The sequence below is a fragment of the Tepidibacter thalassicus DSM 15285 genome, assembly GCF_900129915.1.
In the GTDB taxonomy this organism is placed as follows: Bacteria; Bacillota; Clostridia; order Peptostreptococcales; family Peptostreptococcaceae; genus Tepidibacter; species Tepidibacter thalassicus.
The window spans coordinates 1-57,671 of the sequence record NZ_FQXH01000011.1; the positions used below are offsets into that span (position 1 = coordinate 1).

The following is a 57,671-nucleotide window of genomic DNA, read 5'->3' on the forward strand; positions in this document are numbered from 1 at the left end:
GTTTATAAGTGTACGTGTGGTATGACACTAGATAGGGATATTAATTCAAGTATTAATATTTTTAATAAACACAATAAAAATAAAACATTGAATTATAAAAATATAAATCAAGTAACTACTCTACATTTTCATTTTGGAAAATTAGTTGCTTGATAAAAAAAAGAGAGGTGAATAAAAGTACCGTTGGCTTGCGGTATAGCATTGTAGAGATATGCTATTATGTACACTAATATTTGTAAAAATATTGAGTGTATGAATAAAATCTATAATTTTTATATATTTATTTAGATTTTTATAGATTTTATAAAGCTGATTCTATGAAAAAAACTGTGATTATAGTATTATCATTATTATTACTTTTAAACGGATGTACTAAAACCGAACAAAAAAAATCTGAAAACACTACACCTAAAGAACCCGAAGTTTTATCAACACTTCAAAAAGATATACTTACTTTAATGGCAAAAATAGACTTAATACCAAGTGTAAATAAGGCATTAGAAGAAAAGAAAAAATTAGACCAAATAGCTTATCAAAAGGAAAAAGAATTATCAGATGTAAGTAATGATAGACTTTCAGAAAAAGATAGAAAAAAAACAGAAGAAGAAATAGAAAAAGAAAAAGTAAAAATATCTTCATTTATAGAAAATACAAATATCTATACAGCTCTAAAAGCAGAAGATATTAAAGAGATAAACAAACTCGATCAAGAAGATTTAAAATATAAATTAGAGGACTATTGGCTAGATATAAAAAAAGACCTCTTTAATATTCACAGGGAATGGAATAATCTTCAAGCAAAAATGAACGAAGTTCCAATAGAAAAAGAATATATAGAAAACTTCGAAAACAATTTAAACCTCTTAACAACATCTATTTCTAACTACGATATATTTAACTCATTGATATACTCTAACAACTTAACAAAATATATATCAGACTTTAAAAATTACTTTAAAACTCTTAAAAATAATGATATTGATAAAATGAAATATTCCATTAGAAAAGCAATACTATTAGCTAATATGAATAACTTCGATGAATCCATAAAAACTTTAACCAACACCTCAGAAATACTCAATTCCAAAGCAGATATGTATTCAAAAGATAAAGAAAAATTTTTAAAACTTAAATTTTCACTACAAGACTTAAAAAAATCAATAGAAAATAAAGACTTAAAATTAATGAAAATAAAAGCACCTATTGCAATAGAGAATATAAATCAAATAATTGATAAAAAAGAATAAAAAAAAGAAGGGCTAGATTACATCTAGTCCTTCTTTTGAGCAACTTTAATTCTATTCAATGCTTTTTTTAGTTTAAACTCTACTAATCTCAAATCCTTTTCATTAGTAGTTTTCAACTTGCTTTCTGCCTTTTCTTTTGCCCTTTGAGCTCTCTGTAAATCTATTTCATGTGCCCACTCAGCAGTTTCTGTTAATATAGTAGTTTTTTCTTTATCAACTTGTATGAAACCACCTGCAATAGCAGCTTCTTTAAATACGCCTTCTTTTTTTACTCTTAATACTCCTACATCAAGTGGTGCTACATAACTTGCATGATTTTTAAGTATACCAACATCACCTTCTGTAGTTCTAACAACTACCATTTCTGCAGTTCCTTCAAAAAACTTTTTATCGGGAGTAACTATTTCTAGAGCAAATTCACCTGCCACTTTTACCTACGCTCCCTTCTTAGCTTTTTCAACTGCCTCATCTATTGTACCTACATAAAGGAATGCTGATTCTGGTAAATCATCATGTTTACCTTCAAGTATTTCCTTAAATCCTCTTATAGTTTCTTTAAGTGGTACATACTTTCCAGCCATACCTGTAAACTGCTCTGCAACACTAAATGGTTGTGATAAGAAGTTTTGTATTTTTCTTGCACGAGCAACTGTTAATTTATCTTCATCAGATAACTCATCCATACCAAGTATTGCTATTATATCTTGAAGTTCTTTATATCTTTGAAGTACTGATTGCACTCCACGAGCTACCTCATAATGATCATTTCCAACTATATTTGGATCTAATATTCTAGATGTAGAATCTAGTGGATCCACCGCTGGATATATACCAAGTGATGCTATTTGTCTTGATAAAACTGTTTTTGCATCAAGGTGAGCAAATGTTGTAGCTGGTGCTGGGTCAGTTAAGTCGTCTGCTGGAACATAAACTGCCTGTACTGATGTAATAGACCCCTTCTTAGTAGATGTAATTCTCTCTTGAAGAGCACCCATCTCAGTAGCTAATGTTGGCTGATATCCAACCGCAGATGGCATACGTCCAAGAAGTGCAGAAACCTCTGAACCTGCTTGTGTAAAACGGAATATATTATCTACGAATAATAAAACGTCTTGTCCTTCTTGATCTCTGAAGTACTCAGCCATTGTAAGCCCAGTTAATGCAACTCTCATTCTCGCTCCTGGAGGCTCATTCATCTGTCCATAAACAAGAGCTGTTTTATCAATAACTCCAGATTCAATCATTTCATTATAAAGGTCATTTCCTTCTCTAGTTCTCTCTCCAACTCCAGCGAATACTGAAAGACCACCATGTTGCTTAGCTATATTATTTATAAGCTCCATTATTAAAACTGTTTTACCAACTCCAGCTCCCCCAAATAAACCTATCTTACCACCTTTTGCATAAGGTGCTATAAGGTCAACTACCTTAATTCCTGTTTCCAAAATTTCAGTAGCTGTTTCTTGTTCTTCAAAAGAAGGAGCTTCTCTATGTATTGGCATCTTTGGTGCATTTTCAGGAGCTGGCTTATTATCAACAACCTCTCCTAAAACATTAAATATTCTTCCTAATGTATCTTTTCCTACAGGAACAGATATAGGTGCTCCTGTATCCACAGCATCGATACCTCTAATAAGTCCATCAGTTGAACTCATAGCGATACATCTTACAGTATCATCTCCTATGTGTTGAGCTACCTCTGCTATTATTCTTTTTCCTTCATGATTTATTTCAATTGCATTTAAAAGATTTGGTAAACTTTCATTGCTAAATTTAATGTCTAGTACTGGTCCAATTATTTGAACCACTTTACCTACATTTTTTTCTGGCATTTTCATACCTCCTTATTTTAACGCCTCTGCTCCTGCAACAATTTCTGATATTTCTTGAGTAATAGAAGCTTGTCTTGCTCTATTATAACTTAACTCAAGTTTAGCTAACATATCATCAGCATTATCCGTAGCTGATTCCATAGCTGTTCTTCTAGCTCCTTGTTCTGAAGCTGAAGACTCAACAATTCCTCCATATATAGAGCCCGATATGAATTTAGGAACTATAAAATCAAGTACAACTTCTTCAGAAGGCTCAAATTCTATTACTTCTCCCTTTTTACTTTCCTTTTCTTCCTCAAAAGAAAGCGGAAGTAATTTTAAAACTTTAGGTTCTTGAGTTAAAGTAGACACAAACTTTGTATATACAAGATATACTTCATCTATCTCTTTATTTTCATATGCATCTATTGCAATATCTGCAATCTTACGAGCATCTGAATAACTTAAATCTTCAACTCCAGTAATTTCTCCTAATAATTTGTATCCTCTTTTATTAAAGAAATCTATTGACTTTTTACCAACAGCTATAATATTTTCTTTACTACCGTTCATATGATTTACTGCTGTTTTTAAGACGTTTGAATTATAACCACCTGCAAGCCCTCTATCTCCTGCTATAACAATATAACACTTGTTTTTAGATTCTCTTTTTTCTAAATATATACTTTGAACTCCCTTTGTATTTTGAGCTATTTTCTTTATAGTAGCATAAAGAGTTTCAAAATAAGGTCTAGAAGCTTCTGCTTTTTCTTTTGCTCTTTTAAGTTTAGCAGAAGCTACAAGTTCCATGGCCTTAGTGATTTGCTTAGTGTTAGTAACACTTTTCATACGTCTTTTTATATCTTTCATTCCAACGCCTGCCATATTATTCACCTCCTACAAAGAGGATTACTCTTCAATTTTAAATCTCTTTTTGAATTCCTCTATGGCATTTTTCAATCCTTCTTCATAATCTTTACCTTCAAGTATCGCTTTACCAACTTCTGGATGAACTTCGTCCATAAACTTATAGAATTCTTGTTCAAATCTCTTAATTTCTTTTACAGGAATATCTACTAAATACTTATTAGTTACAGCGTATATAATCATAACTTGCTTTTCAACAGGTATAGGATCATTTTCTCCTTGTTTTAGTATTTCAACTATTCTTTCCCCTTGAGCAAGTCTTGCCTTTGTATCTTCATCAAGATCAGAACCAAATTGAGCAAATGCTTGAAGCTCTCTATATTGTGCATAAGCAAGTTTTAATGTTCCTGCAACTTTCTTCATAGGTTTAATTTGAGCACTACCTCCAACCCTTGATACTGAAATACCAGGGTTAACAGCAGGTCTTACCCCTGAGTAGAATAATTCTGACTCTAGGAATATCTGTCCATCTGTTATAGATATAACGTTAGTTGGTATATACGCAGAAACGTCTCCTGCTTGAGTTTCAATTATCGGTAAAGCAGTTATAGATCCTCCACCTAATTCATCTGATAATTTAGCTGATCTTTCAAGTAATCTTGAATGTAAGTAGAATACATCCCCTGGATACGCTTCACGTCCTGGTGGTCTTCTAAGAAGTAATGACATTGCACGATAAGCAACAGCATGCTTAGATAAGTCATCATATACAATAAGTACATGCTTTCCATTGTACATAAACTCTTCACCCATAGCACATCCTGAGTATGGAGCCATGTATTGAAGTGGTGCAAGTTCTGATGCAGTAGCTGATACTACTATTGTATAATCCATTGCACCATTTGCTTCTAATCTATCAACTATTTGTGCAACTGTTGAACGCTTTTGTCCTATAGCAACGTATATACATATAACATCTTTACCTTTTTGATTTATTATTGTATCAATTGCAATAGAAGTTTTACCTGTTTGTCTATCTCCTATTATAAGTTCCCTTTGTCCTCTACCTATAGGTATCATAGAGTCAATTGCCTTAATACCTGTTTGTAATGGTTCATGAACTGACTTTCTCGCAATTATACCTGAAGCTTCTGCTTCAATAGGTCTAAATTTATCAGTATCTATAGGTCCTTTGCCATCTATAGGCTGACCTAATGCATTTACAACTCTTCCAAGTAAAGCTTCACCTACAGGAACCTCAACTATTCTACCTGTTCTCTTTACAGTATCGCCTTCTTTAATATTTTCATCAGAACCAAGTAAAACGGCTCCTACGAAATCCTCCTCAAGGTTTAATGCCATTCCATAAACTTGACCTGGAAACTCTAAAAGCTCTCCTGCCATACATTTTTCAAGTCCATGAACTCTAGCTATACCGTCTCCAACTTGAATAACTGTACCAACATCTGTAAGCTCTAATTTGTTTTCGTATTTTTTTATTTGTTCTTTTATAATTGAGCTAATTTCTTCCGGTCTTAAATTCATGGGTTTCACCGCCCTCCTAAGCTATTATTTGAGATAATTTATCTTGTAATTTTTCTAAACGAGTTTTTAACGTGCCGTCTATTTCTTCGTTACCCATTTTTACAAGCACTCCACCTAAAACACTTTTATCAACTTCATTCTTAAGTAGTATGTTTTTACCTTTGATTTTAGAAAGTTTTTCTTGTAACTGTTTTAACATATCTTCATTCATAGGAACAGCAGTAACGGCAACTGCTTCTAATACATTGTTTTTCTCGTTCATTAAAACTTTAAACTCGTCAAATATTTCATATATTATTCCTATTCTACCTTTATCTATTAATACTTTTAAAAAATTCAACATCTCTAAAGAAGCTCTATCTTTATAAACATTTTCAACTAATACCTTTTTTTCTTCCTTAGAAACTAAAGGAGCTTTAAGTATATTTAAAAAATCTTCATTTTCTTTAAATATATCAACTACAGCTTTTAACTCTTCATTTAAAATATCTAATTTATCTCCTTCAATTCCAACTTCAAATAGGGCATTAGCATATCTACTAGCAACTAATTTTGCCATTTAGCTTCCCCTACCTCTTTTATAAAGTTATCAATTAATTTTGTATGCTTAGCTTCATCAATATCACTTTCTATAATTTTAGAAGCTGCAAGTATTGCTAAAGATGATATATCATCTTTAATTTCATTCATAACTTTTTGTCTTTCTCTTTCTATGTCTTTATGAGCTCTTTCCTTCAATCTCACTGCTTCTTCTTGAGCAGCTTTGATTATTTCTTCAGCTCTCTCTTCAGCTCTCTTAGAAGCTTGCCTTATAATTTCTTGAGCCTCTTGTTTAGCAGAATTTATCTTAGCTTCATATTCTGCTTTAAATTCTTCTCCTTTTTTAACTGCTTCTTCAGCTTCTTCATAAGATTTCGCTATATCAGCAGTTCTTTTCGCCATAAATTCTGTTACTGGCTTAAATAAAAGTTTTTTCAAAATTAAATACATTATAATTGTATTTGCAATTTGAAGCACTGCTTGCCAATCTAAATTAACAACATTTTGAAATCCCATTATAATCCTCCCTTCTGTCAACCACTAATCATTATAATTAGGAGATGGATCCCATCTCCTAATATTACATAAAGTATTTAATAAATGGGTTAACAAATAAAAGGATTATAGCAATAACTAGACCATAAATACCTGTTGACTCTGCAACAGCTGCTCCAAGAAGCATAGTTTTTATTATATCTCCTTGTGCTTCTGGTTGTTTCCCAACAGCTTCTGCACCTTTACCAGCTGCAAAACCTTGTCCAATACCAGCTCCTATACCTGCTATCATTGCTAAACCTGCTCCTATAGCTGAACCTGCTAATACTATCGCTTTTTCCATTTTAAATTCCTCCTTAAATATTATTTTATGTATTTTTTTATTTATTTAATTTTAAATTTTTGCTTTTTTACTCATCAATTGCACTCGAAACAAAAACCATTGTAAGCATTATAAATATAAATGCTTGAAGTACTCCAGAAAATAAATCAAAATAAATATGAAGTACTGCTGGAATACCAACTGCAAATATCGGTATACCCACCATCTTTGTACTTAAATACGAAAGCAGTTGATATAAAAGAGCCATTATAACTGATCCACCTAGTATATTACCAAATGGACGGAAACTTAACGAAATTGGATTGGCTAATTCTCCAATTATATTAAGAGGTAATAATGCAGGTACTGGTTGTAAAAATCCTTTTAAGTACCCTACAATCCCTTTGCTCTTAATCCCATTGTACTGAATCATAAAGAATGTTATTAAAGCCCATGCAAGTGTTGTATTAAGATCTGTTGTAGGTGATTTTCCAAAAATACCTGTTAAAGTTATTAAGTTTGAACACGCAAAGAATAAAAACAAACTTCCTATATATGGGGCGAATCTCATTTTCTTTTCTCCCATAGTTTGTCTTACTATTGAATATAATCCATCTACTAGTAATTCCACAAAATTTTGAAATCCCCTTGGGATTTTTTCAAGTCTTCTTGTTCCAAAGTAAGCAAACAATGTAAGTCCAAGCATAATAGCCCAAGTTGTTGTTATAGTTTCACTTATAGTTACCGGGATATTAAGACCTGGAATAGTAAAATTAAATATAATCTTAGGACCGAGATTCATTTTATGCCTCCTTTCCTCTAAATATTTTATCTATCCCAAATAGATTTGCAAAAATTATGCTAATTTTGGGCATAAGCAAACCTATTATGGTTGCCAATGGATTTATATAAGGCGCTTTAAATGATACTACTAAAACTATAGCAGATAAAATTAACCTTATAATATACCTTGAAAAAACGTATCCTTGTGCACTCCCTGGACTCATAGTGACAGCCTTTTCAATTGTCAAAGATAAAAGCCTTAAATTTAAAATTGAAATAATACTCCCAAATACAAGTCCATATAAAAATTCAATTGAAAAACTAGACGTTAAAAACAAAAAAATAACAATCAATATATCTAACACTACAATGATTTTACTTATATTCAAAACAGTATTCAAAGTTGATTTCAAAGGATCACTTCCTTTTTTTAAAAACCGAAATAGATATCTTGTATAAATTAGTAAATGCAGCTCCTATTCCTAAAATTATAAATACTACGAAAAAAAGTGGTCCTGTACTAAACTTCTCATCTAATATTCCTCCTATGTATCCACAAACAACTATGGGTATAACCATCGAAAAACCTATTTGTGATACCAAACCCAAATAACTCAAAGCCTCAAACCACTTATTGTTTTTACTCATAAAGCATCTCCATTTACTTTTTATGTATTATATTACAAATGTATGTATCTTGTTAATTTTATAATAAACTTTTTTAAAAAATGAGCATAATTTTATTATATATTTCAGTTTTTTAAAAATCAAATCTGAGGAAAACATTTTCAGATGTCATTTTTTGTTGTTTTTGACTATTAACTCAAAAATCCTTTTAATTTTCTACTTTTTCGTTGAAATACTTTATTAAATACTCAACTATTCTCTCGCAAGCTCTTCCATCACCATAAGGATTTATAGCTTGTGCCATTTTTAAATATTCTTCCTTATTATTTAATAAAATATTCATAGATGTATATACATCTTCTTCATTTACACCAATAACTTTTACAGTCCCAGCTCTAACCGCCTCTGGTCTTTCAGTTTCAGTTCTGAGAACTAAGACTGGCTTTCCAAGAGAAGGAGCTTCTTCTTGTATACCACCTGAATCGGTTAACACTAAGTCCACCTTGTTCATCAAATTCACAAAAGGTTCATAATCAAGAGGCTCTATTAAATGTATCCCATCTATATCTCCCATTATAGTTCTTGCAGTATCTCTAACCTTTGGGTTTAAATGCATAGGAAATATTACTTCTACATCTTCATTGTCAAGTACTACTCTTTTAACTGCCCTAAATATATCTTCCATAGGTTTACCCCAATTTTCTCTTCTGTGACAAGTTAAAAGTACTACCTTTTTATTTTCAAAATCTATATTCTCTATTTTTCTATCATTGAATTTATAATCATTATTTACCACAGATAAAAGTGCATCTATTACTGTATTTCCTGTAATAAATATTTTTTCATCTTCAATATTTTCTCTCAATAAATTTTCTTTATTTCCAACAGTTGGTGCAAAATGAATACTAGCTATAGTTCCTGTAAGCCTTCTATTCATTTCTTCTGGATATGGAGAATAAATATTTCCACTTCTAAGTCCCGCTTCTACATGACCTACCGGTACTTTATTATAAAAAGCAGCAAGAGATGCTGCAAAAGTTGTTGTAGTATCTCCATGTACAAGTAAAATATCCGGTTTTTCATTTATTATTACTCTTTCTAAATCCTTTAATACTCTATTAGTTATATCTGTTATTGTTTGTCCGTGTTTCATTATATTAAAATCGTATTTAGGATCTATATTAAACAAATCCAATACCATATCAAGCATTTCTCTATGTTGTGCTGTAACACATACTACCGATTCAAACCTATCATCTTTTTCTAATTTTTTCACAAGAGGAGCCATTTTTATCGCTTCAGGCCTTGTTCCAAATACCGTCATAACCTTTATATTACTCATTTTATCACCCTATTCCACTTCAGTATCATCTGAAAATAAAAGTCTCAACCTTATTATTCCATAATATATAAATACTACATCTAAAGCTAATATAAATACTGCTTTAAACAAACTACTTCCAGATATTAAAGCAGCACTAATACCTAAAAACAAACTTATCGAATACAATATAAGCACTGTTTGTCTTTGAGTTAATCCTCTATTTAAAAGCCTATGATGAAGATGTCCTTTATCAGCTTGCATAATAGGTTTTCCATTTAGTTTTCTCCTTATTATTGCAAATGTCGTATCAAATATAGGAAGCCCTAAAGCCAATATAGGTATAGTAATTGCAAGAGCTGCTGCCGATTTTATAACTCCTTCAATTGATATAACTGATAAAGCATACCCCAAAAACAACGATCCTGTATCTCCCATAAATATCTTTGCTGGGTTAAAATTATACGGTAAAAAACCTAAAGCTCCACCAGCTAAAGCTAAAAGCATAATGCAAATATAAAAACTATTTTCTCCACCATTTATATATGCAACAAATGCAAGAGTCATAGCTGATATTGCAGATACTCCTGCTGCAAGACCGTCAAGTCCATCTATTAAATTCACCGTATTTGTAATTCCCACTATCCAAAATATAGTAATAGGAACTGATAAAATACCTAAATAAGAAATTCCTTTAATAAATGGATTTGTTATAAACTCTATTTTCACTCCACATATAATAACTACAACAGCTGCTATTATTTGACCTACTAGTTTAATTTTTGGTTTTATTTCTTTTATATCATCAATTATACCCATACCCACGATCAAAAATGCTCCGAGAAATATTCCAATCATTTTAACATTTATTTTCACAAGAAAAATAGAAGCAATAAAAAAACCTAAAAATATAGCAATACCACCAAGTCTTGGAATTGGCTTTTTATGTACTCTTCTGTCATCCTTTGGTATATCTATAGCTCCTAATTTATGCGCTAATTTTATAGCTAAAGGAGTTGAAAAATAGGAAATGCCAAAAGATAAAACCAGCGCTATAATCATTCTATCCATTTTTTTCACCTCAAATTTAATTTATCAACGTAATTTTATATTAACGAACATCTACTGTCAATCGTCAAAAAATTACTAATACCCCATATTCTCTGTTAAAGAATCATCATTTTCTATCCAATCACTTACATTTATAATCCTAAACTCATCATTATTGTCCCTTATTATCACTTTTTCTATTCCTGCATTTATTATCATCCTTTTACACATAGCGCATGAATTTGCATTCTCAACAAACTCATTAGTTTTCATATCTTTTCCTACCAAATAAAGCGTAGAACCTATCATATCACGCCTACTTGCAGAAATTATACAATTCGCTTCTGCATGAACACTTCGACATTTTTCATAATTTTGCCCTCTTGGTATGTTCATCTTTTCCCTTATACAAAATCCCAAATCAGTACAGTTTTTTCTTCCCCTCGGAGCACCAGTATATCCCGTAGATATTATTTCATCATTTTTTACGATAATAGCTCCATAATTCCTCCTAAAACATGTACCTCTTTCTAAAACAGTCTGTGCTATATCTAAATAATAATTATGCTTATCTCTTCTCTGCACAAAAATTCCTCCTCATAATTAAGGTCACTACATTATTTATTATATTACCTTTAATATTTAATTACAATAAAAGAAAAAATAAGCGCATCAAAGATACGCTTATTTTCATTATTTAGTTCCGAATATCCTATCTCCAGCATCTCCAAGCCCTGGAACAATATATCCGTGTTCATTTAATTTTTCATCTATTGCAGCAACATATATATCAACATCTGGATGGTGTTTTTCAACTTCTTCAATACCTTCTGGACAAGCTACTAAATTTACAAGCTTAATATTTTTAGCTCCTCTTTGTTTTAAAACATCTATGGCTGCAACAGCCGACCCTCCAGTTGCAAGCATAGGATCTACAATAATAATATCTCTTTCATGTATGTCAGCAGGAAGCTTGCTGTAATATTCAACTGGTTTTAAAGTTTCTGGATCTCTATATAAACCTACATGTCCAACTTTTGCAGCAGGAACTAATTGAAGTATTCCATCTACCATACCTAATCCAGCTCTAAGTATTGGTATTATCCCTAATTTTTTACCAGATAGTACTTTTGATTTTGTCTTTACAACCGGAGTTTCTATTTCAATTTCTTCTAAAGTCAAATCTCTAGTTACTTCATATCCCATTAACATCGCAACTTCTTTTAGTAATTCTCTAAAATCCTTAGAACCAGTATTTTTATCTCTCAAAAGAGTTAATTTATGTTGAATTAACGGATGATTCATAATAACAACTTTTGACATATTGCAGCCTCCCTCATTTACTTTTATTTTAAATATTTATTTTCAATTTCAGTTAATTTATTAACTCTTCTTAAATGTCTATCTCCTTCAAATGATGTTTCAAGCCAAGCATCAACTATTTCAAGAGCAAGTCCTCTTCCAACTACTCTTTCTCCCAAAGATAACATATTTGCATTATTATGTGCTTTAGACATTTTAGCTGAAAACACATCAGAAACTACAGCACATCTTATTCCAGGGACTTTATTTGCAGCTAATGATATTCCTATTCCTGTTCCACAGCAAACTATTCCCAATTCAACTTTATTGTCGACAACAGCTTCAGCTACTGCCAAACCATAATCAGGATAATCAACTGATTCTATCGAATCAGTCCCAAAATCAACAACTTCATGCCCTTTAGATTCCAAATGCTTTTTTATTTCTTCTTTTAAGTTATATCCACCGTGATCGCTACCAATTCCTATTTTCAAAATGCTCACCTCCAAAATTTTTTTAAAAAATATAAACCTAATAATAATTCGACACTAAATCTAATTTTCCTTTTTTTCTTTTAAAATTTTTTCAACAAGTTTTTCAACATAATAATTAATTTCTTTAGCTGTATTTTTATATATATCTAAATCTCCTCCATAAGGATCAGCTATATCAAAATCTTTTTCTCCTAAAAATTCTTTTAAAGTAAATACTTTCCCTTCATAATCCGGTAAATACTTTAGTATTATTTCCTTATGAGTTTTTCCCATAGTGAGTATTAAATCTGCATCCTCAATTAAATCCTTTGTAAGAGCTCTGCTCTTATGTTCTCTTATATCTATATCATATTCACTCAATGCTACTATCGAATTCTCAGAAGCTTTTAGTCCATCAAGCGTTGAAATGCCCGCTGAAACAATAGAGTAATCTTCTATATTTTCTCCTTTTTTCTTTATAATATCCTTTAAAAAAGCTTCAGCCATAGGACTTCTACATGTATTACCTGTACATACAAATACTATTTTCATAATTATCCCCTCCTTAAGCCTGTATAAATTTATATCCAGCAGCTTTAGATAATCTATTCATTATAGCTTGTCCTATTCCAATTTTATCAAATGATTCAGAATATATAATATCAACATTTCTTTTATCCATTTCTCTTAAAACTTTAAATAAATTAAACGCTACTTCACCTAAATTTTCTCCTAATCCTATAACTTCACCTTTGTATTTAGATACATTTTCATCAATACACATCACTCCAATTTTTTGCCCTTTTTTAGTTCCCTCATCAACTAAAAAGTTTATTTTATCTATTACATTTTCTTTTTTTCCAAAAACTATACACAAAGACGCTTTTGGAGAATAATGCGTATATTTCATCCCCGGAGCTTTAGCTATTATATTTTCATTTTTTTCTAATATAGCAGGATCAATCTCAACTTTTCCTAAAGTCTTTTCTAAATCTTCAAGTGTCACTCCACCAGGTCTAAGTATCATAGGAATATCCCCAGTTAAATCTAATACTGTAGATTCCAAACCTATATTGCAATTTCCACCAAGTATTATACCATCAACTCTTTTGTTCATTTCCTCTAATACATTTTCTTCATCAGTCGGAGAAGGTCTTCCCGATATATTAGCAGAAGGAGCAGCAACAGCAACTCCACTTTCCTTTATCAAACTTAAAGCTATAGGATGAGAAGGCATTCTTATAGCAACAGTATCAAGTCCCCCACTAATTGTACTAGGTACTATGCTTTTTTTCTTCAAAACAACAGTTAATGGACCTGGCCAAAATTTATCCATAACAATTTTTGCTCTTTCATCTACATCTAAAGCTAACTTGTACACATCTTCTTTATCTGCAATATGTACTATTAAAGGATTATCACTAGGTCTCCCTTTAGCTTCATATATTTTTTTAGATGCTTCCTCATCTAATGCATTAGCTCCTAAACCATATACAGTTTCAGTTGGAAATATAACAGTTCCACCGTTTTTTAAAATATTAGCAAATTCCTTTATCTTTTCCATATCTATATTATCTTTATCTATCTTACAAACTAAAGTATTTTTCAATTCCATCACCTCTTTTTTTCTAAAACACTTTCACTATTACTATCCCCAATAAAAAACCAATTATAGAATAGATAGTTTTTGAATTTGGAAATATTTCTTCTAAAGTAATATAGAGCATTGTCCCAGCAGCCATGGCTAAAAAAACACCGACAACGCACTTAAAACTTTCTGCAAAATATGCACCAATACAACTTCCAATCCCCATAGGAATTCCTGCAAATACTGTAAGCAACATAACATTCAATATATTCATTTTCCCTTTTATAAGGCTCAAAGCCATGGCAATACCTTCAGGAATATTATGTATCCCAATTACTATTGCCAAAGTAAACCCCAAAGACTCTTTTAATAAAAAAGAAGACCCAATAGCTAAACCTTCTGGAAAATTGTGAAAAAGTATACCTAAAAATATCAAATAACCTGTTTTTAGCATACCATCAAAGCGAATAAAACTTTTAATCATCATACTAAATAATACACCTAAAAAAGTAAATATTACAGTCAATCCAACCCCTATTTCATCCATCGCCTCAAAAAGCAAATCAAATGTAACAACAGACAACATAATCCCACCAGCTATACCCATAAAAAAAAATAAATATTTATCCACTTTATTTCTAAATATAATAGATATAACCCCACCTAAAAAAGTACCTACTATACCAGATAAAAAACCTATCAATGCAATTTTTAACATACTTTCATCCCCCATAAAAAATTATCTATACTTTTTTATGAGAGACTTCAAAAAATTATACCTCAAAATAAATCATTTTGAAAAAGTCCCAATATTGCTTTAAAACAACATGGGACTTTAAAATAAATTAAGATTCAACAGCTTTTAATTTTTCTGCTTGATCTACAGTTATAAGAGAATCTATCATTTCATCTAAATCTCCATCTAAGAAGTTATCTAACTTATATAAAGTCAAGTTTATTCTATGATCAGTAATTCTTCCTTGAGGGAAATTGTAAGTTCTAATTCTTTCCGATCTATCTCCAGTTCCTACTTGGCTCTTTCTTTCAGCTGCTATTTCTTTATTTTGTTCAGCTAGTGCTTTATCATAAAGTCTAGCCTTTAATATTTTAAGCGCTTTTTCTTTATTCTTAAGCTGAGATTTTTCATCTTGACAAGATACAACCTCTCCAGTTGGAATATGAGTTATCCTAACAGCAGAATCTGTAGTATTAACACTTTGACCTCCATTTCCAGAAGAACGGAAAACATCTATTCTCAAATCATTTGGATTAATTTCAATTTCAACATCATCAGCTTCTGGAAGCACTGCAACAGTAGCAGTTGATGTGTGTATTCTACCTCCAGATTCCGTAGTTGGTATTCTTTGAACCCTGTGAACCCCAGACTCATATTTAAGTCTAGAATAAGCTCCTTTTCCCTTTATCATAAAAGAAACTTCCTTATATCCACCAACTCCCGTTTCACTAACACTCATAATTTCTACTTTCCATCTTCTTCTCTCTGCATATCTACTATACATCCTAAATAAATCTCCGGCAAACAGAGCAGCTTCATCTCCACCTGCTCCACCTCTTATTTCAACTATAACGTTCTTTTCATCATTAGGGTCTTTTGGAACAAGTAAACGCTTTAATTCCTCTTCTATAACAGGTAACTTATCTTCAAGTTCAGAAAGCTCCATCTTAGCAAGTTCTCTCAATTCATCATCAGATGACTCTTGAAGAATTTGCTTTGACTCACCAATTCCTTCTTTGACCTTTTTATACTCTCTATATTTTTCAACTATAGGCTCAAGCTCTGCATGTTCTTTTATATACTTTTGCCACTCACTTTGTTTATTTATTATTTCAGGATCTGCTATTTTTTCACTCAAATCTTTATACTTTTCTTCTATAACTTCTAATTTATCTAACATTTATTTTCACCTCTTTCAACATATCAATTTTTCATTATATCAAATTTTAAACCCTATAACAACCCTTTGTATACCAGATAAATCCTTTACTATTTTTATACTATCAAAACCATTATCTAACATAATTTTTTTAACATCATCAGCTTGATCATATCCAACTTCATACGCCAAAATTCCATTTTTCTTTAAAAATTTTAAAGACTCTCTAGTTATTCTTCTGTAAAAATCAAGCCCATCTTCTCCTCCATCTAAAGCCAGTAAAGGCTCATAATCCTTTACATCTCTATCTAAAGTATATATTTCACGTTTTCTTATATAAGGAGGATTAGAAACAACTATATCACTCTGTAAATTTAAATTCTCAACAGCAGAAAATAAATCGGATTTTAAAAATACAATACTATCTTCAACACCGTTATTTTTAGCATTTATTTTACCAACCTCAAGAGCTATATCTGAAATATCCAAAGAATAAACTTTTGAGCATTTTATAAACTTAGCTAAAGATACGCTTATCGCTCCAGACCCCGTTCCAATATCTATAATCAAAGGATTTTTTATATTTTTAGATAAATTTATAACCTCTTGTACTAATATTTCTGTATCTGATCTAGGTATTAAAACTCCTTCTTTAACAAAAAAATCCAATCCCATAAATTCCTTATTACCTAATATATACGCAATAGGTCTTCCTTCTTTTCTTTGGTTTAAAAAATACCTAAATCTCTCTTCTTCATCTCGAGTAAGATTTTTATCTAAATTAATGTGAATATAAATCCTATCAACACCTAAAACCTTACATAGAATAAGTTCAATGTCTAATTTAGGAGTAGTGCTATTATTCAGCTCTTTCATCGAATTGATTATCGCATCTCTTATATTCATCAAATTTCACCTCTTCATCTAAGACTGCCCTTAAAGCGCAAAGTGCAACCTCCAACTGCTCATCATCTGGTTCTTTTGTTGTAACTTTCTGAAGCATCATTCCCGGAAATACAACTATTCTCATAAACTTATTATCATACTTTCCAGCAAGTTTTATAATTTCATAAGATATTCCAGCGACAACAGGTAAACATATCAATCTATATACAACTCTCATTATTGGATTTGGCCATCCAAATAAAGAATATACAAGAAGGGAAATTATCATAACTATAAACATAAAATTAGTACCACATCTCGGATGAAGAGTCGAAAATTTTCTAGCATTTTCAACAGTCAAAGGAAGACCTTGTTCATAACAATAAATAGATTTATGTTCTGCCCCGTGATACTGAAAAACCCTTTTAATATCGTTATTTAACGATATTAAATAAACATACCCCAGAAATATACCTATCCTTATTAAACCTTCAAATAAATTTAAAATTATAATACTTTCAGTAAAGTGTTTTAATACTCCTCCTAAAAAAGTAGGCAAAAGTATAAATAAAAGCACTGAAAAAATCAAAGCTATAAAAAGAGAAATATATATCAATATATCACTTGCCTTTTCATTAAATACATTGTTCAAAAAATTTTCAAACTTAGATGGCTCCTCATCTTCTTCATCTTCAAAAAATTGAGCTGAAAAATTAAGCGATTTAATACCTTCAGCCATTGTTTCAAAAAGTATAAACCCACCTCTTAAAAAAGGTATCTTATTAAACCCCTTATCTTTTACCCAACTTTTTACGCTTTTTTTATCCAATTCAATATCTCCAGTTTGTTTTCTAACAGCCACAGCTATTTTTTCTTCATTTTTCATCATAACTCCTTCTATTACAGCTTGGCCCCCAACACTGTGTTTTTTCATATTCTCAACTCCTTCCTCTTTATATTACCACAAAAGCAAAATGAAGACTAATGAAAAAGCTGCTAAAAAGCAGCTTTTTTATTAATCTTCATCCTTTATTATCACATGACATTTCCTACATCTAGCTTCATAACTTTCTGTTGCTCCAACCAATATAATTGGATCATTATATTTAGCAGGTTTTCCATTTATAAGTCTTTGTGTTCTATGTGCAGGATTTCCACATACCATACATACAGCTTGAAGCTTATCTACAAACTCTGCTACAGCTAACAATTTAGGTGTTGGTCCAAAAGGCTCTCCCCTAAAATCCATATCAAGTCCTGCAGCTATAACTCTTATACCTCTATCAGCAAGCTCCATGGCTATATCTACAACTTCATCTTCAAAAAACTGAATCTCATCAATTCCTACAACTTCAGTATTTTCATCTATGTAATCGTAAATTTCCTTTGCACTTTTTATAGGTATAGCCTTTATTCTTACTCCACTATGAGATACAACATCTTCATCGCTATATCTATTGTCAATAGCAGGCTTAAATGCTACTACATTTTGTTTTGCAATTTTAGCTCTTTTAAGTCTTCTTATAAGTTCTTCACTTTTTCCACTATACATAGGTCCTATAACCACTTCTATGTAGCCATGGTGAATTGGTCTATACACGTCAAAAACCTCCCCTTAAAAGAAAATAGAGGTTGGAATTTCCAACCCCATATTACTAGTCAAGGTTAAATCTTTTCTTGAATTTGTCAATTCTTCCACCTTTTTCGATGTTCTTTTGTTTTCCAGTGAAGAATGGATGACAAGCTGAACAAATTTCTACTCTTATTTCTTCTTTAGTTGAACCAGCTTTAAATGTATTACCACATGCACAATGTACAGTTACTTCTTCGTATTTTGGCTGTATATCTTTTCTCATCATTTTCACCTCTTTCTATATATTTTTATATATTAATTTTCTTCTTATTAATATTCAACTTCTACATTATATCACAACAATTTTTTATCTTCAAGGCTAAATATTTTTATTTATCAATTCCACAAAATCCTTATTATTCTTAGTTTGAAGTAAAAATTGTATCATTTTTTCTGTAACTTCCTGTACGCTATTATTGCTCATTGCCTTTCTAATTCTCCAAAGAGCAGAAAGTTCTTCTGTTGAAAGAAGTAAATCTTCTCTTCTTGTTCCAGATTTATATACATCTATAGCTGGAAATATTCTCTTTTCTGCAAGTTTTCTATCAAGATGAAGCTCCATATTTCCTGTACCTTTAAACTCTTCAAATATAACATCATCCATTCTAGAACCAGTCTCTACAAGTGCTGTAGCAAGTATAGTAAGCGATCCTCCCTGCCTTATATTTCTAGCTGCTCCAAAAAACCTCTTAGGTCCATGAAGTGCTCCAGGGTCAAGACCCCCAGATAACGTCCTACCTGTCGGCGGAATAGTTAAATTATATGCTCTTGCAAGTCTTGTTATACTGTCGAGAAGTATCACTACATTTTTTCCATGCTCTACTAATCTTTGAGCTCTATTTAAAACCATTTCAGCTACTTTTATATGGTGACTTGGCAATTCATCAAAAGTAGAATATATAACTTCTCCATTTATAGATTCTTGCATATCTGTAACTTCTTCTGGTCTTTCATCTATCAAAAGTACAATAAGTTCAATATCGGGATAATTTTTAGATATACTATTTGCAATACTCTTAAGCAGAACAGTTTTTCCTGCCTTTGGCGGTGCAACGATAAGCCCTCTTTGACCCATACCTATAGGAGCAATTAAGTCTATAAGTCTAGTAGATATTTCTCTAGTATCTTTTTCTAAATTCAATCTAACATCAGGATAAATTGGAGTTAAATTTTCAAAGGAAGGTCTCTTAACAGCAATTTCAGGATCTTCATTGTTTATCTTTTGTACATACAAAAGAGCTCTAAATTTTTCTCCACTCTTTGGCGGCCTTGTAATTCCCATTACTTTATCCCCAGTCTTCATGTTAAATCGTCTTATTTGAGACGGAGAAATATACACATCTTCATCTGTAGAAAGATAATTAGACCCTCTTAAAAAACCGTATCCATCAGGTAATATCTCTAAAACACCATGTGCTATATCCTGATTTTCTTCATTTTTAATTTCTTCTTTTATTTTTTCAGGAATATTGCTAATCTTTTCATTATCTACAATGTTTAATATTTTATCTATAAGTTCATCTTTTTTATATTTAGTAAAAGATTTTATCCCCTTTTCTTTTGCAATTTCTCTAAGCTGTATTATTGTTTTGCTTTTTAACTCTTCATAATTCAAAAAATATCCCCTCCATGTTTCACTTTATTTAATAATGGGAAAATTAAGACAAGAAAAAGAAGTGCAAATCTAATAAAGTAATATTATCATTGATGATAAATAAGGTCAAGAAAAAAAAGAGAGATAATTTCTCTCTTTAATCTACTTTGCATAACTAGGTTTTTTATCTAGCTTATGTATCGTCTCTATAAATCTTATAGTTCCCGTTTCCGATCTCATAACAACAGAATGAGTTTGAACTGTTTTATTTCCCTTGTAAACAACTCCTTTTAAAAAATCACCCTCAGTTATTCCTGTAGCAGCAAAATAAACTTCATTTCCTTTCACCAAATCTTCCATTGTAAGAAGCTTATCAGGATCAATACCCATATCTATACATCTCTTTCTTTCTTCATCATTAGGAACAAGCCTTCCTTGAAAATCTCCTCCCATACATTTAATAGCTGCTGCTGCAAGTACACCTTCAGGAGCTCCACCAATCCCAATCATCATATCTATTCCAGTATGTTCAAAACAAGTCGCCATGGCAGCCCCTATATCTCCTTCATTAAAAAGCTTTATTCTAACTCCAGCATTCCTACATTCTCTAATCAACTTTTCATGTCTTTCCCTATCAAGCATAGTAACAGTTAAATCATCCATACTTTTATTGAGAACTTCCGAAAGTATTTTCAAATTTTCTATCACTGAATTGTCTAAATTTACAACCCCTTTAGCTTTTGGCCCTACTGCAATCTTATCCATATACATATCTGGCGCATTAAGCAAACACCCCTTCGGAGCAAGAGCTACTACTGCAATAGCATTTGGAAGCCCTTTTGCTACACAATTTGTTCCATCCAACGGATCTACAGCAATATCTACTTTAATAGCTCCTTTACAACAACTTCCAATACTTTCTCCAATATAAAGCATCGGAGCTTCATCCATTTCTCCTTCTCCAATAACAACAACTCCATCAATATCTATTGTATCGAACATTTTTCTCATTCCATCTACAGCAGCCTGATCTGCAATATTTTTATCTCCCCTACCTAAATACCTTGAAGCTCCCAAAGCTGCAGCTTCTGTTACCCTAACCAAATTTATAGCTAAATTTCTATCCATAAAACTCCCCCCTTAAGTATATCACATTTCTATAATATGATACACTATTTCTAAAGTCAATATATTTATATTATCAATAATAAAAAATATTCACATAAAAAAAAGCCCCTATATTTGGGACTTTTAAGTTTTTATACATTACTGTATTTTTTCATAAGCTCTATTAACACTTTACTCTTATCATACCTGTGAATTGCCTCAACAAATCTTATAGTTCCCGTTTTTGCTCTCATTACAACTGAATGAGTTTTAGCTCTGTTTTTATCATAAGAAACTACACCTTTTAACAAATCTCCATCCGTAATTCCTGTAGCTGCAAAGAATATTTCATCTCCCTTTGCCAAATCATCCAAATACAACACTTTATTAATGTCATCATCACTAAGTCCTAAATTATAACATCTTTCTCTTTCCTCTTCACTCATAGGGTAAATAATCCCCTGCATATCTCCCCCCATACATTTTACAGCCGCAGCAGTTATAACACCTTCTGGAGCTCCTCCAATGCCCATTAATATATCTACTCCCGTATCTTCAAAACAAGTTGCAATACCTGCCGCAACATCACCTTCTCCAAACATTTTTATTCTTGCTCCAATTTTTCTTATTTCATTTACTATCCCCTCATGTCTCTCTCTATCTTGTATTATTACAGTTAAATCAGATATATCTTTATTTAAAGCATCCGCAACTTTTTTTAAATTTTCCTCAACAGATGCATTTATATCTATACACCCTTTAGCTTTCGGCCCTACTATAATTTTTTTCATATATGTATCCGGTGCATGCAATAAGCACCCTTTTTTAGCCATGGCTATTACAGCAATAGCATTCGGAAGCCCCTTGGCTATAAGAGAAGTTCCATCTAAAGGATCTACAGCAATATCCACTTCCATATCCTCTATCTTTCCACATCCTACTCTTTCTCCTATATAAAGCATTGGAGCTTCATCAAGTTCTCCCTCTCCTATAACTACTTCTCCATTAACTTTCACACTCGAAAAAGCCTTTCTCATACCTTCTACAGCCGCTCCATCAGCCCCATTTTTATCTCCTCTTCCCATAAATCTCACAGACGCAAGTGCCGCCGTTTCAGTTACTCTAACAAGCTCTAATGCTAAATTCCTATCCACAATCAATTCCTCCCCGTAAAATAACCATATAAAGTATCATTTCCAAAATAATTATACGTCATATTTCGGTGTTTTGTAAAGATATATGTTATATTTTTTGTTATTTATGTTATATAATTCTCCTCAAAACAACATATATTACAAATATACAATTTAATCCAAAACAAAAAGCCGTAAACTATCAACTAGTTTACAGCTTTTTGTTTACCATATTAATAAAATACTCATGAAAAGTCGTATCATCTGTAAGTTCTGGATGAAAAGAAGTCGCAAGCATATTTTTTTGACGAACAGCTACTATATTCCCATCAACTCTATGAAGCAATTCAACATCATCACCCATATCGACAATATAAGGTGCTCTAATAAATACCATTGGAATTTCTTTTTCAGATACCCCTTTTACAACTTCTTTTACAATAAAGCTATCTAACTGAGAACCATATGCATTTCTCTTTACTTTTATATTCATAACCCTTAAATAAACATCTTCTTGATTATCTATTTCATTTGCAAGAAGAATCATTCCGGCACATGTTCCCCATACCGGCAAACCACATTTTATTTTATCTATCAAAGCTTCTTTAATTCCAAAATCATCAAGCAACTTTCCAATTACCGTACTTTCTCCCCCTGGCAAAATAATCCCATCAATATCTTCAAGTTGTTCAACTTTTCTTATTTCAATAGCTTCATGCCCCAATAATTCAACCATATTTATATGCTCTTTAAATGCACCTTGAAGTGCCAAAACACCAATTTTTTTCATTTTAATACCCTCTATTTGCCATTCTTTTTTCTTCATCTATTGAATATACATTTATTCCAACCATAGCTTCACCAAGATTCTCTGAAACTTGAGCTAATATATCCGGATCATCAAAATGCGTAACAGCTTTAACTATAGCACTAGCTCTTTTTTTAGGATCGCCAGACTTAAATATTCCAGAACCAACAAACACACCATCACAGCCAAGTTGCATCATCATAGCAGCATCAGCAGGAGTAGCAATACCTCCAGCAGCAAAATTTACAACAGGAAGTTTTCCATGTTCATGAACATATTCAACTAAGTGAATAGGAGCTTGCAATTCTTTAGCAGCATCCATTAATTCATCTTTAGACAAACCTTTAATCCTTCTAATTTCTGAATTCATCATTCTCATATGTTTTACAGCCTCAATAACATCTCCTGTTCCAGGTTCCCCTTTAGTTCTAATCATCGAAGCACCCTCAGCAATTCTCCTCAAAGCTTCACCTAAATTTTTAGCTCCACAAACAAAAGGAACTTTAAAAGCTTTTTTATCAATATGAAGTTTTGGATCAGCAGGTGTCAAAACTTCACTTTCATCTATATAGTCTATCTTTAAAGCCTCGAGTATCTGTGCTTCTACAAAATGTCCTATTCTTACTTTTGCCATAACCGGAATAGAAACAGCCTCTTGAATAGATTTTATAATTTTAGGATCTGAAGCTCTTGCAACCCCACCATAACGTCTTATATCAGCAGGAACTCTCTCCAATGCCATAACTGCACAAGCACCAGCTTCCTCGGCAATTTTTGCTTCTTCTGGATTTGTAACATCCATTATAACTCCACCTTTTAACATTTGAGCTAGATTTTTATTTAATTCATATCTACTCATAATAACCCCCCTCTATTGAACCAATACAATTATTGAATATTTTTCCTATTTAAGAATATTATCTCACATTTGCATTTATTTCATCAATACATTTAAATCAAAAACACGAATTGTATTAGTACATTTTTGAAGATGAGGAACACAAATAATCAACTTTAAATATAATAATACAAAAAATAATTATTTTAGGAGGAAAAAGTATGTTTATTAATCCATGTTTTATATCTCCTTTTGGCTTTCACATATACCGAGTACAAAAAGGAGATACTTTAGCTGAAATTGCAGAAAAATTCAATACAACTGTAGACATTATTTTAAAATTCAACTTTATTCCAAATCCAAATTTAATACCTGTAGGATTAGCTTTACGAATTCCAGTTTCACCTCCAGATTCTGTAATTCATACAGTAGAAAAAGGCGAAACAATAGCTTCTATTGCCGAAAAATACAATGTACCAATGATGTATATAATACGCTTTAATTACCTCAAAAATCCTAATTTAATTTATGAAGGACAACAACTTTTAATCCCATTTTACAAAAAATAAAAATAGAGCCAATTTGGCTCTATTTTTTTGTTACTCCTTCCCAATCCTTTAAAAACCTTTCTATACCAATATCTGTCATAGGATGTTTTACCATCTGCTTAAATACTTTATATGGAATTGTAGAAATATGAGCACCAGCAAGAGCTGATGATATTACATGTTCAGGATGTCTAATACTCGCAGAAATAACTTCTGTACTTATTCCATGAATATCAAATATTTCAACGATTTCCTTTATAAGCCCCATTCCCTGATGCCCTATATCATCAAGTCTTCCAACAAACGGACTAACATATGTGGCTCCTGCCTTCGCAGCAAGAAGTGCTTGATTCGCCGAAAAAACCAATGTTACATTAGTCTTTATTCCCTTTTTAGAAAGTTCTTTTACAGCCTTTAATCCTTCTTCAGTCATAGGAATTTTTATAACTATATTAGAATGTATTTTAGAGAGATTTAAAGCTTCCTCTATCATTTTATCTGCTTTTAAAGATATAACTTCAGCTGAAATAGGACCATCTACTATATCCGTTATCTCTTTTACAACCTCTTTAAAATCTCTTCCCTCTTTTGCAATTAATGAAGGATTAGTTGTAACTCCTTCAATTACTCCCCAATCATTTATTTCTTTTATCTCATCTACATTAGCTGTATCTATAAATAGTTTCATAAATCCACCCCTTTTGCAATTGTTTTCCTAATTATTTTACCACATATAAATCAATATTTTTAAAAATTATATTTGAAAAAAATATTTTTTGTATATAATATATTTATAATTAACAATTAAAACAATATAGGAGGTATTAAAATGATGAAAAAAATCACATTACTATTTATTGCTATACTTTTAAGTATTAGTCTTTTTGGATGTAATAAAAAAGATAAAGTTATCTACACAGAACCTGCTCCACCAAAAAAAGAAATTCAAGCTAAAAAAAGACCTGAAAACAAAACTGATACTATAAAAATAAACAATTCAGTTAAAGATATAAATTTAAAATTATACGATGACGAAAATTTAGAATTTACAACATATATTCCTGAAGATATGATAGCCAAATCTAAACAAGGTGATTTTTTATCTATTTATGCAAATTTTAATGGAAAACAAAATAAAGATGCAAAACTTCGCTTTTTCTCTCCAATTAAAACTGTTACATCTAATGTGAAAAATATGAAAGAAGTTGCAATAAACAATCTAAAAAAAGACGGTTTTGAAATACTAGATAACAAATCTTCAGACAAAAAACTAATAAATAATTCAGAATTAGAATTCGATATTATAAAGAAAAAAGATGGAAAAAACGATATTGTAGGAACAGTATCTATTTTCAATCACAACAATAGATTTTATTACGTAATAGTTCAATACCCTTTAGAATACAAAGAAAAGTTTATGCCTCGTGCAGAAAAAATACTTGAAAATATAATGTTTTACGATGAAAAAAACACAAAAAACAAATAAGCTGCTATTTTAGCAGCTTATTTCATTAATACATTCCTATATCATTCAAATACTTATCTCTAGCCAAATTATAATTAAATATAACTTCTACTACTTTTTCTTCTATATCAGCAAGTCTCTCTTGAGCAGCTATTACTTCTACAATAGTACCTGCTACATCTTCAAGATTTGCAGATTTTATAACACTAGTCTCAAATCCATATCCTTCTTTATATCTATATTCAGCTATTTCTAAAGATTCTTTTGCATTTTCAACGACATTTTCAATATATGACAACATATCTTTTGTCGCAATTAATGCTTCATAAGATTGTCTTATACTAGCCTCTACTTCTTTATATGATTTTTCTAACTCAACTTTTGATTTATCCATTTTCACTTTAGCTTCCTTATATTGATATGTGTTATCTGGATATTGTTTTGATGTAAGCTCAAAATTTAATTTATCCACTAAATACTGAGCTTGTGCTTTTCTTATTTCTATTCTTTTTTCTAGTCCTTGTTTTATTCCTTCTTTCAAGTTAAAATCTATTCCTTCTGTTGTAAAATCTTCAACTAAATTAATATCTGTATCAAGGTCTATATTGATTACTTTTTTAAGTTCTATTTCAGCTTTTTTTCTATTCAACACAGCATTTCTATAATCTACATTCATAAGCTTTACTTGTGCTTGTGAAAGCAACACATCGTCTTTTGCCTTCATACCTTCTTCATACGCATTTTTTGCCATTTCATATTGCTTATTAGCTCTATCAAGTGCTACTTTTTTAAGTTCCTCTATTTTCTTAGTTTTTATTACTTCATAATATTTTTGACGAGTAAGAAGTGCTATTTGTTTTTGAGCTATTTTATATCCATCTTTTGTTACTTCATTTTGAAGTTCTGCCATGGTAGTCATAAGTTCTGTAGTAGAATCAAGAGCAAGTACCCTCTCTACATCTATATTTAATTTTTCAGCTATAGCTGAGTTAACTTCTTCTACTCCTAAATCCAATCTATCTTCTCCTTCTTTTATAGCTCCCTGAATATCTTGTTTGCTATAACTTCCATACCCTTTACTTATAGCATAACTTAAATTATTAGATGCTTCTTGCAAAATAGATTTTTGAGCTTTTTGTTCATCAGAAAGCATATCATCTGGAACTTGATTTAATGTATCAAGAACTTTATCTACATTTTGTTTAATATCACTGACACTGCTTGATTCTGTTCCTAATCCACTTGATATGAGTTTGTCAAGTCCTTCAATCAAAGGTGCTGATTCTTCTTTTGCATCATCCAATTTATCTTTTCCTCTTTTTATCTTTTTTTCATTGTATTTTGCTCTATCTAAAGATAAATCAGTTGACTCAAGGTCAACTTCAAGAGATTTTAGTATATAATTGTTCTCCATGGCAATTTTTATAGCTTTATCAAGCGTCAAATTTAACGATTTATTTTCTTCTACTGCATTTTGATTTACTTCTTGAGAATATACATTAAAAGGTATTGCCACTGGAGATGATAATGCCAATGATGCACATAAAGCCATGGAAATTAATCTCCTTTTCATTTTTATTCCTCCTCACTAAAACAGTTCACTATATCACGTTGAAGTTTTTCCAATAAATTATTTAAACATTCCTTTTCATTTATATCTAAGCCTCTAGTCATTTGCTTACTAAAATCTATGTGTTTTTCTTTTACATCTTCAAACAATCCCTTCCCTTTATTTGTAAGATATGCTTTTACAGATCTTCTATCTTTTGGATTTACTCGTTTTTCTACTAATCCTTCTTTTTCCATTCTATCTATAAGCCCTGTTATATTAGCTCTTGTAACAAAAAGTTTTTCTCCAATTTCACAAAGAGCCATTCCATCTTTTGAATGATAAAGAAGAAGTAATACAGAAAACTTAGATTCTGAAATTCCATATTTTGCAAACAAATTATTGTATACAAATCTCATTATTTCAACACTTTTAAGCAAATTTATAATAGTTTTGCCAGACATATCTTCAATAAAATTATAACTTTCCAAAAAATCATACAATTTCTTCTTGTTCACTAAAATTCCCTCCATTTTTTTTATCAAAAGTATACTTAAACAAATTATAACCTATTATAAACCATACAATCCCAAATAACACAAGAGAAATAATCTCTTTTTTAAATATCTCTATAGGAGTATTTTTGATAATAATATCTCTAATAGGACTTATCGCATATATAAGAGGCCATATAACTTTTATAACATATAAAAGGTACTTTGGTATCTGCTCTATTGGCCAAGCATATCCAGCTGTTAAAAAAGTAGGCATAGATAAAAGCATCGTAAACTGAGTAACCTTTAATCTATCCTTAAACAAAGACGCTATTACCAAAGCAATTCCCAACAATGATAATACAAACAAATACACATAAACAAACGCAATTAACAAAGAACCTCTGATATTTATATTGAGAAAATGCTTTAAAATCAAAGCACAAAAAACATATGAAATTGCAGCTACAGTAGCATATACCCCTGACTTTATAAGTATATTTTCTCTATCCTCTAATATTTTAGGAATAAACGCTGATAAAAACAACTGCTGAACAAATACAAGTATTATACCTGGCATTAAATACCCTTTATAAGTAAACTTTGGATCATATAAAACTCTAGATTCAAAATTAAATATCTTAGCTAAATTATAAGATGTATTAGGATCTATCCCCTTAGCCTCAAGTATTTTTATGTTAATACCTGCATTTAGTGTAGCAAGTATTTCAGTTGCTGAAGCAAGTGCTGTATTTCCTATTGTTATATTACTTTCGTCTACAATAAGAGCTATATTAGATGATTTTTGCTTTTTTATATCCTTGTTAAATCCCTTTGGTATATATATCCCCAAATACGCTTTTTTAGAATCTATAATACTCTTAAGATCATTCAACGAATTAACTCTATAAGAAATACAATACCTTTCATTATTTTCAAATTGACTTATTACCATCCTCGAAGTAGATGTATTATCCATATCTAAAACTACAATAGGTATATCATTTATATAGTCCTTTAAATAAACTCCTCCTATAAGGAAAGTGAAAAGCATTGGTCCTAATAAAAGTATTACTATATTTTTAGGATCTTTGAAAAATTTCACTATTTCTTTAAGTATTCTCAACCATTTCACCTTCCTTCTTCTTTTTAGATAATATATTTTCTCTTAAAATCTCAATACCTACTGCTAAACCAATAAATAAAATCGAAACCATAAATAAATATTTTACATCTCCCAAAAAGTCAACAAAATACCCTTTAATCATAATTTCTCTTAAATTATCAGCATAGTGATAAAGAGGTATATATTTTCCAACTACTTGATAACCACTTGGCATTCCCATCAAAGGATAAGTATATCCAACCATTATAGTATTTGGTATAAAAAGCACCGCTGCTACTTGTGCCGCTTTTACTTTATCCCAAACTATAGTCGATATAAACATTCCTATAGCTGATACGGCAGTTGTAAAAGCAAATGTTAAAATCATCAACTCTTTTAAATTTCCCCTAAAAGGAATATCGAATATTTCAGTTTGAATATATATATTGATCATTAAAGATAAAAATCCAAGTACAGAATATACAAACATCTTAGAAGTCAAATAAGTAATCATAGACCTTCTTTTTTCTCTATTCACCGCTACTGCCGTTGCAATTACAAGCCCAACTTGAACCATGGCTGTCATAAATCCAGGCATCAAATAATTAGTATAATTTCTAGTAGGATTAAAAAGCAATCTAGTTTTTATTCCAATAGACGATACTATTTTTTTAGCCTGTTCAAATGGCAAATTAAGTTTTCCCTGTAATACCTTAATTAAAGCTCCACCTTTTAATGTCAAAAGAGTTTCTCCTGCCTGTATCTTTGCAAAAGAAGTAATTGAAAGCTGACTTCCATCATACACAGTTAAAATTGTAGGTGATTTATATGATTTTAAGTCCTTGTAAAAGTTAGTCGGAATCAACAATCCAAATCTAACCTTATTTTCTACTATTAGCTTTTCTATTTCATAAGGATTATCAACATAATACTTAACATCAAACGTATCACTGTCATCAAAATATTTGACCACACTTCTTGAAAACTGAGTATTATCTCCAAGATATACTGCTGTAGGTATCTCCTTTATTTGATGATCCGAAAACATATAACATAGCATAATATTTACTACAACAGGAATCACAAATATCAATACAAAAGGCATTATATATTTTTTAATTTTCTCCATTAACATCACCTACTTTATAAAATCGACAAACGCAGTCATTCCTGGTCTTAACAAACCTTCCTCATTTTCTATTTTTATTTTTACTCCATAAGATACAATATCGTAATTACCATTATCATTAGTCGCTTTTTTAACTGCAAAATCAGGTTTTCTATTAACCCTTACAACCTTTCCTTTGAATACCTTATCTTTAAAAGCAGGAACTGTTATTTTAGCCTCTTGACCTTCATAAACTTCATTTAATTTAGTTTCATCTACATTTACTTCTATCCATATATTATTAAGATCTGAAACTGTAGCTATGCTCATACCAGTAGACACTAACTCTCCCTTATCAACATTTATAAGCGTTACCGTTCCATTTATAGGAGATTTAATAAAAGTATCTTGTATATAAGCATTTACTTCTTCAAGGCCAGCTTTTGCCTGTTCATATTTACCCCTTGCAGCTTCAGCCATATTCATTGCAGAAGCAACTAAAGCCTGTGCACCTGATATATCTTCACTTCTCGCCCCTTCTTTTGCCATATTAAGTTTTTCTTTTGCTATATCAAGCTGTGCTTTCACTTCATCTCTTTTTTGAGCAGAAACAGCTCCTTTTTCATAAAGCTTTTCTACTCTATCATAAGTTTTTGCCATAAGATCATAATAAGCCTGAGCTTGAGCTATCTCTTGAGTTCTTGCTCCATTTTGAGCTTTTGTCAACTGAGAATTAGCAGCATTTACTTGAGATTGAGCAGCTTCATATTGAGCTTTAGCAGCACTAACTAGAGCTTCCATTTGCTCTTTTTTAGCCTTTAACTCTTTTGAATCTATAACAGCAATTACATCTCCCTCTTTAATTTCCTGTCCTTCTTCAAATTTTATTTCTCCTATCTTTCCTGGTATCTTAGAATTTATATCTACTTCTTGTGCTTCTATAACCCCTTGAAACTTTTCATCTTTTTTTACATCTTCAGTTGAAGAACATCCAAACAACAACAAACTAATTGACAGTAAAAAAATAAAAATAATACTTTTACTTTTCATACTACAACCCCTCCTATATAGTTAATATATTTATTATTTAGTTTATATGTTAATTATATTACCTTGAATAAATTTTGTAAATAGAATTTTTGCAAAAAATAAGAGTGGATAAAATATCCACTCTAAAACAGTACACTATCAACTTTTTCTTTTAACTCAAATATATCAAACGGTTTTTGAAGAATTCCCTCAATATTGAGTTCATATAACCTATTTACCTTTTTAGGATCTGTAAAAGCAGTCAATATAAATACCTTTACTTCTTTATCGTATTTTCTAATATTTTCTAATATCTCAAGGCCATCCATATTTTTAAATTTCATATCCAAAAGAACAACATCAACTCTATTCCCATTTACAATATCCAATGCTTTTTTTCCATCTTCAGCTAAATAAATCTCATAATCTCCCCTAAACAAACTACTAAGAAGGGATCTAAGACCTGACTCATCATCCACAATAAGCATTTTTTTCATTCTATATCCCCCTAGTTTTAATGATTCTCAATTAACATAATTGTCTTAGCTTCAATTGTCCCCAATTTATCTTCACCAACTACAGATATTATATCCCCTTCATCTAAATTAGATTCCCTTCTCTTATCTCCATCTGTATCCAAAATCGGAGTTACATCATCATCGTATTTAATGTATAAAGTTTTACCATCTGCACTGTTTTTAAGTTCTATTGTATCATTTTTTTCACTTATATCTATAATTTCCCCCACAAACGTAGATAAATTAACCTTTTGATCTCCTTCTATTTTAGTTACTTCTCCACTTTCTAAAGTAAGTTTTATTTTATAATTTACTCTAAGGTCATAAAGACCAGCAACTTCATCATCTATCTCCACTTCAAATCCCGGCAATAACTTATAAGTTTTAAGTTTGTCATCCTCATCTAATATAGTTATTTCTGGAGTTGATGACATTTTAATTTCTTTTAATACCCCTTTAACAGTTTCTCTAACACTATCTGCTTCTATATCTTTAACTACATTGTATTCCCCTTCAAGTCTTACTTTATCTCCTACACGAAGATCAGATATTTCTGCTTTTTTATCATTTCTTTCTATATCAACATCTTTATCTATATCGAATTTATAAGTTTTATCATCATCAACTATAGTTATTTCAGATTTTGATACTTTTTTTATTTTACCCCTTATTTTAAAATCTTTAGATATAGCTTCTATTTCCCTTACTATTCCATTTACTAATTTAATTTTCACTTTATCTTTTTTCTCTAATTTATATATACTAGACTTCTCACCATCTAATTCAACTTTAGTTAATCTATCTGTTTTATATTCTTCATACTTATCATCTATCTTAAATGTAACAGAATGATTTCCATTCGCATCAAATGAAGCACTTATAAAATACCCCTCTTTTTCTACTTCTATATCCTTTATTTTTACACTGTACACTTTTGAACCTGAAACAGTTAAAGAAACTTCTATCCCCTCTTTTAAATCAGAAATACTAGCACTTTTACTTCCCCATTTTATAGCTATATCATTTTTATTATTAGTAAATACTAATTTTTTATCTCTAGAATCCTTTATAGTTATACTCAACTTATCCCCATAAGTTGTAACATCGTATATCTTTCCTTCTAACGAAGTTAAAACTTCTTCTTTTTTATCTTCATTATTCTTATTATCATTATCAGTTAAATCTGTATCTCCATCCTTATGTATCAATTTATATCCTATAGATAACATCTTAGCCAGCTCTGCTCTAGTTACAGGATTATTAGGATTGAAATTTCCCCTATAATCACCTTTTCCATTTATTATACCTTTTTTAATAAGTACATCTATATACGGTCTTGCACTCGCTGGTATCTTATTTGAATCCTTAAATCCTAAAACCACTACTTTACTCAATTCATCTTCAAAACCTAATCCCCTAGCAAGATATACTGCTATTTCCCATCTTAGAGCATTTTGAGATTTTCCATTTTTCAAAAATGCAGAAAGCAATCTTTCATTATTTAAAATGCCTTTTTCAAGCGCAAATACAATTTCTTCCTTTGCCCAATTTGCATGAGTTAATATACCATAGTTTTTTAAAGCTTTTTCATACTTTGATTTGTTTTTTTCATATGCTGAATTTACATCTTTTGAGTCAAATAACCTAGTTATCATCACTATTGCTTCTATTCTAGATACAGACCTGTCGGGTTTAAAAGTAGCATCACCATATCCAGTTATTATTTTCTTAGAAGCCATATCTTCTACATACTTTTTAGCCCAATGTTTATCTGTAACATCTGTAAACATCTGAGCTCCAAAAGAATACATTATACTCGTCAAAACCAAAAATACTATTACCAATATAGCAAGCGTACTTTTGACCCATCTTTTCACTCGTAACTTTTTCATAACAACCCCCCATGTTAAAATATTTTTAAATTTTTTGTCGAATTTTATATATCATATATTACACAATTTAATTTTATCATATAATCAACTTTAATCCAAACAAAAAAGTCCCTGTATCATTCATTAATACGGGACTTTTTTTGTTTAATAATATTAATTCACACGACCTATATTTACAGCTTTATTATAATCAAGAACTGCTAAATTGTAATTTGATATTGCCGATGCTAAAGCTACATTTGCAGAGTATAATTGATTTGCAGATTGCTCTACCTCAAGCAAAGTTCCAACCCCAGCATTATAGGAAAGTTCTCTAAGCCTTAATCCTTCTTTTGCTTTTTCAACATTGGCCTTAGCCAATTCTATCTGTTTTTTTGCATTAATTACAGCATCGTATTTTGACTTAATATCAAATTCAACTGATTTTTTTAAATCATTTAAAAGACTTTCAATTTTGGCTAAATTTCTCTGTTTAGTTTTATATACATAAGTATTTTCTGTATATTTTATAGAATTTGTTTCAAAATCAAGTTTTACAATTTCATGATTATGATTCATCTGAATCATATCAAATCTCTGCTCATATGCTTTTTCTAAATCTTTATTCAAATTCACATCAAATTTCTGCTCATAAAAATTAGATGTAAGCTCAAGTTTTGTGTCCAATGGATAATTTAAAACCATATTCAATCTTCTATATGCATTTTCCAAATCTGTTTTCGCCTTTTCTACTTTTACAGTAGCTTCATTTAGCGATATATCAGCCATTATAAGGTCTGATTTTGAAGCAACCCCTAAATCTAACTTTTTCTTAACTTCATCTCTATTTCTTTTTACATTTTCTAAATTGTCTTTCGCTACTTTTAAATAATCTCTAGCTTGAAGTGCTGCATAATAAGAAGCTGTTACTTTATACTTCAAATCTTCTATTTTATAATTCTTTTTTATTTTTTCTTCTTCAAGAGCATATTCAGCTGCTTTTGACATCATATTAGAATCCAATTGAAATCCCTCTACTGTTCCAAGAGAAAAACCTCTATCTTTTAAATCATCGTATTTTTTCTCACTGTATTTTGCCTTATCTAATTCTATTTCCTTTATCTCAATATCTAATTCACTTACTTTAATATCAGTAGAATTTTTTATAGCTTCATTTATTGCCTGATCTAGTGAAAGTTTTTTTATATTTTCTTTTCCTGAATTATCTGCATATGTCAGTATCGAAGTTAATAATGTCACAAATACAAGCAATATGCTAATTACTACCTTCCTCACTTAAACCACTCTCTTTCTTTTTTATAAATTTAGTTTTAAATCTTATAATCAAATCATCAAATATAGTATACACAACAGGTATAAAAGCTAAAGTTAAAAGTGTAGAAAGTGTAAGCCCTCCTATAACCACAGTTGCCATTGGAGCTTGAGTTGACGCTCCTTCTCCAATTCCAAGTGCTAAAGGCATAAGCCCAAGTACTGTCGTTAAAGTAGTCATAAGTATAGGTCTAAATCTAGTAAATCCAGCTTTGATTATGGCTTCTTCTCTATCCATTCCACTTTCTCTCAATTGATTTATATAGTCAACTAAAACTATAGCATTATTTACAACTATACCCGAAAGCATTATTATCCCTATAAGCGCAGGTACAGACAATGCTCTTTTTGTTATAAATAATCCTATAAACCCTCCAGATAATGCAAAAGGAACTGAAAGCATTACTGTAAACGGATGTATTAATGATTCAAATTGAGATGCAAGTACCATATATACTATTATTATGGATAATAGTAAAGCAAGCCCTAAACTCGAAAAAGCCTCCATCATATCTTCCTGCTGTCCTGTAAAATTATAACTATATCCAGATGGAAGATTATACTCCTCTAATTTTTTCTTTATATCATTAGTTACAGATTTTAAATCTCTTCCATAAAGCTGCGATCCCACTGTTACAGTTCTAGTTTGATTTATTCTCGTAATTTGAGTTGGCGAATTTCCATACTCTATATAAGCTATCTCTCCTAAAGGAACAGTTTTACCTATAGGAGATTTTATCAGTATTTGTTTCATATCTTCAATGGAATTTTTAACTGTATCATCAAGAGAAACATTTACATCTATTTCATCTCCATCAATTTTAAATGTCGTTGCTTTTGACCCATCTATTGAAGATTTAACAGTTCTTGCAACATCACTTGCAGTTATTCCGTAAAAAGAAGCTATTTTTCTATTTAAAATAATTCTCGCTTCTGGATCTCCTTCTTCTGTATCTGATGTAACTTCAGCTGTTCCAGGAACTGATTTTACTATATTTACAAAGTCATCACCTATTGTTTTAAGTGTCTTAAGATCATCTCCTTTTATTTCAATTTCAATTGCAGCTCTTGAAGGCCCTCCTCCTCTCATCGAAGATGCTTCTTCAACTGTTATTTTTGCTCCTGATATATTTTCGACCTTTTCTCTAATTTCATTTACTACATCTTCAGTAGATCTTTTTCTATCTTTTTGATCTACTAAAACTACACTTATCTCAGATTTATTAGATGCACTTCTTGAAAAACCTGAAGATCCTCCAACTTTAGAGAATACCTTATCTTTTTCAGGGATAGTATCAACTATTTTTTCAACTTCTCTTACTATTTTATCGCTATCCTCAAGAGTAGTTCCAAATGGAGTTTCTACTGTTATAGTGAACTTTCCTTCATCTTCTTTCGGGAAAAATTCCCCTCCAACCAATCCAACAAGTGCTATTGAAGATACAAATATAGATATCGCTATAAATACCGTTGTCTTTCTATGTCTTAAAACAAAATCCAGTATTTTACCGTAAATATCACTTAAAAATTCTATAAAATCACTAAATAAATCTAGTATTTTACCTAAAGAAAATCCTCTATGTCTTCTGTTTTTCACTTCCCCAACCTTTAATATCTTAGAACACATCATTGGAACTACAGTTATTGCTACAATTAAAGAGGCAAGCAGTGAAAATACTACAGCAAATGAAAGCTGTTTAAATACTATTGCTGTAAATCCTTTAACAAACACTATAGGTAAAAACACTGCTATAGTCGTCATGGTTGAAGCAAATACGGCCATGGTAACTTCTTTTGCTCCTTCAATAGCCGATTCCACTCTTGAAAGTCCTAATTCTCTATGTCTGTATATATTTTCAAGAACAACAATAGAGTTATCAACCAACATACCTATTCCAAGAGCAAGTCCACCAAGAGATATCAAGTTAATTGTCAATCCTCCAAAATACATGAGCGCAAAAGTAGCTATAATAGATACCGGTATTGCAGTACCAACTATAAATGTAGATCTTATATTTCTTAAAAATAAGAAAAGTACAACTACTGCAAGTATTCCTCCTGTTATAGCACTGTTTGTAACATTACTTATAGATTTATTAATAAATTCTGATTGGTCAAATCCAACTACAATCTCTAAATTAGGATAATCTTTTCTTATTTTAGCTACTTCTTCAAGTACATTTTTTGCAACCTTAACAGTATTAGCAGCAGACTGCTTTGTTATAGAAATACCTATACTATTTTTACCATTAACTCTCGATAAACTGTCCTTTTCTTTATAAGAAAGAGTTACATTTGCTATATCAGAAAGTCTTATTATATCTCCATTTTTAAGTACTAAAGGTATATCTTTTATCTCATCTAAATTTTTAAATTCGCCGACAGTTCTAACCAATAATTCTTTCTGTCCTTTATTTACATTACCACCAGGTAAATTCAAATTTTCAGCTCTTAAAATATTCTGTATTTGACCTAAAGATAAGCCATATCCCTCTAACTTCTCTTTGTTTATATTTATTTTAACTTCTTTTTCCTCTCCTCCTGATAAATCAACCGAAGCTACTCCTTCTATTCTCTCAAAACGAGATTGCAACTCATCTTCTACTAAAGACTGAAGTTTTCCAATCTCCATATTAGACGAAATACCGAGATTTATTATAGGTTCTGAATTTGGATCTATTTTAAGTACTATAGGAGTTGATGCATCTTCTGGGAGTACCCCTTTTACCAAATCCACTTTTTCTCTCATTTCCAAAGTTGCAAAATCCATATCCGTACCATATTCAAATTCAACAACGACTATGGAATTCCCCTCTCTTGAATAAGAAGTAATATTTTTCAAATTGCTCACTGTTGCTACAGACTTTTCTATAGGTTTTGTTATTAAAGTTTCTATTTCTTCAGGTGCAACCCCACTGTAATTCACCGAAACTATAGCCACAGGGATTTCCATTTCTGGATAAAGATCTATTGGTAAAAGTGTTAGTGAAACCATCCCTATTAATATGGCTATAAACATAAACATGAGGGTTGTAACCGGTCTTTTAACTGATATTTTCGATATGTTCATAAAATCCTCCCCTATTTTATAATTTTAACTTTACTTCCCTCATCTAAGTAATTTTGTCCTTTTACAACTACAATATCTCCTTCTTTAATTCCATTTTTAATCTCTACATACTCTCCATTATCTACACCAAGTAATACATTTTTCATATGTGCTTTATCTCCATTTACAGTAAACACTACATTATTTCCTTCTTTTACTATTACAGCTTCACTTGGCACTGTAATTACTTTTTCTTTTTTATCTGTAATTATATTAACTTCTGCAAACATTCCAGGTTTTATCAGTTTATTTTTATTATCTATTTCTATTTTTATAGGATATGTCATTGATCCCTGTGAAGTAGCAGGAGAAAGAGCTGTAATTTTACCCTTAAAATTATCTTTACCTGCTGATTTTATAGAAATATCAACAACATCTCCTATTCTCACTTTATTTATAAGGTTTTCTGATATATCCGTTTCAATTACTACCCTATCTAAATTTGCAATAGAAACTGCAGGCATAGCACTTGATGCCATCTCTCCTTCATTGATATTTACAGAAGTAATTACTCCCGATATAGGAGATGTAACTGTTGTATCATTGAGTTTTGATTTTGCATTTTCAAGTGCTACTTTTGCTTGTTCGACTTGTGCCTTTACAGCTTCTATATTTGTAGAAGAAGCTTGAAGCTCATACTGTTCAAACTGCTGTTTAGATATAGCTCCTTGTTCATACAATGATTTCATTCTCTCATAATTAACTTTTGCATTTTGTATTTGTTCTTCTCTCAGCTTTAAATTTGCAACTGCCATATTATAAGCTGCTTCAGCGTTTTTTACTGCATTTATCATATCTGTTTGATCAAGTGTAAAAAGCACATCCCCTTTATTTACAAATTTACCTATTTCCACATTGACTTTAGTAACCTTTCCCGGAATTTTAGGAACAACATTAGCTTCTTCTATAGGAGTTACTTTTGCCGACAATGTAGTTTTAATGCTTATATCATTTTTCTCTACTTTTTTAGTTTCAACACTTACAACTTTTTCCCCACGCACTTTTACTTCCTTTTTCTTTTTACATCCTGCAAGAGGCATAGTAAAAATTAAAACAAGTACAAGTAATAAACTAAATCTCCTTTTCATACATTCAACCTCCATCTACTTTTTCTTAATTCCATTGAAAAAAACATCTATCATAACATCTATTTCTTTTTCTATAGGAATAATATTATCTTTTTCCATTTCAGACCTTCTTTGAAAAAATACTCCAAACATCATACCTCTAAAAATCCTTGAAATCAGTTTATAATCTATATTTTTGTATTCTTCTTTATTTATTTTTATCTGTTTAAATATATAATTTGACATTTGATATTCTTTTTCTCTAATTTTTTCAATATACATACTTTTTATGTCCTCATGAAACTGCATTTCATAATGAATAACCTTCATTATATTATAATTTTTTTCAAACACTTTATATCTATCAAGTAATATTATCTTTAAAATTTCCTCTATAGATTTATCTTTATTTTCCCTTATAATTTTTTTTAATGATTCTAAATTTGCAAATTCTTCAAACCGTTCTACATACTCGAGCATTACCCCTCTTAAAATATCTTTTTTTGTTTTGTAATACCTAAATATTGTACCTTCAGCTACTCCTGCTTCTTTTGATATTTCACTAGTAGTAGCTCCCGAAAATCCTTTCTCCGAAAACACCTTTAATGCTGCATTAAATATCTTCTCTTGTGTGTTTTTAGATTTTTCACTTTTCATAAAATCCTCCTTTCAAAATTGAGTACTCACTCATTTTTTTCACGCAATTATTATACTACTTTTTCTAAAAATTTGCAAATAAAATAGGGTAGAATTTCTACCCTATTTTATTTGCAAATTTCTTTATAAGCTCTCTTACATATTCAGATTTATACACCTCATTGTTTTTCCAATAGTCTGGAGAGTTTATTACTCCTTTTTCTGCTAGTTTATTTATCGCATTCTTAAAATCATCGTCAACTGCTCTGTTCTCCCTCTTTAATTCATTTAAAAGCCAATTATAAGGAAATTTTTTTCCTGGACAAGTTTTATAACTCGCAAATTGATTATGCATATATACAGGTAATTGTCCATATCTACCCCATATATCTTTTATAAGCTCAATCAATTTGTACAATTGTGCCTTTGGTGGTTCATCTATATCAAAATTTCCAACTAAACATATCCCTATACTGCTTGAATTTTGTCCCTTTGTATGTGCTCCTACTTCATTTTCATTTCTTCCCTTGAGAATTTCATATTCTTCTCCTACAAGCTCTATTCCCCAATGATAACCTATATCTCTCCAACCTTTACTTCTATGATAATTTCTTATAGCTTTCCAACTTACAGTTTTCCCATCTTTCGTAAGTGAATGATGTATTATTATTTTATCCGGTTTATTCATCTCTATCTCCCCTTCAAAATTAATTGCCCTTTGGCAATAATAATATATGTTTTTTATCTATAAATGTATACATCTTATTTTTTATCGTATTTTTTAACTACTTTATGTAAATAATTTAAAAACTCATCTCTTAAATTATCACGCTTTAGAGCAAAATCAACTGTTGCTTGTAAAAATCCTAATTTATCCCCAACATCATATCTTCTTCCTTCAAAGTTATAAGCATACATAGCTTCTCGTTTTGAAAGCTCTTTTAAACCATCTGTAAGCTGAATTTCTCCACCTTTTCCCGCAGGTAAATTTTCTAATATCTCAAATATACTAGGTGTTATTATATATCTTCCAAGTATTGCAATATTTGAAGGAGCTTTATCTGGATTTGGCTTTTCCACTAAATCCTTTACTTTATATATTCTATCTTCTATGTGTTTTCCAGCTACTATTCCATACTTATCTACATCTTCCTTTGAAACGTTTTGAACTCCAAGTATAGTAGTTCTGTATTCCTGATAAGCATTTATAAGCTGTTTTAAACAAGGGGTTTTAGAGTCAACAATATCATCTCCAAGCATTACTGCAAAAGGTTCATTTCCAATGAAATGTTTTGCACAATAAATCGCATGTCCAAGTCCTTTAGGCTCTTTTTGTCTTATATAGTGAATGTTGATCATATTAGATATATTTCTAACAATTTCAAGTAAATCTTTTTTCCCTTTGTTCTCAAGCTCTAACTCTAATTCTACAGATTTATCAAAGTGATCTTCTATTGATTTTTTATTTCTACCTGTAATTATCAATATTTCTTCTATTCCAGATTCAACAGCTTCCTCTATTATATATTGAAGTGTCGGCTTATCAACTATTGGAAGCATCTCCTTTGGTTGAGCTTTTGTCGCCGGTAAAAATCTAGTTCCTAATCCTGCCGCTGGTATTATAGCTTTTCTAACCTCATTCATTTTCATCTTCCTCCTGATACTTTTTGCATATGATACTATAATTCAACTCATTCGCTATTTTTCCTCTATTTATTTATACATCTTTACATTTTCTCCTTTTACACGATTTCATACAACATCCTTTCATCTGTATACATGCAATTTTTTCCGAATCACATTCTGGACAGGTTGTAATATTTTTTTCATAAGCTCTATCAAACTCTTTCCCACAATCTATACATTTATATCTGCAAATATTAAATGTATAATTTCCACCTTGTATATTTATAGCCTTTCCACTAGTTAAAGCCATGGCTACCTTTTTCCTAGCCTCATCTATAATAAGCTGAAAAGTCTGCCTTGATACATTCATTTTTTTAGCACATTCTTCTTGGGAGAGATTTTCTATATCCTTAAGTCTCATAGCTTCTAATTCTTCAATTTTTAATTCTATTTCCTCAATTTCTCGTTTTCCATGAGGAACAAAATACCTAATTTTAGGAACAAAAGAAATCTTTCTAGGTTTTATAGGTCTTGCCAAAAAAATACCTCCTATCTCTGATAAAAAAAACCTACTGAATTTTAACAGTAGGCTTTTTTACATTTATCACATATTCCAACAAGCATAATATCTATATCGTAAATATCTACATTATTTTTATTCTCAATTTCTCTACATATTTTTAGATATTGTAAATTGAGATTATTATCATCTATATCTATTATACTATTACATTTTACACATTGAAAATGAATATGTAAAGGCTTTTTACTATACATTTTCAATTCATAATAACTTACACCATCAATATTTATCTCTTTAACTATACCTATTTCACTAAACAAACTCAAAGTTCTATATACAGTTGCAAGCCCTATCTTTCTATCTTTTACTTTATCGTAAATTTGCTTGCTGTTTAAATGAGTATTAGATTTAATCAATTCTTCCAATATTACTCTTTTCTGCTTAGTAAATTTATAACCTTTTCTCTCTATGAGATTTTTTATTGATAAAACCTTATCATCCATTAGTGACTACCACAATCCCCTTCATGTTGATGTTCTCTACAAACACTTCCTGTTGATTTAAGTTCTCCTTTTATAAATTTATCAATTACATCATCTAAAGTTCCCTCAACTCCAACTATTACATCAATTCCATTTTCTCTAAATAATACCTGTGCTGTTTCTCCCATTCCACCAGAAATAATAACATTTGCTCCTTTTTCTGCTAAAAATCTAGGTAAAAATCCTGGTCTATGTCCTGGGTTTTCTATAAATTCTCTTTTTACTACAGCATTATCTTCAACAGTAAAAAATTCAAATCCTTCACAATGTCCAAAATGACCTGATACCATAGTTCCCTCTTTTGCAATTGCTACTCTCATTTAATTTACCTCCTTTAACTTTTCATTCAATATTTTCCACATATTTTTTATTTCCTCTGCAGCCTTGCTGTTTTCATAAGCTACAATAGGCTTTAACTCATTTATTGACTTTTTAACAACCTCGTCAAAAGGAATTTTACCAATCACATCTATATTTTCAGATTTACATACTTCTTCTATTTCCTTAGATATATCTTCATTAATATCGTATTTATTTATACATACAAAAGATTTTAAATTAAACATCTTAGCTACAGAAAGTACTCTTAAAAAATCTTCAACTCCAGATTGAGTAGGCTCTACTACTATTAAAGCCATATCACATCCTGTTACTGATGCCATAACAGAACACCCAACACCAGGCGAACCATCTAAAATTATTAATTCTTCACCTTTTTTATACTTTTGAGCATTTTTCCTAACCTCTGTAACTAATTTCCCTGAACCTTCTGCTCCTGCAATCATCTCTGCTCTCGATAAAATACCCTTATCAGTCTCAGTTATAATAGTTTCTCCAGTTACTTCATCTTCAAGCTTTACTGCATCATGCCTACAAACAACAACACAAGCTCCACAGCCTTCACATTTCAAAGGATCTACTTTAAAATCATCTATAGCATCAAACCTACAAGCTCTTATACACTTTCCACACTCTACACATTTTTCACTATCTATATGAGCAACCTTAGCTCCAATAAAATCATTTTTTTCTACATCTTCTCCACCAAGCAATATGTGAAGATTTGACGCATCAACATCACAATCCACCTTTAAACTATTATTGCTCAAATAGGAAAAAGCTCCTGCAACCGTAGTTTTTCCTGTTCCTCCTTTTCCACTTATAACAACTAACTGCACTAGCTCACCCCCTCAAGCTCTTTTATTATTTCTTCAAATACACTTTCATATTCCTCATCTTCAACTATTAACTTCCCTTGAGAGTAAAGCTGTGCTACCTTTTTTGAAAAAGGAATTTTTCCAATAATCTTTATATTTTCAGATTTACAATAATCTTCTATTAAATTTTTATTCTCATCAGCCCTATTTATTATTATCCCAAATGGAATATTCATATCTCTTACAAGTTTTACAGCTATCTTTAAATCGTGAAGTCCAAATTTTGTAGGCTCAGTTACAAGTATCGCATAATCTGAACCATAAAGTCCTTTTACAACATTACAAGAACTTCCAGGTGCACAATCTAATATAGTAATTTTCTCGTCATCAATTTTCTTCTTAAGTTGACTTATTATAGGTCCTGCCATAGGCTCTCCTATATCTAATATTCCCATTAAACACTCTAAATTACCGCTTTTTCCTCTGTGAATTTTTCCTATACTTCTTTCCTTTTCTGAAATTGCACCAGTAGGACACGAAAGCATACAAGCTCCACAGCCATGGCACAACTTATCAAATAAAACAACCTCATTTACAAATGCAAGTGCATTAAACTGACACGCATTAATACATTTCTTACAAGATACACATTTATCCTTGTCTATCGTAGGAACAGGTACAAAAACATCTTCAGTTTCCTCAACATCAGGTTTTAAAAATATAAAACCATTAGGTTCTTCAACATCACAATCTACATACATTCCTCCCATTAATTTAGCGAGATTAGTAGAGATTGTAGTTTTCCCTGTTCCTCCCTTTCCACTCAATACTGCTATTTGCACTTTATCATCTCCTTCTATTTCTGCATACCTAAATGAGAAGGTCCAGCCTTTTCTATTGTAGATAACTCATTATCCATAAAAAACTTAACTGCATCACTTACAGTTTCACCTTTTATTTCATATCCCTTTATTCCAGCAGCATCTAATATTCTCTTAGCATTAGGACCTAAGCTACCACTAATAACAGCTTCAACCTTTTTATCTACTACCTGCTGTGCTGCTGCAATTCCTGCTCCTTGAGCTGATTTAACTCCATCATTTTCCACAAATTCAAAAGTATTACTTTCTGTATCGTATATTGCAAAATATAAACATCTTCCAAATCTTAAATCAACCTTAGCATTCTCATTATTTCCTGTACTAGTAACACATATTCTCATCGTATTAACCTCCTATTTTTTCTGATATTTTTTTAGAAAAATTTTCTTCAAAATCCAAGTTAATCTTTTCGTATAACTCAATTCTACCTTCATCACAAAGCTCTACAAACTGTGGATCTATAGGAAGCTTTGCAATTACATCTATATCCATATTTTTAGCTATTTCTTCAATATTACTCTTACCAAATATATTAAATTTTTTATTACAATCTGGACACTCAAAATAACTCATATTCTCAACTATTCCAACTATTGGAGTATTCATCATTTTAGCCATATTTATTGACTTTTTCACAATCAAACTCACTAAATCCTGAGGCGATGTAACCACTACTATTCCATCAACCGGAAGTGATTGCATTATTGTAAGAGGTACATCTCCCGTTCCAGGAGGAAGATCTATCAATAAATAATCAAGTTCTCCCCATGCTGTATCTGTATAAAACTGTTTTACACTATTTGCAATTATAGGTCCTCTCCATACAACCGGAGAATCTTCCTTTTCTATAAGTAAATTTATAGACATTACTTTAATACCAGTAGATGTAGTTACAGGATATATATGCATTCCATCACTCTCAGCTCTTTTTTTATTAATTCCAAAGACCTTTGGAATACTAGGTCCTGTAATATCAGCATCTAAAATCCCTACATTATAACCCTTATTTCTCAAAGCTACTGCAATTAAAGAAGTTACAGAGGACTTTCCAACTCCTCCCTTCCCACTCATAACTGCTATTATTTTTTTTATGTCCGTAAGATCATTAGTTTTTTCTTTTTGAAATTCCAAAATTACCCCTCCTAATTTTCATATGTAACTTTATAATTAGCATATGCTAATTATAATTATAGTATTCATTTCAATTATTGTCAAATGCCAATTATAATTATTTACAAATATTTTTAATTTATACATTTATATATACAAAAAGTTCCGATATTGTTTCAAAACAACATCGGAACTTTCATTCTAGTTCATTATTGAATTATATAGTCTATAAAGCATCACACCAGCTTGTGCTCTTGTTGCCTTTTGCTTTGGAGCAAAAGATTTTTCATCTACACCATTAATTATCCCTTCTCTTACCGCCAAAGCAACTCCTTCTTTTGCCCAAGAAGCTATTTTTTCTTTGTCTTTAAATACATTTAATTCTTCAATTTTTGCCCTTTTATATCCTTTTCTCTCAAGAACACTAGCTATAATTTTTGACATTTCTTCTCTAGTTATATCTCCATTTGGATCAAATACAGTATCCCCTTTGCCATTTATTAATCCATTAGAATAAGCAGCTAATACAGCTTTATAGTACCAATCGTCTTTATTTACATCTTCAAATGGAATTTCACTATCACAATCTACACATTTTAACATTCTAGTAATTAAAACTGCAAATTCCGCTCTTGTTATATTATCATTTGGATTAAATTTATCATTTTCTTTTCCATTTACCATTCCCTTACTTGCCATTATTTCTACTGCATCTTTTGCCCATTTAATATTTTCTAAATCACTAAATTTTTTAGTGTATTCTTTAGCAAAATACTTACTAAAATGATTTGTAATAAACTTTACAGTTTTAGTCTCACTATTATACATTCCACCCATAGGCTCTAAATATCCATTTTCATTTATATAAAACACTGTAATATTTTCTTTGTTTTTAACATCACCTTTATAAGGAATGCTCACTTCAATAGGCTCTTTAAACTCAGTTATATTTTTATCTCCAACTTTTGCTTCAAAATCTACTACTACACTATCACTTGGTATGTGAATGCTTATATTTTTAGATAAATCTGAAGCATTTATCTTTTTGACTTTTAAAGTTATTTCCTTTTCCTCATCAAATGTATTTGGTTTTATGCTAAACGATGCCATATTTGTATTTACTTCTATTTTATCTAATCCACATTCCATAACTTTTGGATCTAAACTAATTTGTGCTTCTTTTTCACCTTTAGATGCAACATTTAATATTAATTTCTTTTCTAAAACCCTATTAACTTCTATGTTATTTTTCTCCAACTTTTGTTCCATGTCTTTAACTTTGTTTAATATCTTCTGAGCTATATCTTTTATTTCATCTGCTTTTATTTCATTATTTTCAACATTTTTAATAGTTACTTTATTGATTAATCCTTGCACTAATTTAACTACTTTTTCATTTAATTCTTTTGTATTTTCTTTTCCTAATTTTTCAATTAAATCCCCAGTAGATTCTATCATATCATTTACAATATTATCTCTATATTTTTCACTTTCCATTTTATCTATTAAATCTACTGCTAAATCTATATTTTCTTCTGTAATAGCACTTATTTCTTTCTTAACATTTTCATCTGATATTTTTTCAACTGATTTAATAAGAGATTTTATCAATACTTTACTTTTATCAGCTATATTTTTTATTTCATATTGAGAATCTACTTTCTTTAACGCTTTGTTTATTATTTTCGATACATCTTTTACATTATCTATTAACTTTTTAGCATCTTTTTCCTTGTCTATATCACTTGCCTTTTCATTTAATATATCAATTGCATCTTCTACAGCATTTACAATTTCACTTTCACTTGAAAATTTATCAATTACAACTTTGTATAAATTTTTGTATTCATCATTTGAAATTACATCGTCTACATTCTTTTCTTTTTTACTCTCTTTATTGTTCATACTAGTATTTCTATCATCTTTTGTGTAATCAACTGTATAATACCACTCTATTTTTTGACCTTTTCTCACTTCAATAGAATCAGCACCGACATCAGGTGTCTTTCCGTCTACATTGTACAACCAACCACTTTTTGCACCCTTATCTCCATTTGCCAATCCATCTATACTCTCTACAAATCCTCCACTTATATCATAATCTATACTATTTTTATTCAATATCCTTTTAGTAATATCGAGTACTGTGTCATTTTCCTCTATTTCAACTTTTGTTTTTCTTATAATATATCCTTTATATCCCTTTATAGAAATATACACTGTATCTTTTTTATCAACTGGAACATCTTCATCATCAGAATTTCCTATAGATATACTCTTTGTTCCTTTATCATTTCCCACATTTACAGAACAATCATAAGTTTTTCCTTTTTCTAATTGTACATTAAACTCTATTTTTCCAGCTAAATCAGTTACTCCTTGATCTATATAATACTTTCTATTAGAATCACTTATAGTTATAGTAACTGGTTTGTTTTTTTCTCCACAAATATTAATTTTTGCAACATTATCATCAACAGTATAATCAATACTAACTTGTGCAAAAGAAGGAAAAACTAAAGATAAAGACAGTACTAATGATATAAATAACTTTTTCATCTGTTCCCTCCTTCTACTCAACATCTACTTTTATTTCCTTTGCCAGAGGAGTTTTATTATCAAAATTATCCCAAAGCATACCTTTTACTTCAAATTCCCCTGAATTTGGAATTAAAAAACCACCTGCAAATTCTTCAGTAGCACCTGCATTGATAGTTTTAGTCATAAATGTATAAGTATACAGTTCCTTATTATTTCCATTTAATTTGTATAAAGCAACAATATAAGTTACTTTTTTATCAACATTTGTACTGTTCTTTACTTTTACATTTAATTGTGCTTCTCTTCCTTTTTTAAAACTCGAAGTTTCTTTTCTAATTAATTCAAAATCATAATCTGCTTCTTCATAAAATTTAGTATCATCTATTGAAATTCTTTGATACATAGATTTTCCTTTATATAAATCTGCAAGTGCCACAAATACTTTTTGTGTTATAAAATCAATGTCAGTCCCATATTCAGATTTAACTTCAAAATGATTTCCCTTTTTATACGATAATAAAAAGTCAAACATTGTTTTTCCATTTTTTATCCAATATTGTGATAATGGATCTTCTCCAACAGCAATTAAGCCCTGAATTACAGCTGCTGTAGTATATGGATTTTCTGAACCCGAAACCTTAAATGCTGCATTATCTGTCTGTTGAGATTTAATATATTTAACTGCTTTATCTATCGATTCTTCTACTCCACTTATGTTTTTATGATTTCCAAGTGCCATTATACACATAGCAGTATTATCAATACTATTAATCGTTCCAAAACTTCCATTTGATTTTTGTTGATTTAATAAAGCTTTTACTGATTTTTCTACATCGTAATCAGCATTAGCCATATCAAGAGCTATAATGCTCCATGCAGTTGTAGTTGGATACATTCCCTCATTTTTCACTTCAAATATTCCATTTTCTTTCTGCAACTTAACAAGTTCTTTAACGTAATTTTGACCTTTAAAATTTGTAGGATTTATTCCAGATGCTATTAACCCTATAATATTTGCTGCATAATCTGTAGCACTAGATAAATTTTCCCTCACTTTAAACTTCGACTGTATTAAATCCAAATCCTTTTCTATATTTTTACTCGTATAATTATATCCCATGGCTTCTTCAAAAGAAAATTTCTTATCATTTAAATAATAATCTCTTAAACATTCTACTTCTTTCTCTATTTTTTGTTCATCAGTTTCACTTTCACTTATTTCTTTTCCCACTTTTATTTCAAAACTACGTCTTATTAATTCTGGATAATTTTTACCTTTTTTCGATACTTTTACAATATGTTTTCCCGGCTCTAATGAAATTTCTACTTCTCCATTTTTATCAGTTGTATATTTTTTACCTTCTATTTCAAGAGTAGCTCCCTCTACCTTTTCTTCACTTTTAATAGGTTTCCAATTTTCATCATATTTTACAACTATCTTTTTCACTGTTAATTTATTTCCATCTTCAGCTACCTCTAATTTCGGTATACACGTAAGATCATTCCAAGAAGCATCAACAGCTTTAATATGTAATAATAATTCATCTACACCTTTTAATGCCAAAGTCGATATACCCACAGGCGAACTTTCTAACTCTCCATCTTTACCTACATACAACCCCCAACTTGTAGAATATCCTTCTTTATTTTCTCCTTTTTCTCCAAATATTCCTTCTATTAAAAAACCATATTCTCCATCTGTTCCTTCAATATTTTCCTCTCCTACAGCTTTCTTTAATATGTCTATTCCATATACTTCATCTGTAACTGTTACTTCTTTATCAAATAAAGTCTTATCTTTTCCTTCTACTCTTACCCTTACAGTATGAATATCACTATCTGCATAAACATTAAAATCAAATACAGGTGTAAAACTCAACACCATAGCAAATATTAACAATAAACTCAATAACCTTTTTTTCAAAAATATCCCTCCCTAAAATTTTTATTTTACTAATTTATATATAATTTCAGCACATTGTGCCCTTGTAGCATTTTTATTTGGATCAAAATTTTTGTAAAGTAAATTATTATCCTTTGCAACCTTTACATATCCATCATACCAATTCTTACCTTTAACAGATTTTGCCTTACTTTCAAGCCCTTTAGCTCTAACTATAATAGCTGCAACCTGTGCTCCTGTTATTTTTTCTTCTGGTGCAAACTTATTATTGCCAACTCCATTTATATATCCTCTTTTAACAGCTACATTGACAACTTTATTTGACCAGTGATTTTTAAGATCTACAAACTTATTAGTTTTAAATTTAGCTTGACTTTGAAGATTTAATCCATAAACTAAAAACTTTGCAAATTCTCCTCTTTTAACGCTATTATTAGGTCTAAATGTTTTATCAGAATACCCCGATACAACCCCTTTATCTACCAAATACATTATTTCCTTATATGCATAATCTGCCTTTTTTAAATCTTTAAATCCTTTAGTATTTAAATTATGTAATTTCTCAAACACAGAATATTTATTGTTATAATCACTAAGTGCTAAAACAGCATGATAAGTTGCCATATAATTACCTTTTTTGCTTTGTTTTAAATGCTTGAATGATCCATCACTAAGCTTATATTTTAAAAGCTTATCAATGTATTTTTTATCTACATTTAAACCAAACTTAATCTTTGCAAGTATATACCATGCTATAGTTTCACAACTTTCTTTTTTATCTATATTTTTCTCTATAAACTCAAATCCTTTTTTTACTTCTGGCGAATTTGAATTAAGTCCAAGCACATTATAAGCAACAAGCCCCATAGCAGTCATATCTAAATCTGAATTTTTATCTCCTATAAATACAGGAAATCCTCCATCACTATTTTGATTCGCCTTTAAATAACTCAAAGCCTTAGCTTTATTGTAATTTTCCTCATCGGCTACATATAAAGATATAACAGCCCATATATGTCCATTTAAAAGATCATTCCCAGTTCCATCTATACAGTCTGGAAATCTACCATTACTATTTTGAGAATTCACAATTTTTTGAGCAATTGATGATACATCTTTCCCAACAGCTCTTGCACCTAAAATGTACTTCTCATAATCAGTTATATCTTTTGAATTGACAGAAGATAAACTCTTCTTAGTTACATCTTTACCACTTGAGTAAAGTGCTAAAATACCCCATTCATCTAGTTTCTGTTTTCCTAAATACTGTGCTGATGAATTCACATCAACAGCAAAACAAAAATTAGTAAACGACATTAAAATAGCAATAGTTAAAGCTATAATCCTTTTCATAAAACCACCCCCAAATTTATTTGATTTTTTCAACAGGAATTTCAGTATAACTTATCCTGTCCTTAAATCTAGATAATACATTTATAAAATCCTTTCCAAGCAGATACATAAATGCAAAATTTCCTATAGAGTGCATCAAATCAAAATAAAATGCATTCGAAAAAGTAAATATAAAACTCTTAATCGTATGAACCCTCATAAAAAACAACCAATACCATATATTCATTATCCATCCAAATAAAAATCCCCATATAAAAGCAAATATACTCAAAAATAGTCTCGAAGGATTTTTCATAAACTTCCTTAAAACTCCTGCACTAGCTCCTGCAAGTCCCCAAGCCATCATTTGCCATGGCGTCCAAGGTCCTTGTCCCAAAAAACTATTAGAAACCAAAACAGCAATCCCACCTACCATAAATCCAAATGAAGATCCAAATACATACCCACTTATTATAACTAAAAAAGTAGTTGGCTGAATATTTGGAAGGGCTACAAAAGGAACTCTACCTACTCCTGCTAATGCCGATATGCTTGCTATTAACGAAATTTCCTTTACAGAAACTTTTTTTCTTTCATAAGATACAAAAACTAATACAAAAGAAATTACTAAAATAACTACGGATAATAATGAGTAATTCATTCTACATAGCCCCTTTTTCTAAATTAAGTGCATCCTCTAAAGTCAGCACATTGTCAACATATCCACTAAAAAGCTTGTTAATCTGTGTACAATAATATATACCCGAAGTTAAAACATCGTATTTCGATCCTATTTGTGCTATATTTCCATCAAATATAAGACAAGCTCTATCACAAAATTTACTAGTAAATTCAACATCATGAGTTACAAGTATTATTGTTTTTCCTTTTCTCTTTAAATCGAGTATTAGATTTCCCAACTTCTCCTTTAAATCCTTATCAAGCCCACGAGTTGGCTCATCAAGAATCAATATATCAGGCTCCATAACAAGTATAGATGCAATAGCTACTCTCTGTCTTTCTCCTCCACTCAAATCTCTAGGATTTATATCTTTATACCTATAAATATCTAAATCATTCAATATTTTTTCAATTATTCCATAATCTTTAATACCTTTATTATCGAGCGTATATTTTAATTCTTCATAAACAGAATCATTAAACAGATAATCATTTGGATTTTGAGATAAATATCCAACTTCTCCTTTTACAGACAATCTTCCATTTGTAGGCTTTAAAAGCCCACATATATTTTTGAGAAGTGTAGATTTTCCTCCTCCATTTTCTCCAAGTATTCCTAATACTTCTCCTTTATACACACTTAAATTTATTCCCTTTAAAGCATGTTTACCGTTTTCATAAACAAAATTAATATCTCTAGCAGTTATTACTTCTTCTTTATTAATTTCATCAAATTTAACTTCTCTTTTTAATGTATTATCCTTAAATAAACTTCTTAATTTCTTTCTTCCTTCCTTTACCGTAAAAGGTATATTTTCATAGCCTTTTTTAACAAAGTAATCCGAAACATAAGGTAAAAAATTCTTACCAGTTTTATTACTCCAAAACACAAACTCCTCAGGTTCTCCATCAAATACCAAACTTCCATTTTCCATAAACAACACTCTATCAGCTAAATGAAAACATCTATCTACTCTCTGCTCAATTAATATTATCGTATATCCAAGTTCTTCATTTAACCTCTTTAAAATATGTAGTATTTCTTCTGAAGATACTGGATCAAGCTGAGATGTAGGCTCATCTAAAACCAAAAACTTATACCCCATAGAAATTGTAGCCGCTATTGCAACTTTTTGCTTTTGACCACCTGATAATTCATAAGTTTTTTTATCTTTTATATCATATATATTAATAAAACTCAGTGCTTCCATTACTTTTTTCCTCATAACATCATAATCAGTACCTATATTTTCAAGTCCAAAAGCCAACTCTCTTTCAACCTTGTCCATTACAAGTTGTTTTTCCGGATCTTGAAAAACCATCCCGACATCAATATTACACTCTACACTTCCCTTTATTTTTCCACCGTAAAACTGAGGAACAATCTTATTAAACACTCTACCTAAAGTAGACTTTCCCGAACCAGAACTTCCAAGAAGCAACACAAACTCCCCTTCTTCTACAGATAAATTAATATCCTTTAGAGCAGGCTCATCTTTCCTTGGATAATAATAAGTTAAATCATGTATTTTAAAAACTTCCATTTCTTACACCCCCAAATCAAAAAAGAATGAATAATCAATATTAAGTCTATATAAATTAAAAAAATCATATCCTTATACTTTAAAAAGTTTAATTCATTATAAGGATCATAAATTCCTACCTTTAAGAATAATCCATAGAAAAATAAACATATCAAAACAAAAGTAATAAAATTAAATATGTAATCTACTCTTTTAATTTCCATTTGGGAGTAAGAAGTTCTTTTTCCTTTTCCATATCCTTTAGAGTACAAAGCCTCTGCTCTATCTAAAGATCCCTCAAGTGTAGATATTAAAATTACTTTTAAAAAAGGATAATAAACTTTGACTTTTTTAAATATATTTTTCTGATTGAAGTTTACCCCTCTTAAAATCATTACATCTCTTACTCTAACCATTTCAAGCCTCAATCTGTGAAGTATGTTAGTAGTCATAGACAAAGTCAATGTAAGTTTATGAGCAAATTTTGAAAAAAAACTAAATGAATCATCTCGTTCAACCATAACACTGTAAAGCAAAAATATCAAAACTATACAAATAAGTTTAAGTCCTTGATTTGCTCCAAATACTATAGACTCTAAAGTTATTCTTATCTTTCCTATAACAGGAATTCTAGGACTTTTATAAATTACAGTTCTGCCGTAATGTGTAACTAAAGGATTAATAATCATAATCCAAAATGCAGTATATAAACTGTATTTTATTGATTTTTTTAAATTCTTTCCTCCATCTAGCAAAAGTATATTAATAATTACAATAACAGATATAGACAATATATAAAGAGGATTAGAATACACTAATGTCAAAAAAAACAAAATAACCGTATAAAATATTACAGTAAACGGATGCATATTCAACATTCAAATCACCTAATTCTTCATTGGAATATTTATCACTTTATTTCCACTCAGAACAGCAGAAAACATTCCCTTGATTTTTTCTGGTGTTTTATAAAGAACAGCTACAGCATCTTTTATACTTTGTTCATCATTACCTGTTATAATCCATAAATTAGAACCTGTTCCATACCCCTTTGGTATAGCTGCAATTACTGCTCCCTTTTCATATTCTTTTGAAATTTCTTTATTGTAATTTAAAGCTTTTACTTTATCTCCTATTTTGAAAAACAACCCATTGTTTTTGCTATTGTAAACATCATTTATATAACTTAATTTAGAAATTTCATCCCATTTTCCAATAACTACAGTATTTATTTCTTCGTTTTCTATATCTTTTTCATCTAAAACCTTTTCTTCTATATTATTTAATCCTCTCTCTCTTAAAAATTCAGACAACTTCTCACTATCTTCTTTAAATTCCTTTGAATATCTTATTTCTCCTTTTAATACATTTCCTTCGTATCCTTTTGTGAAATTTGCAGGATAAGCACCTATTATGCTTGATATATACATTTCATTATCCCAATTATGATAATCCCATATAATAATATCTCCTGGATTTAAGTAGTAATCATCAGCTCCAATTTGTGCTAAATTCCCATTTACATAATAAAACCAATCTAATTTTTTCTTGTTTTTAGAACCTGTAAATCCAGATTTAATACCATTTATAGAGCTTACGAAACCTCCACCGTATGCAGTTTCTATATCCAAGTTTTCCTCCATAATTTCCATAATACTACTATCATTTTTAAAATCTAATTCTTGATTATACACTTCTTCATTTCCAAAATGTTTAGATACAATCAAATTAACTTTTTGATTGCTCGAAACGCTTTCATCTTTACAACCTATTAATGAAAACATTAATATTATACATATAAAAAATACAGATAATTTCCTCATACAAATCCCTCCAAAAAATAACCCTATCTAAAAGATAGGACTAATTGTCAAATTTCTACTTTATTTTAACATTTTTTTTCGTTGTTTGCTAACAATTCGTTCGACTTCAAAAATAATTTTTCGACAATAAAATAACAACTGATAGCATTTTGCTAGCAGTTGTTATTTTATTTCATAATTATTCAAGTTTATTAACTACATAAAAATATTGTTCTTAAATTTTATAATGCTTATACAACTGCAAGTATTCTAAATGATTTGTATAACACTCCAACAACACAAAGTGATATCAAAAGCTCAGGTAATAAATATCCTGAATTATAAAGTATAGAATATATCCAAGGATTCATTCCATCAGGTGCATAAGATGCCCATAATATAACACCTGATAAAACGTGTGATACAAACCTTCCAAAAATTCCTAAACAAGTTCCTAATAAAACTCCCTTAAAACTATTTCTAAATAGTCCTGCAAGACCTAAAAGACCAAAAGCTCCTACATAATCTAATATAATAGAAAGTACATGATAGGAATACTTAGGCCCCAAAATAAATTGAAGTAGTCCATAAACTGATGCTACAAATAGTCCAGGTGATACTCCCCATCTTATTGCATAAAGAATAATAGGAACCATACTTCCAGCTGTTACAGATCCTCCAAAAGGTCCTTCATATACTTTTATATAGCTTAGTATTTGAGCTAGTCCAATCATTACACCTGCTTCTACTAGCATTTTAGTAGACATTTTTTTCATATAAAATCCCCCTTTGCAACAAAAATGCTGCATTTATATAAATGCAGCATAGTATCCAAAATCATTCCCTACGCTGGCATTACCCAGATCAGGTATTAGGGTCGAAGTATCAATCGGAACTTCCTCTCAGCCAGACTCATCTAGCTCCCCTTTCTGTTATATTATCTTTTATTAATTATTTTAACAAATATATACTATAATATCAATAATTATTAAAATTCAGTTATTATGTTGTAAATTGCATGCCTTGGTAAATTGTGAGTTAAATCTCCAACTGTAAATCTAATAAGCGGTGAATTTTCTTCTTCAAACCATGTTAATATCTGTTTAACTTGATCTCTTGATAATTCATTTTTTTTTAGTATTAAACTTTTCCCATCAATAAAATGAATTTTCATTGACATCAAAATCTTCCCTTTCTATAAAATATTTTCTAAAAATCCTATATTATTTTTTATATTCAAATTTACATAAATGGTTCTTTAAATTTAATATTAACTTTATATAATTAATAAATTACAAAAATCTTATAAAAATTATTCCCATAAATAAAAAATTATATAAATGTTATTTTCTTATACTTATTGTATGTACTACTTTGTTAATTATAGAATAAATTTACTAAAAATAATAAACAAAAAAAACCTAGAATTTTCTAGGTTTTTTCATGTTCATTTAACTAAAATGTTTTACCTTTTATCTTTTATCTTTTCCATTTCAGCTTTTCTTTCTTCAACTTTTTTAGCATGGAATTCTCTCCATTTTACAGCTTCATCTTCTGTTATTATTCCTTCTTCTACTAATTTATTTATCCTATCTTCAAATCTTTGTTGATTTTCTTGTACTCTTATCTCATGAATTTTTTCTTGTATTTCATCAGCTCTTTCCTGTGAAATAACACCAGCTTCTACTAACTTAACCATTCCTTGTCCTCTATTTTTTCCTCTCATTCCAAATTGTCTTTTTCCTTGATTTTGATCATGAAACTCTTTCCACTTTATAGCTTCATCTTCTGTTATTATTCCTTCTTCTACTAATTTATTTATCCTATCTTCAAAATTATTTCTTTGTCCCCTAAAGTTCTGATGAACCATATTATTCATTCTTGAAGCATTTTTAAATTTTGCAGAATTACTACTATCTGCAAAAGCAGCTAAACCTAAAGATGATATTACTGTTCCTCCTATTAATACAGATGTAATTATTTTTTTCATTCTTGCATTTACTTTCATTTTCATTTCCCCTTTCGTTTTATTTGTTGATTTTATTCTATCCGAATTTTGTCACAATTTTGTTACAACTATTTCAAAGTTTTGTGTATTTTTCAAAAATAAAAAAACCCGCCATGGCAACCTTAATGAACAAATCCATCTAAATTATTTTTCTGCCAATTCCATGAATCCTTGCACATATCCTCAAGACTTTTTTCAGCTTTCCACCCCAACTCCTTATACGCTTTGGTAGAATCTGCATAACATTTATCTACATCTCCTAATCTTCTATCTGTAATTACATATGGAATATTTTTGCCTGTAACTTTCTCAAACGTTTTCACTACATCAAGAACACTATATCCTAT

Annotated in this window: 63 protein-coding genes and 1 riboswitch (1 of these 64 running past the window's edge); of the genes, 3 read left to right on the top strand and 60 right to left on the bottom strand. The window is 30.2% G+C overall.

Annotation, left to right across the window (positions count from 1 at the left end; genetic code table 11):
• Positions 1-317: 317 nt before the first annotated feature.
• Positions 318-1,247, top strand: coding sequence for a hypothetical protein (locus tag BUA19_RS06005; RefSeq protein ID WP_072724718.1), 930 nt, complete (start codon positions 318-320; stop codon positions 1,245-1,247).
• A gap of 23 nt (positions 1,248-1,270) precedes the next feature.
• Here BUA19_RS06005 and BUA19_RS06010 read toward each other — a convergent pair whose 3' ends face one another.
• The 28 genes from BUA19_RS06010 to pdxS all read right to left on the bottom strand — a co-directional run bounded on the left by BUA19_RS06010 (position 1,271) and on the right by pdxS (position 23,885).
• A complete protein-coding gene (locus BUA19_RS06010; protein WP_072724720.1) occupies positions 1,271-1,675 on the bottom strand; it encodes a F0F1 ATP synthase subunit epsilon in 405 nt (134 codons plus the stop codon).
• Positions 1,676-1,681: 6 nt separating this feature from the next.
• The gene (gene atpD / locus BUA19_RS06015) at positions 1,682-3,079 is read right to left on the bottom strand and encodes a F0F1 ATP synthase subunit beta (RefSeq protein WP_072724722.1); all 1,398 of its coding nucleotides are present in this window, start codon (positions 3,077-3,079) and stop codon (positions 1,682-1,684) included.
• 12 nt (positions 3,080-3,091) lie between these two features.
• A complete protein-coding gene (gene atpG / locus BUA19_RS06020; protein WP_072724723.1) occupies positions 3,092-3,943 on the bottom strand; it encodes an ATP synthase F1 subunit gamma in 852 nt (283 codons plus the stop codon).
• Between the two features lie 24 nt (positions 3,944-3,967).
• Complete coding sequence (gene atpA, locus BUA19_RS06025; RefSeq protein WP_072724724.1) at positions 3,968-5,470, bottom strand: F0F1 ATP synthase subunit alpha; 1,503 nt, start codon at positions 5,468-5,470, stop codon at positions 3,968-3,970.
• Between the two features lie 16 nt (positions 5,471-5,486).
• The gene (locus tag BUA19_RS06030) at positions 5,487-6,029 is read right to left on the bottom strand and encodes a F0F1 ATP synthase subunit delta (protein ID WP_072724725.1); all 543 of its coding nucleotides are present in this window, start codon (positions 6,027-6,029) and stop codon (positions 5,487-5,489) included.
• A complete protein-coding gene (gene atpF / locus BUA19_RS06035; RefSeq protein WP_072724726.1) occupies positions 6,017-6,526 on the bottom strand; it encodes a F0F1 ATP synthase subunit B in 510 nt (169 codons plus the stop codon). Before atpF ends, BUA19_RS06030 begins: the two co-directional genes overlap by 13 nt.
• A 64-nt stretch (positions 6,527-6,590) precedes the next feature.
• Positions 6,591-6,848 (bottom strand): ATP synthase F0 subunit C, encoded by a 258-nt coding sequence (gene atpE, locus BUA19_RS06040; protein WP_072724727.1) that lies wholly within the window; start codon positions 6,846-6,848, stop codon positions 6,591-6,593.
• A 67-nt stretch (positions 6,849-6,915) separates the two neighbouring features.
• Positions 6,916-7,629: a F0F1 ATP synthase subunit A gene (gene atpB, locus BUA19_RS06045; RefSeq protein WP_084601966.1), complete on the bottom strand. Its 714-nt coding sequence runs from the start codon at positions 7,627-7,629 to the stop codon at positions 6,916-6,918.
• A gap of 1 nt (position 7,630) precedes the next feature.
• Positions 7,631-8,023 (bottom strand): ATP synthase subunit I, encoded by a 393-nt coding sequence (locus BUA19_RS06050; protein ID WP_072724728.1) that lies wholly within the window; start codon positions 8,021-8,023, stop codon positions 7,631-7,633.
• 4 nt (positions 8,024-8,027) lie between these two features.
• Positions 8,028-8,258, bottom strand: a complete 231-nt coding sequence (locus tag BUA19_RS06055; protein ID WP_072724736.1) for an AtpZ/AtpI family protein — start codon at positions 8,256-8,258, stop codon at positions 8,028-8,030.
• Positions 8,259-8,445: 187 nt separating this feature from the next.
• A complete protein-coding gene (gene wecB, locus BUA19_RS06060; protein WP_072724738.1) occupies positions 8,446-9,579 on the bottom strand; it encodes a non-hydrolyzing UDP-N-acetylglucosamine 2-epimerase in 1,134 nt (377 codons plus the stop codon).
• A gap of 9 nt (positions 9,580-9,588) precedes the next feature.
• On the bottom strand, positions 9,589-10,629 hold the full coding sequence (locus tag BUA19_RS06065; protein WP_072724740.1) for a glycosyltransferase family 4 protein: 1,041 nt from the start codon (positions 10,627-10,629) through the stop codon (positions 9,589-9,591).
• 75 nt (positions 10,630-10,704) lie between these two features.
• Positions 10,705-11,193, bottom strand: a complete 489-nt coding sequence (locus BUA19_RS06070; RefSeq protein WP_072724741.1) for a deoxycytidylate deaminase — start codon at positions 11,191-11,193, stop codon at positions 10,705-10,707.
• Between the two features lie 108 nt (positions 11,194-11,301).
• A complete protein-coding gene (gene upp, locus BUA19_RS06075; RefSeq protein WP_072724743.1) occupies positions 11,302-11,931 on the bottom strand; it encodes a uracil phosphoribosyltransferase in 630 nt (209 codons plus the stop codon).
• Between the two features lie 23 nt (positions 11,932-11,954).
• Complete coding sequence (gene rpiB, locus BUA19_RS06080; RefSeq protein ID WP_072724745.1) at positions 11,955-12,404, bottom strand: ribose 5-phosphate isomerase B; 450 nt, start codon at positions 12,402-12,404, stop codon at positions 11,955-11,957.
• 60 nt (positions 12,405-12,464) lie between these two features.
• Positions 12,465-12,935 (bottom strand): low molecular weight protein arginine phosphatase, encoded by a 471-nt coding sequence (locus BUA19_RS06085; protein WP_072724747.1) that lies wholly within the window; start codon positions 12,933-12,935, stop codon positions 12,465-12,467.
• Between the two features lie 13 nt (positions 12,936-12,948).
• Positions 12,949-13,998 carry an L-threonylcarbamoyladenylate synthase gene (locus BUA19_RS06090; RefSeq protein WP_072724749.1) on the bottom strand — a complete coding sequence of 350 codons (1,050 nt, stop codon included), beginning with the start codon at positions 13,996-13,998 and terminating at the stop codon, positions 12,949-12,951.
• Positions 13,999-14,011: 13 nt separating this feature from the next.
• The gene (locus tag BUA19_RS06095) at positions 14,012-14,689 is read right to left on the bottom strand and encodes a ZIP family metal transporter (protein WP_084601968.1); all 678 of its coding nucleotides are present in this window, start codon (positions 14,687-14,689) and stop codon (positions 14,012-14,014) included.
• Between the two features lie 127 nt (positions 14,690-14,816).
• Positions 14,817-15,887, bottom strand: coding sequence for a peptide chain release factor 1 (gene prfA, locus BUA19_RS06100; protein WP_072724753.1), 1,071 nt, complete (start codon positions 15,885-15,887; stop codon positions 14,817-14,819).
• A gap of 39 nt (positions 15,888-15,926) precedes the next feature.
• Complete coding sequence (gene prmC / locus BUA19_RS06105) at positions 15,927-16,772, bottom strand: peptide chain release factor N(5)-glutamine methyltransferase (protein ID WP_072724755.1); 846 nt, start codon at positions 16,770-16,772, stop codon at positions 15,927-15,929.
• Positions 16,726-17,685 (bottom strand): DUF1385 domain-containing protein, encoded by a 960-nt coding sequence (locus tag BUA19_RS06110; RefSeq protein WP_072724757.1) that lies wholly within the window; start codon positions 17,683-17,685, stop codon positions 16,726-16,728. The genes prmC and BUA19_RS06110 overlap by 47 nt, the downstream gene beginning before the upstream one ends.
• An 81-nt stretch (positions 17,686-17,766) precedes the next feature.
• Positions 17,767-18,351: a thymidine kinase gene (locus BUA19_RS06115; RefSeq protein ID WP_072724758.1), complete on the bottom strand. Its 585-nt coding sequence runs from the start codon at positions 18,349-18,351 to the stop codon at positions 17,767-17,769.
• A gap of 55 nt (positions 18,352-18,406) precedes the next feature.
• Positions 18,407-18,607, bottom strand: coding sequence for a 50S ribosomal protein L31 (rpmE, locus tag BUA19_RS06120; RefSeq protein WP_072724760.1), 201 nt, complete (start codon positions 18,605-18,607; stop codon positions 18,407-18,409).
• A gap of 96 nt (positions 18,608-18,703) precedes the next feature.
• On the bottom strand, positions 18,704-19,999 hold the full coding sequence (gene rho, locus BUA19_RS06125; protein ID WP_072724762.1) for a transcription termination factor Rho: 1,296 nt from the start codon (positions 19,997-19,999) through the stop codon (positions 18,704-18,706).
• 141 nt (positions 20,000-20,140) lie between these two features.
• Positions 20,141-21,106: a class II fructose-bisphosphatase gene (glpX, locus tag BUA19_RS06130; RefSeq protein ID WP_072724764.1), complete on the bottom strand. Its 966-nt coding sequence runs from the start codon at positions 21,104-21,106 to the stop codon at positions 20,141-20,143.
• A 131-nt stretch (positions 21,107-21,237) separates the two neighbouring features.
• Positions 21,238-22,239 carry a class II fructose-bisphosphatase gene (glpX, locus tag BUA19_RS06135; protein ID WP_072724766.1) on the bottom strand — a complete coding sequence of 334 codons (1,002 nt, stop codon included), beginning with the start codon at positions 22,237-22,239 and terminating at the stop codon, positions 21,238-21,240.
• A 190-nt stretch (positions 22,240-22,429) separates the two neighbouring features.
• Positions 22,430-23,008 (bottom strand): pyridoxal 5'-phosphate synthase glutaminase subunit PdxT, encoded by a 579-nt coding sequence (gene pdxT / locus BUA19_RS06140; protein WP_072724846.1) that lies wholly within the window; start codon positions 23,006-23,008, stop codon positions 22,430-22,432.
• Position 23,009: 1 nt separating this feature from the next.
• The gene (pdxS, locus tag BUA19_RS06145; RefSeq protein ID WP_072724768.1) at positions 23,010-23,885 is read right to left on the bottom strand and encodes a pyridoxal 5'-phosphate synthase lyase subunit PdxS; all 876 of its coding nucleotides are present in this window, start codon (positions 23,883-23,885) and stop codon (positions 23,010-23,012) included.
• 200 nt (positions 23,886-24,085) lie between these two features.
• Between pdxS and BUA19_RS06150 the strand changes: the two genes are divergently transcribed.
• The gene (locus BUA19_RS06150; protein ID WP_072724770.1) at positions 24,086-24,433 is read left to right on the top strand and encodes a LysM peptidoglycan-binding domain-containing protein; all 348 of its coding nucleotides are present in this window, start codon (positions 24,086-24,088) and stop codon (positions 24,431-24,433) included.
• Positions 24,434-24,452: 19 nt separating this feature from the next.
• On the opposite strand, the gene fsa is transcribed toward BUA19_RS06150, so the two are convergent.
• Positions 24,453-25,100: a fructose-6-phosphate aldolase gene (fsa, locus tag BUA19_RS06155; protein WP_072724772.1), complete on the bottom strand. Its 648-nt coding sequence runs from the start codon at positions 25,098-25,100 to the stop codon at positions 24,453-24,455.
• Between the two features lie 141 nt (positions 25,101-25,241).
• Between fsa and BUA19_RS06160 the strand changes: the two genes are divergently transcribed.
• On the top strand, positions 25,242-25,898 hold the full coding sequence (locus BUA19_RS06160; protein WP_072724774.1) for a hypothetical protein: 657 nt from the start codon (positions 25,242-25,244) through the stop codon (positions 25,896-25,898).
• A gap of 25 nt (positions 25,899-25,923) precedes the next feature.
• Here the strand turns inward: BUA19_RS06160 and BUA19_RS06165 are convergent, their stop codons facing one another.
• The 31 genes from BUA19_RS06165 to galE form a co-directional block, all read right to left on the bottom strand.
• The gene (locus BUA19_RS06165) at positions 25,924-27,450 is read right to left on the bottom strand and encodes a TolC family protein (protein ID WP_072724777.1); all 1,527 of its coding nucleotides are present in this window, start codon (positions 27,448-27,450) and stop codon (positions 25,924-25,926) included.
• Positions 27,451-27,452: 2 nt separating this feature from the next.
• Entirely contained in the window at positions 27,453-27,944 is a 492-nt protein-coding gene (locus BUA19_RS06170; protein ID WP_178137459.1) for a MarR family winged helix-turn-helix transcriptional regulator, read from the bottom strand.
• Positions 27,922-29,046, bottom strand: a complete 1,125-nt coding sequence (locus tag BUA19_RS06175; protein WP_072724778.1) for an ABC transporter permease — start codon at positions 29,044-29,046, stop codon at positions 27,922-27,924. Before BUA19_RS06175 ends, BUA19_RS06170 begins: the two co-directional genes overlap by 23 nt.
• Positions 29,033-30,154, bottom strand: coding sequence for an ABC transporter permease (locus BUA19_RS06180; RefSeq protein ID WP_072724780.1), 1,122 nt, complete (start codon positions 30,152-30,154; stop codon positions 29,033-29,035). The genes BUA19_RS06175 and BUA19_RS06180 overlap by 14 nt, the downstream gene beginning before the upstream one ends.
• A gap of 9 nt (positions 30,155-30,163) precedes the next feature.
• Entirely contained in the window at positions 30,164-31,183 is a 1,020-nt protein-coding gene (locus BUA19_RS06185) for an HlyD family secretion protein (RefSeq protein WP_072724782.1), read from the bottom strand.
• 122 nt (positions 31,184-31,305) lie between these two features.
• Entirely contained in the window at positions 31,306-31,659 is a 354-nt protein-coding gene (locus BUA19_RS06190) for a response regulator (protein WP_072724784.1), read from the bottom strand.
• 17 nt (positions 31,660-31,676) lie between these two features.
• A complete protein-coding gene (locus tag BUA19_RS06195) occupies positions 31,677-33,572 on the bottom strand; it encodes an S-layer homology domain-containing protein (protein ID WP_072724786.1) in 1,896 nt (631 codons plus the stop codon).
• 153 nt (positions 33,573-33,725) lie between these two features.
• A complete protein-coding gene (locus tag BUA19_RS06200; RefSeq protein WP_072724788.1) occupies positions 33,726-34,847 on the bottom strand; it encodes a TolC family protein in 1,122 nt (373 codons plus the stop codon).
• A complete protein-coding gene (locus BUA19_RS06205; protein WP_072724790.1) occupies positions 34,828-37,953 on the bottom strand; it encodes an efflux RND transporter permease subunit in 3,126 nt (1,041 codons plus the stop codon). Before BUA19_RS06205 ends, BUA19_RS06200 begins: the two co-directional genes overlap by 20 nt.
• Positions 37,954-37,964: 11 nt before the next feature.
• Complete coding sequence (locus BUA19_RS06210) at positions 37,965-39,080, bottom strand: efflux RND transporter periplasmic adaptor subunit (RefSeq protein WP_072724792.1); 1,116 nt, start codon at positions 39,078-39,080, stop codon at positions 37,965-37,967.
• Positions 39,081-39,095: 15 nt separating this feature from the next.
• Positions 39,096-39,716 (bottom strand): TetR/AcrR family transcriptional regulator, encoded by a 621-nt coding sequence (locus BUA19_RS06215; protein ID WP_072724794.1) that lies wholly within the window; start codon positions 39,714-39,716, stop codon positions 39,096-39,098.
• A gap of 97 nt (positions 39,717-39,813) precedes the next feature.
• On the bottom strand, positions 39,814-40,383 hold the full coding sequence (locus BUA19_RS06220) for a peptidoglycan recognition protein family protein (RefSeq protein ID WP_072724795.1): 570 nt from the start codon (positions 40,381-40,383) through the stop codon (positions 39,814-39,816).
• Between the two features lie 74 nt (positions 40,384-40,457).
• On the bottom strand, positions 40,458-41,339 hold the full coding sequence (galU, locus tag BUA19_RS06225; RefSeq protein ID WP_072724797.1) for a UTP--glucose-1-phosphate uridylyltransferase GalU: 882 nt from the start codon (positions 41,337-41,339) through the stop codon (positions 40,458-40,460).
• Between the two features lie 73 nt (positions 41,340-41,412).
• Positions 41,413-41,859, bottom strand: coding sequence for a DUF134 domain-containing protein (locus BUA19_RS06230; protein ID WP_072724799.1), 447 nt, complete (start codon positions 41,857-41,859; stop codon positions 41,413-41,415).
• A 41-nt stretch (positions 41,860-41,900) separates the two neighbouring features.
• On the bottom strand, positions 41,901-42,347 hold the full coding sequence (locus BUA19_RS06235; protein WP_072724801.1) for a Fur family transcriptional regulator: 447 nt from the start codon (positions 42,345-42,347) through the stop codon (positions 41,901-41,903).
• Positions 42,347-42,706, bottom strand: coding sequence for a NifB/NifX family molybdenum-iron cluster-binding protein (locus BUA19_RS06240; protein WP_072724803.1), 360 nt, complete (start codon positions 42,704-42,706; stop codon positions 42,347-42,349). The genes BUA19_RS06235 and BUA19_RS06240 overlap by 1 nt, the downstream gene beginning before the upstream one ends.
• Positions 42,707-43,564 (bottom strand): ATP-binding protein, encoded by an 858-nt coding sequence (locus BUA19_RS06245; RefSeq protein ID WP_072724805.1) that lies wholly within the window; start codon positions 43,562-43,564, stop codon positions 42,707-42,709.
• Positions 43,564-44,385: an ATP-binding protein gene (locus BUA19_RS06250; protein WP_072724807.1), complete on the bottom strand. Its 822-nt coding sequence runs from the start codon at positions 44,383-44,385 to the stop codon at positions 43,564-43,566. The genes BUA19_RS06245 and BUA19_RS06250 overlap by 1 nt, the downstream gene beginning before the upstream one ends.
• Before the next feature lie 14 nt (positions 44,386-44,399).
• On the bottom strand, positions 44,400-44,765 hold the full coding sequence (locus BUA19_RS06255; RefSeq protein WP_072724809.1) for a NifB/NifX family molybdenum-iron cluster-binding protein: 366 nt from the start codon (positions 44,763-44,765) through the stop codon (positions 44,400-44,402).
• A 4-nt stretch (positions 44,766-44,769) separates the two neighbouring features.
• Entirely contained in the window at positions 44,770-45,555 is a 786-nt protein-coding gene (locus BUA19_RS06260) for an Mrp/NBP35 family ATP-binding protein (RefSeq protein ID WP_242939253.1), read from the bottom strand.
• Between the two features lie 180 nt (positions 45,556-45,735).
• Positions 45,736-48,093, bottom strand: a complete 2,358-nt coding sequence (locus tag BUA19_RS06265; RefSeq protein WP_072724813.1) for an S-layer homology domain-containing protein — start codon at positions 48,091-48,093, stop codon at positions 45,736-45,738.
• Positions 48,094-48,106: 13 nt separating this feature from the next.
• Positions 48,107-49,999, bottom strand: a complete 1,893-nt coding sequence (locus BUA19_RS06270) for a prenyltransferase/squalene oxidase repeat-containing protein (protein WP_072724815.1) — start codon at positions 49,997-49,999, stop codon at positions 48,107-48,109.
• 21 nt (positions 50,000-50,020) lie between these two features.
• Positions 50,021-51,331 carry an S-layer homology domain-containing protein gene (locus tag BUA19_RS06275; RefSeq protein ID WP_072724817.1) on the bottom strand — a complete coding sequence of 437 codons (1,311 nt, stop codon included), beginning with the start codon at positions 51,329-51,331 and terminating at the stop codon, positions 50,021-50,023.
• 16 nt (positions 51,332-51,347) lie between these two features.
• Positions 51,348-51,971, bottom strand: coding sequence for an ECF transporter S component (locus tag BUA19_RS06280; protein WP_072724818.1), 624 nt, complete (start codon positions 51,969-51,971; stop codon positions 51,348-51,350).
• Between the two features lies 1 nt (position 51,972).
• A complete protein-coding gene (locus tag BUA19_RS06285) occupies positions 51,973-53,535 on the bottom strand; it encodes an ABC transporter ATP-binding protein (RefSeq protein WP_072724820.1) in 1,563 nt (520 codons plus the stop codon).
• Positions 53,508-54,392: an energy-coupling factor transporter transmembrane component T gene (locus tag BUA19_RS06290; protein ID WP_072724822.1), complete on the bottom strand. Its 885-nt coding sequence runs from the start codon at positions 54,390-54,392 to the stop codon at positions 53,508-53,510. The genes BUA19_RS06285 and BUA19_RS06290 overlap by 28 nt, the downstream gene beginning before the upstream one ends.
• Before the next feature lie 9 nt (positions 54,393-54,401).
• Entirely contained in the window at positions 54,402-55,337 is a 936-nt protein-coding gene (locus BUA19_RS06295; RefSeq protein WP_072724824.1) for a DUF4430 domain-containing protein, read from the bottom strand.
• A 230-nt stretch (positions 55,338-55,567) separates the two neighbouring features.
• On the bottom strand, positions 55,568-56,092 hold the full coding sequence (gene thiT / locus BUA19_RS06300) for an energy-coupled thiamine transporter ThiT (protein WP_072724826.1): 525 nt from the start codon (positions 56,090-56,092) through the stop codon (positions 55,568-55,570).
• 48 nt (positions 56,093-56,140) lie between these two features.
• Positions 56,141-56,253, bottom strand: a riboswitch (TPP riboswitch).
• Between the two features lie 51 nt (positions 56,254-56,304).
• Positions 56,305-56,496, bottom strand: a complete 192-nt coding sequence (locus BUA19_RS06305; protein ID WP_072724828.1) for a hypothetical protein — start codon at positions 56,494-56,496, stop codon at positions 56,305-56,307.
• Positions 56,497-56,781: 285 nt separating this feature from the next.
• Positions 56,782-57,324: a hypothetical protein gene (locus BUA19_RS06310; RefSeq protein ID WP_072724830.1), complete on the bottom strand. Its 543-nt coding sequence runs from the start codon at positions 57,322-57,324 to the stop codon at positions 56,782-56,784.
• Between the two features lie 122 nt (positions 57,325-57,446).
• Positions 57,447-57,671: the end of a UDP-glucose 4-epimerase GalE gene (galE, locus tag BUA19_RS06315; RefSeq protein ID WP_072724832.1), read on the bottom strand. Its footprint extends 789 nt past the window's final position; only the last 225 of its 1,014 coding nucleotides appear in the window; its start codon lies off the right edge, out of view; its stop codon occupies positions 57,447-57,449.

Bases quoted from the DNA above. Each gene is read 5' to 3' on its own strand.
- BUA19_RS06005 (WP_072724718.1), top strand. From the start codon at position 318: ATGAAAAAAACTGTGATTATAGTATTATCATTATTATTACTTTTAAAC.
- atpD (WP_072724722.1), bottom strand. From the start codon at position 3,079: ATGCCAGAAAAAAATGTAGGTAAAGTGGTTCAAATAATTGGACCAGTA.
- atpG (WP_072724723.1), bottom strand. From the start codon at position 3,943: ATGGCAGGCGTTGGAATGAAAGATATAAAAAGACGTATGAAAAGTGTT.
- atpA (WP_072724724.1), bottom strand. From the start codon at position 5,470: ATGAATTTAAGACCGGAAGAAATTAGCTCAATTATAAAAGAACAAATA.
- BUA19_RS06030 (WP_072724725.1), bottom strand. From the start codon at position 6,029: ATGGCAAAATTAGTTGCTAGTAGATATGCTAATGCCCTATTTGAAGTT.
- atpF (WP_072724726.1), bottom strand. From the start codon at position 6,526: ATGGGATTTCAAAATGTTGTTAATTTAGATTGGCAAGCAGTGCTTCAA.
- atpE (WP_072724727.1), bottom strand. From the start codon at position 6,848: ATGGAAAAAGCGATAGTATTAGCAGGTTCAGCTATAGGAGCAGGTTTA.
- atpB (WP_084601966.1), bottom strand. From the start codon at position 7,629: ATGAATCTCGGTCCTAAGATTATATTTAATTTTACTATTCCAGGTCTT.
- BUA19_RS06055 (WP_072724736.1), bottom strand. From the start codon at position 8,258: ATGAGTAAAAACAATAAGTGGTTTGAGGCTTTGAGTTATTTGGGTTTG.
- wecB (WP_072724738.1), bottom strand. From the start codon at position 9,579: ATGAGTAATATAAAGGTTATGACGGTATTTGGAACAAGGCCTGAAGCG.
- BUA19_RS06065 (WP_072724740.1), bottom strand. From the start codon at position 10,629: ATGGATAGAATGATTATAGCGCTGGTTTTATCTTTTGGCATTTCCTAT.
- upp (WP_072724743.1), bottom strand. From the start codon at position 11,931: ATGTCAAAAGTTGTTATTATGAATCATCCGTTAATTCAACATAAATTA.
- BUA19_RS06085 (WP_072724747.1), bottom strand. From the start codon at position 12,935: ATGAAAATAGTATTTGTATGTACAGGTAATACATGTAGAAGTCCTATG.
- BUA19_RS06090 (WP_072724749.1), bottom strand. From the start codon at position 13,998: ATGGAATTGAAAAATACTTTAGTTTGTAAGATAGATAAAGATAATATA.
- BUA19_RS06095 (WP_084601968.1), bottom strand. From the start codon at position 14,689: ATGTTAAAAATTGCATTGATAGGTTTTTTATCTGGTATAGTAGGTACT.
- prfA (WP_072724753.1), bottom strand. From the start codon at position 15,887: ATGTTAGATAAATTAGAAGTTATAGAAGAAAAGTATAAAGATTTGAGT.
- prmC (WP_072724755.1), bottom strand. From the start codon at position 16,772: ATGAATATAAGAGATGCGATAATCAATTCGATGAAAGAGCTGAATAAT.
- BUA19_RS06110 (WP_072724757.1), bottom strand. From the start codon at position 17,685: ATGAAAAAACACAGTGTTGGGGGCCAAGCTGTAATAGAAGGAGTTATG.
- rpmE (WP_072724760.1), bottom strand. From the start codon at position 18,607: ATGAGAAAAGATATACAGCCAAAATACGAAGAAGTAACTGTACATTGT.
- glpX (WP_072724764.1), bottom strand. From the start codon at position 21,106: ATGGATAGAAATTTAGCTATAAATTTGGTTAGGGTAACAGAAGCTGCA.
- pdxT (WP_072724846.1), bottom strand. From the start codon at position 23,008: ATGAAAAAAATTGGTGTTTTGGCACTTCAAGGTGCATTTAAAGAGCAT.
- pdxS (WP_072724768.1), bottom strand. From the start codon at position 23,885: ATGAGTAGATATGAATTAAATAAAAATCTAGCTCAAATGTTAAAAGGT.
- BUA19_RS06150 (WP_072724770.1), top strand. From the start codon at position 24,086: ATGTTTATTAATCCATGTTTTATATCTCCTTTTGGCTTTCACATATAC.
- fsa (WP_072724772.1), bottom strand. From the start codon at position 25,100: ATGAAACTATTTATAGATACAGCTAATGTAGATGAGATAAAAGAAATA.
- BUA19_RS06160 (WP_072724774.1), top strand. From the start codon at position 25,242: ATGATGAAAAAAATCACATTACTATTTATTGCTATACTTTTAAGTATT.
- BUA19_RS06165 (WP_072724777.1), bottom strand. From the start codon at position 27,450: ATGAAAAGGAGATTAATTTCCATGGCTTTATGTGCATCATTGGCATTA.
- BUA19_RS06180 (WP_072724780.1), bottom strand. From the start codon at position 30,154: ATGGAGAAAATTAAAAAATATATAATGCCTTTTGTATTGATATTTGTG.
- BUA19_RS06185 (WP_072724782.1), bottom strand. From the start codon at position 31,183: ATGAAAAGTAAAAGTATTATTTTTATTTTTTTACTGTCAATTAGTTTG.
- BUA19_RS06190 (WP_072724784.1), bottom strand. From the start codon at position 31,659: ATGAAAAAAATGCTTATTGTGGATGATGAGTCAGGTCTTAGATCCCTT.
- BUA19_RS06195 (WP_072724786.1), bottom strand. From the start codon at position 33,572: ATGAAAAAGTTACGAGTGAAAAGATGGGTCAAAAGTACGCTTGCTATA.
- BUA19_RS06205 (WP_072724790.1), bottom strand. From the start codon at position 37,953: ATGAACATATCGAAAATATCAGTTAAAAGACCGGTTACAACCCTCATG.
- BUA19_RS06210 (WP_072724792.1), bottom strand. From the start codon at position 39,080: ATGAAAAGGAGATTTAGTTTATTACTTGTACTTGTTTTAATTTTTACT.
- BUA19_RS06215 (WP_072724794.1), bottom strand. From the start codon at position 39,716: ATGAAAAGTGAAAAATCTAAAAACACACAAGAGAAGATATTTAATGCA.
- BUA19_RS06220 (WP_072724795.1), bottom strand. From the start codon at position 40,383: ATGAATAAACCGGATAAAATAATAATACATCATTCACTTACGAAAGAT.
- galU (WP_072724797.1), bottom strand. From the start codon at position 41,339: ATGAATGAGGTTAGAAAAGCTATAATACCAGCGGCAGGATTAGGAACT.
- BUA19_RS06235 (WP_072724801.1), bottom strand. From the start codon at position 42,347: ATGGATGATAAGGTTTTATCAATAAAAAATCTCATAGAGAGAAAAGGT.
- BUA19_RS06240 (WP_072724803.1), bottom strand. From the start codon at position 42,706: ATGAGAGTAGCAATTGCAAAAGAGGGAACTATGGTATCAGGTCATTTT.
- BUA19_RS06255 (WP_072724809.1), bottom strand. From the start codon at position 44,765: ATGAGAATATGTGTTACTAGTACAGGAAATAATGAGAATGCTAAGGTT.
- BUA19_RS06265 (WP_072724813.1), bottom strand. From the start codon at position 48,093: ATGAAAAAGTTATTTATATCATTAGTACTGTCTTTATCTTTAGTTTTT.
- BUA19_RS06275 (WP_072724817.1), bottom strand. From the start codon at position 51,331: ATGAAAAGGATTATAGCTTTAACTATTGCTATTTTAATGTCGTTTACT.
- BUA19_RS06280 (WP_072724818.1), bottom strand. From the start codon at position 51,971: ATGAATTACTCATTATTATCCGTAGTTATTTTAGTAATTTCTTTTGTA.
- BUA19_RS06285 (WP_072724820.1), bottom strand. From the start codon at position 53,535: ATGGAAGTTTTTAAAATACATGATTTAACTTATTATTATCCAAGGAAA.
- BUA19_RS06290 (WP_072724822.1), bottom strand. From the start codon at position 54,392: ATGTTGAATATGCATCCGTTTACTGTAATATTTTATACGGTTATTTTG.
- BUA19_RS06295 (WP_072724824.1), bottom strand. From the start codon at position 55,337: ATGAGGAAATTATCTGTATTTTTTATATGTATAATATTAATGTTTTCA.
- thiT (WP_072724826.1), bottom strand. From the start codon at position 56,092: ATGAAAAAAATGTCTACTAAAATGCTAGTAGAAGCAGGTGTAATGATT.
- BUA19_RS06305 (WP_072724828.1), bottom strand. From the start codon at position 56,496: ATGTCAATGAAAATTCATTTTATTGATGGGAAAAGTTTAATACTAAAA.
- BUA19_RS06310 (WP_072724830.1), bottom strand. From the start codon at position 57,324: ATGAAAGTAAATGCAAGAATGAAAAAAATAATTACATCTGTATTAATA.